Annotated in this window: 52 protein-coding genes (2 of these 52 running past the window's edge); 28 read left to right on the top strand and 24 right to left on the bottom strand. The window is 45.0% G+C overall.

Annotated features, from left to right (window positions below; genetic code table 11):
* The 3 genes in view from LDX50_RS12125 to LDX50_RS12115 are tightly spaced (each overlapping or abutting the next) and all read left to right on the top strand, a layout consistent with a single transcriptional unit that may run on beyond the window.
* Positions 1-218, top strand: the 3' end of a protein-coding gene (locus LDX50_RS12125; RefSeq protein ID WP_225698714.1) for a DUF1214 domain-containing protein. 1,030 nt of this gene lie to the left of the window's left edge; only the last 218 of its 1,248 coding nucleotides appear in the window; its start codon lies beyond the left edge, outside the window; it ends in the stop codon at positions 216-218.
* The gene (locus tag LDX50_RS12120; RefSeq protein WP_225698713.1) at positions 219-1,472 is read left to right on the top strand and encodes a sulfotransferase family protein; all 1,254 of its coding nucleotides are present in this window, start codon (positions 219-221) and stop codon (positions 1,470-1,472) included.
* On the top strand, positions 1,462-2,439 hold the full coding sequence (locus LDX50_RS12115; protein WP_225698712.1) for an SDR family NAD(P)-dependent oxidoreductase: 978 nt from the start codon (positions 1,462-1,464) through the stop codon (positions 2,437-2,439). The genes LDX50_RS12120 and LDX50_RS12115 overlap by 11 nt, the downstream gene beginning before the upstream one ends.
* 180 nt (positions 2,440-2,619) lie before the next feature.
* Here the strand turns inward: LDX50_RS12115 and LDX50_RS12110 are convergent, their stop codons facing one another.
* Positions 2,620-3,339: a DUF6090 family protein gene (locus tag LDX50_RS12110; RefSeq protein ID WP_225698711.1), complete on the bottom strand. Its 720-nt coding sequence runs from the start codon at positions 3,337-3,339 to the stop codon at positions 2,620-2,622.
* A 472-nt stretch (positions 3,340-3,811) separates the two neighbouring features.
* A complete protein-coding gene (locus LDX50_RS12105; RefSeq protein ID WP_225698710.1) occupies positions 3,812-4,630 on the bottom strand; it encodes a hypothetical protein in 819 nt (272 codons plus the stop codon).
* Between the two features lie 65 nt (positions 4,631-4,695).
* Here LDX50_RS12105 and LDX50_RS12100 point away from each other — a divergent pair, with 65 nt between their 5' ends.
* From LDX50_RS12100 to LDX50_RS12085, 4 genes are all read left to right on the top strand, one after another.
* Positions 4,696-5,511, top strand: coding sequence for a M23 family metallopeptidase (locus tag LDX50_RS12100; RefSeq protein ID WP_225698709.1), 816 nt, complete (start codon positions 4,696-4,698; stop codon positions 5,509-5,511).
* 37 nt (positions 5,512-5,548) lie between these two features.
* A complete protein-coding gene (locus LDX50_RS12095) occupies positions 5,549-6,460 on the top strand; it encodes an alpha/beta fold hydrolase (protein WP_225698708.1) in 912 nt (303 codons plus the stop codon).
* Positions 6,461-6,781: 321 nt separating this feature from the next.
* Positions 6,782-7,207: a hypothetical protein gene (locus LDX50_RS12090; protein WP_225698707.1), complete on the top strand. Its 426-nt coding sequence runs from the start codon at positions 6,782-6,784 to the stop codon at positions 7,205-7,207.
* Between the two features lie 331 nt (positions 7,208-7,538).
* Complete coding sequence (locus LDX50_RS12085; RefSeq protein WP_225698706.1) at positions 7,539-9,572, top strand: glutamine--tRNA ligase/YqeY domain fusion protein; 2,034 nt, start codon at positions 7,539-7,541, stop codon at positions 9,570-9,572.
* Positions 9,573-9,694: 122 nt separating this feature from the next.
* On the opposite strand, the gene LDX50_RS12080 is transcribed toward LDX50_RS12085, so the two are convergent.
* Positions 9,695-9,859: a hypothetical protein gene (locus LDX50_RS12080; protein ID WP_225698705.1), complete on the bottom strand. Its 165-nt coding sequence runs from the start codon at positions 9,857-9,859 to the stop codon at positions 9,695-9,697.
* Positions 9,860-10,262: 403 nt separating this feature from the next.
* On the opposite strand from LDX50_RS12080, the gene LDX50_RS12075 reads away from it, so the two are divergent.
* The 3 genes from LDX50_RS12075 (at position 10,263) to LDX50_RS12065 (ending at position 13,343) form a co-directional block, all read left to right on the top strand.
* A complete protein-coding gene (locus LDX50_RS12075) occupies positions 10,263-11,087 on the top strand; it encodes an AraC family transcriptional regulator (protein WP_225698704.1) in 825 nt (274 codons plus the stop codon).
* Positions 11,088-11,103: 16 nt separating this feature from the next.
* Positions 11,104-12,192 (top strand): serine hydrolase domain-containing protein, encoded by a 1,089-nt coding sequence (locus LDX50_RS12070; RefSeq protein WP_225698703.1) that lies wholly within the window; start codon positions 11,104-11,106, stop codon positions 12,190-12,192.
* A gap of 242 nt (positions 12,193-12,434) precedes the next feature.
* Entirely contained in the window at positions 12,435-13,343 is a 909-nt protein-coding gene (locus LDX50_RS12065) for an amidohydrolase family protein (RefSeq protein WP_225698702.1), read from the top strand.
* A 35-nt stretch (positions 13,344-13,378) separates the two neighbouring features.
* Here LDX50_RS12065 and LDX50_RS12060 read toward each other — a convergent pair whose 3' ends face one another.
* Positions 13,379-14,008, bottom strand: a complete 630-nt coding sequence (locus LDX50_RS12060) for a hypothetical protein (RefSeq protein WP_225698701.1) — start codon at positions 14,006-14,008, stop codon at positions 13,379-13,381.
* A gap of 49 nt (positions 14,009-14,057) precedes the next feature.
* On the opposite strand from LDX50_RS12060, the gene LDX50_RS12055 reads away from it, so the two are divergent.
* Both LDX50_RS12055 and LDX50_RS12050 read left to right on the top strand, forming a co-directional pair.
* Positions 14,058-14,447, top strand: a complete 390-nt coding sequence (locus LDX50_RS12055) for a hypothetical protein (protein ID WP_225698700.1) — start codon at positions 14,058-14,060, stop codon at positions 14,445-14,447.
* Entirely contained in the window at positions 14,429-14,878 is a 450-nt protein-coding gene (locus tag LDX50_RS12050) for a hypothetical protein (protein ID WP_225698699.1), read from the top strand. The genes LDX50_RS12055 and LDX50_RS12050 overlap by 19 nt, the downstream gene beginning before the upstream one ends.
* A gap of 36 nt (positions 14,879-14,914) precedes the next feature.
* Here the strand turns inward: LDX50_RS12050 and LDX50_RS12045 are convergent, their stop codons facing one another.
* Entirely contained in the window at positions 14,915-15,187 is a 273-nt protein-coding gene (locus tag LDX50_RS12045; protein WP_225698698.1) for a hypothetical protein, read from the bottom strand.
* 268 nt (positions 15,188-15,455) lie between these two features.
* Here LDX50_RS12045 and LDX50_RS12040 point away from each other — a divergent pair, with 268 nt between their 5' ends.
* The 4 genes from LDX50_RS12040 to LDX50_RS12025 are packed head-to-tail and all read left to right on the top strand — an operon-like array spanning position 15,456 to position 23,131.
* The gene (locus tag LDX50_RS12040; RefSeq protein WP_225698697.1) at positions 15,456-16,961 is read left to right on the top strand and encodes an ATP-binding protein; all 1,506 of its coding nucleotides are present in this window, start codon (positions 15,456-15,458) and stop codon (positions 16,959-16,961) included.
* Complete coding sequence (locus tag LDX50_RS12035; protein WP_225698696.1) at positions 16,954-19,851, top strand: Z1 domain-containing protein; 2,898 nt, start codon at positions 16,954-16,956, stop codon at positions 19,849-19,851. The genes LDX50_RS12040 and LDX50_RS12035 overlap by 8 nt, the downstream gene beginning before the upstream one ends.
* A 3-nt stretch (positions 19,852-19,854) precedes the next feature.
* Entirely contained in the window at positions 19,855-20,739 is an 885-nt protein-coding gene (locus tag LDX50_RS12030; RefSeq protein WP_225698695.1) for a PD-(D/E)XK motif protein, read from the top strand.
* Entirely contained in the window at positions 20,723-23,131 is a 2,409-nt protein-coding gene (locus LDX50_RS12025) for an AIPR family protein (protein WP_225698694.1), read from the top strand. Before LDX50_RS12030 ends, LDX50_RS12025 begins: the two co-directional genes overlap by 17 nt.
* Positions 23,132-23,274: 143 nt before the next feature.
* On the opposite strand, the gene LDX50_RS12020 is transcribed toward LDX50_RS12025, so the two are convergent.
* Together LDX50_RS12020 and LDX50_RS12015 are read right to left on the bottom strand one after the other, a co-directional pair.
* Positions 23,275-24,843, bottom strand: a complete 1,569-nt coding sequence (locus LDX50_RS12020; protein WP_225698693.1) for a DNA cytosine methyltransferase — start codon at positions 24,841-24,843, stop codon at positions 23,275-23,277.
* The gene (locus LDX50_RS12015; protein WP_225698692.1) at positions 24,844-25,260 is read right to left on the bottom strand and encodes a very short patch repair endonuclease; all 417 of its coding nucleotides are present in this window, start codon (positions 25,258-25,260) and stop codon (positions 24,844-24,846) included.
* 328 nt (positions 25,261-25,588) lie between these two features.
* On the opposite strand from LDX50_RS12015, the gene LDX50_RS12010 reads away from it, so the two are divergent.
* Positions 25,589-26,524 (top strand): HNH endonuclease, encoded by a 936-nt coding sequence (locus tag LDX50_RS12010; protein WP_225698691.1) that lies wholly within the window; start codon positions 25,589-25,591, stop codon positions 26,522-26,524.
* Between the two features lie 355 nt (positions 26,525-26,879).
* Positions 26,880-29,243, top strand: coding sequence for an ABC transporter permease (locus tag LDX50_RS12005; RefSeq protein ID WP_225698690.1), 2,364 nt, complete (start codon positions 26,880-26,882; stop codon positions 29,241-29,243).
* Between the two features lie 577 nt (positions 29,244-29,820).
* Here the strand turns inward: LDX50_RS12005 and LDX50_RS12000 are convergent.
* From LDX50_RS12000 to LDX50_RS11985, 4 genes are all read right to left on the bottom strand, one after another.
* Positions 29,821-30,519, bottom strand: coding sequence for a hypothetical protein (locus LDX50_RS12000; RefSeq protein WP_225698689.1), 699 nt, complete (start codon positions 30,517-30,519; stop codon positions 29,821-29,823).
* A 365-nt stretch (positions 30,520-30,884) separates the two neighbouring features.
* Positions 30,885-32,351 (bottom strand): sulfatase, encoded by a 1,467-nt coding sequence (locus LDX50_RS11995; protein WP_225698688.1) that lies wholly within the window; start codon positions 32,349-32,351, stop codon positions 30,885-30,887.
* A 338-nt stretch (positions 32,352-32,689) separates the two neighbouring features.
* Positions 32,690-33,169 (bottom strand): VOC family protein, encoded by a 480-nt coding sequence (locus tag LDX50_RS11990; protein ID WP_225698687.1) that lies wholly within the window; start codon positions 33,167-33,169, stop codon positions 32,690-32,692.
* 363 nt (positions 33,170-33,532) lie between these two features.
* Positions 33,533-34,195, bottom strand: coding sequence for a hypothetical protein (locus LDX50_RS11985; protein WP_225698686.1), 663 nt, complete (start codon positions 34,193-34,195; stop codon positions 33,533-33,535).
* Between the two features lie 225 nt (positions 34,196-34,420).
* Between LDX50_RS11985 and LDX50_RS11980 the strand changes: the two genes are divergently transcribed.
* Positions 34,421-34,822, top strand: coding sequence for a nuclear transport factor 2 family protein (locus tag LDX50_RS11980; RefSeq protein ID WP_225698685.1), 402 nt, complete (start codon positions 34,421-34,423; stop codon positions 34,820-34,822).
* Positions 34,823-35,356: 534 nt separating this feature from the next.
* Here LDX50_RS11980 and LDX50_RS11975 read toward each other — a convergent pair.
* The 4 genes from LDX50_RS11975 to LDX50_RS11960 form a co-directional block, all read right to left on the bottom strand.
* The gene (locus LDX50_RS11975) at positions 35,357-35,926 is read right to left on the bottom strand and encodes a hypothetical protein (protein WP_225698684.1); all 570 of its coding nucleotides are present in this window, start codon (positions 35,924-35,926) and stop codon (positions 35,357-35,359) included.
* A gap of 217 nt (positions 35,927-36,143) precedes the next feature.
* A complete protein-coding gene (locus LDX50_RS11970) occupies positions 36,144-36,752 on the bottom strand; it encodes a hypothetical protein (RefSeq protein WP_225698683.1) in 609 nt (202 codons plus the stop codon).
* Between the two features lie 247 nt (positions 36,753-36,999).
* Positions 37,000-37,803 carry a DUF3298 and DUF4163 domain-containing protein gene (locus tag LDX50_RS11965; RefSeq protein ID WP_225698682.1) on the bottom strand — a complete coding sequence of 268 codons (804 nt, stop codon included), beginning with the start codon at positions 37,801-37,803 and terminating at the stop codon, positions 37,000-37,002.
* On the bottom strand, positions 37,803-39,161 hold the full coding sequence (locus tag LDX50_RS11960; protein ID WP_225698681.1) for a PhoH family protein: 1,359 nt from the start codon (positions 39,159-39,161) through the stop codon (positions 37,803-37,805). The genes LDX50_RS11965 and LDX50_RS11960 overlap by 1 nt, the downstream gene beginning before the upstream one ends.
* 112 nt (positions 39,162-39,273) lie before the next feature.
* Between LDX50_RS11960 and LDX50_RS11955 the strand changes: the two genes are divergently transcribed.
* A complete protein-coding gene (locus LDX50_RS11955; RefSeq protein ID WP_225698680.1) occupies positions 39,274-39,444 on the top strand; it encodes a hypothetical protein in 171 nt (56 codons plus the stop codon).
* Between the two features lie 268 nt (positions 39,445-39,712).
* On the opposite strand, the gene LDX50_RS11950 is transcribed toward LDX50_RS11955, so the two are convergent.
* Genes LDX50_RS11950 through LDX50_RS11940 form a run of 3 tightly spaced genes read right to left on the bottom strand, consistent with a single transcriptional unit; the run spans position 39,713 to position 43,010 of the window.
* Positions 39,713-40,408 (bottom strand): AlbA family DNA-binding domain-containing protein, encoded by a 696-nt coding sequence (locus tag LDX50_RS11950; RefSeq protein WP_225698679.1) that lies wholly within the window; start codon positions 40,406-40,408, stop codon positions 39,713-39,715.
* Entirely contained in the window at positions 40,405-41,907 is a 1,503-nt protein-coding gene (locus LDX50_RS11945; protein ID WP_225698678.1) for a sigma 54-interacting transcriptional regulator, read from the bottom strand. Before LDX50_RS11945 ends, LDX50_RS11950 begins: the two co-directional genes overlap by 4 nt.
* Positions 41,908-41,912: 5 nt before the next feature.
* Entirely contained in the window at positions 41,913-43,010 is a 1,098-nt protein-coding gene (locus tag LDX50_RS11940) for a vWA domain-containing protein (protein ID WP_225698677.1), read from the bottom strand.
* 631 nt (positions 43,011-43,641) lie between these two features.
* On the opposite strand from LDX50_RS11940, the gene LDX50_RS11935 reads away from it, so the two are divergent.
* Genes LDX50_RS11935 through LDX50_RS11925 form a run of 3 tightly spaced genes read left to right on the top strand, consistent with a single transcriptional unit; the run spans position 43,642 to position 45,919 of the window.
* Positions 43,642-44,418 (top strand): bacteriorhodopsin, encoded by a 777-nt coding sequence (locus tag LDX50_RS11935; protein ID WP_225698676.1) that lies wholly within the window; start codon positions 43,642-43,644, stop codon positions 44,416-44,418.
* A 46-nt stretch (positions 44,419-44,464) separates the two neighbouring features.
* On the top strand, positions 44,465-45,370 hold the full coding sequence (locus LDX50_RS11930) for a Brp/Blh family beta-carotene 15,15'-dioxygenase (RefSeq protein WP_225698675.1): 906 nt from the start codon (positions 44,465-44,467) through the stop codon (positions 45,368-45,370).
* Between the two features lie 27 nt (positions 45,371-45,397).
* Complete coding sequence (locus LDX50_RS11925; protein WP_225698674.1) at positions 45,398-45,919, top strand: GbsR/MarR family transcriptional regulator; 522 nt, start codon at positions 45,398-45,400, stop codon at positions 45,917-45,919.
* A 13-nt stretch (positions 45,920-45,932) separates the two neighbouring features.
* Here LDX50_RS11925 and LDX50_RS11920 read toward each other — a convergent pair whose 3' ends face one another.
* The 4 genes from LDX50_RS11920 to LDX50_RS11905 form a co-directional block, all read right to left on the bottom strand.
* Positions 45,933-46,865, bottom strand: a complete 933-nt coding sequence (locus LDX50_RS11920; protein ID WP_225698673.1) for a hypothetical protein — start codon at positions 46,863-46,865, stop codon at positions 45,933-45,935.
* A gap of 274 nt (positions 46,866-47,139) precedes the next feature.
* A complete protein-coding gene (locus LDX50_RS11915; protein ID WP_225698672.1) occupies positions 47,140-47,745 on the bottom strand; it encodes a sterol desaturase family protein in 606 nt (201 codons plus the stop codon).
* A gap of 91 nt (positions 47,746-47,836) precedes the next feature.
* Positions 47,837-48,979: an N-acetyl-alpha-D-glucosaminyl L-malate synthase BshA gene (gene bshA, locus LDX50_RS11910; protein ID WP_225698760.1), complete on the bottom strand. Its 1,143-nt coding sequence runs from the start codon at positions 48,977-48,979 to the stop codon at positions 47,837-47,839.
* A gap of 14 nt (positions 48,980-48,993) precedes the next feature.
* Positions 48,994-51,897 carry a serine hydrolase domain-containing protein gene (locus LDX50_RS11905; protein WP_225698671.1) on the bottom strand — a complete coding sequence of 968 codons (2,904 nt, stop codon included), beginning with the start codon at positions 51,895-51,897 and terminating at the stop codon, positions 48,994-48,996.
* A 181-nt stretch (positions 51,898-52,078) separates the two neighbouring features.
* Here LDX50_RS11905 and LDX50_RS11900 point away from each other — a divergent pair, with 181 nt between their 5' ends.
* From LDX50_RS11900 to LDX50_RS11880, 5 genes are all read left to right on the top strand, one after another.
* A complete protein-coding gene (locus LDX50_RS11900; RefSeq protein WP_225698670.1) occupies positions 52,079-52,447 on the top strand; it encodes a four helix bundle protein in 369 nt (122 codons plus the stop codon).
* 150 nt (positions 52,448-52,597) lie between these two features.
* Entirely contained in the window at positions 52,598-52,957 is a 360-nt protein-coding gene (locus LDX50_RS11895; protein ID WP_225698669.1) for an RnfABCDGE type electron transport complex subunit D, read from the top strand.
* 12 nt (positions 52,958-52,969) lie between these two features.
* The gene (gene mutL, locus LDX50_RS11890) at positions 52,970-54,787 is read left to right on the top strand and encodes a DNA mismatch repair endonuclease MutL (protein ID WP_225698668.1); all 1,818 of its coding nucleotides are present in this window, start codon (positions 52,970-52,972) and stop codon (positions 54,785-54,787) included.
* A 6-nt stretch (positions 54,788-54,793) separates the two neighbouring features.
* Entirely contained in the window at positions 54,794-55,588 is a 795-nt protein-coding gene (locus LDX50_RS11885) for a rhomboid family intramembrane serine protease (RefSeq protein ID WP_225698667.1), read from the top strand.
* Positions 55,589-55,594: 6 nt separating this feature from the next.
* Positions 55,595-56,539: a rhomboid family protein gene (locus LDX50_RS11880; RefSeq protein WP_225698666.1), complete on the top strand. Its 945-nt coding sequence runs from the start codon at positions 55,595-55,597 to the stop codon at positions 56,537-56,539.
* Here LDX50_RS11880 and rlmN read toward each other — a convergent pair.
* Complete coding sequence (gene rlmN / locus LDX50_RS11875) at positions 56,536-57,579, bottom strand: dual-specificity RNA methyltransferase RlmN (protein ID WP_225698759.1); 1,044 nt, start codon at positions 57,577-57,579, stop codon at positions 56,536-56,538. The genes LDX50_RS11880 and rlmN overlap by 4 nt on opposite strands.
* A gap of 24 nt (positions 57,580-57,603) precedes the next feature.
* Positions 57,604-57,671, bottom strand: the 3' portion of a protein-coding gene (locus tag LDX50_RS11870) for an acyl-CoA thioesterase (protein WP_225698665.1). 376 nt of this gene lie beyond the right edge of the window; only the last 68 of its 444 coding nucleotides appear in the window; its start codon lies off the right edge, out of view — the gene reads right to left on this strand; its stop codon occupies positions 57,604-57,606.

Below are 57,671 nucleotides of genomic sequence, written 5' to 3'. Positions count from 1 at the left end.
ATTTCACGATTTGCGTGAGCAAGGGCAATGCGACCTATGAGCCGGACGGCAGCCTGAGGGTTATCGTCGCTCATCAGGATCCGGGCCTTCCCAACTGGATCAATACCTGTGAGCATTCTGAAGGGACAATGTGCTGGCGCTGGTACCGGCTAAAGGATCAGAATGATGCCGTGGAGCCCCATTGTGAGGTTGTGAAATTTGATACGCTTCTGGTCTGAATGAACCCGGACAACGCTATACGGTCGGAAGATTACAAAAAGCAACCGCTGTGGTTTAAGGGGATCAATGCACTGTGGGGAGCTACCTATCCGTTGGGTACAAAGTCGGTGTTGAAAAAAGACAGCCTTATTAAAGCAGCCCGTAAATCAACCGGACTGGAGGATCTTGGGAGTGATTTTTGGGATGAGCCGCTGGAGCGGATGATCGATTCCATTCAGCAGGAAGCGAGGCTTCATCCGATCGGACAGTTTATAACCCGTCAGCGAATTATTAATTTATTGTCGGTGCGGCTGCGTGCTGAGGAATATTTCAAAAAATACCCGGAGATCCTGGAGCAGGATGTTTATCCGGCCATGATCATCGTTGGTTTACAGCGCACAGGTACGACGAAGCTTCAGCGGCTGCTGGCTGCGGATCCGGAAAACAGGTCGGTACTCAGCTGGGAAGCCATCAATCCCGCACCCATAAAGAATGATGTGAAGTCGGGGGAGGAGCGCATAAAAATTGCCAAAACCAGTGTGAAAGCATTGCAGCTGATGTCCCCCGGATTTTTTGCGATCCACCCGGTGGAATACGAAGCGCCGGAAGAAGATGTGTTACTGCTGGATGTTTCTTTTCTGAGCACCACGGCGGAGGCAACGATGCATGTGCCATCCTATGCTTCCTGGCTGGAGAAGACAGACCAGTCACCTGCCTATGCCTACATGATGAAGCTACTGAAGCTGCTGCAATGGCAGCGGCCGGGTAAACGCTGGGTTCTCAAGACGCCGCATCACCTCGAATTTCTTCCGCAGATTAAAAAGCATTTCAATGATGTGCATTTGATATGGCCGCACCGGGATGTGCACCAGTCGATACCATCCTTTTTAAGTATGGTGGCCTATTCACGCAGTTTGTTCAGCAATATGGTGCGGCCGGAAGAGGTGGCGGAACATTGGGTGAGGAAGGTTGGTTACATGCTGGATCAGGCCCTGGCATTCCGAAAGGATGGAAATGAAGCCATGTTTACGGATATTCAATACGAGGATCTGGTAAAGGATTCAACGGGGGTTCTGAAGCAGATATATTATGACAGGGGACTGGCAGTTTCCGATGAACTGGCCCAAATTTTTGAGAATACGGCATTGAAGAACCCACCGGGAAAATATGGAAAACATGCGTATCGGCTTAGTGATTTTGGGATGGAGAATTCCGATCTGGACCGGTACACATCAGCATACCAGGAATTTCAAAAGACATTAAATGGGAGATAAACAGAAGCAATATAACAGTCCGTTGCAAGCGACGATCAAGGGGATTACCGATTTGTTCAGGAAGCAGGAGCGGGTGGGAACACTCAATCCGTCGGACCGTCTTGAAGGTAAGACCGTACTGATCATGGGGGCCAGTTCCGGGCTTGGACTGGCGACAGCAAAGCAGATTGCAGCCCTGGGAGCGAAGGTGGTGATGGGGGTACGGAGCGGGATTCCCAAGCGGGGAGAAGAGGTGAAGGCATTTTCGGGGAATGATGACGTACATATGCTGTATGTGGATCTTGCCAGCTTTGAATCGATCGATGCATTTGTGCGTGAGCTGAAGGAAAAGATCGGCAAAATCGATATTCTGATCAGCAATGCGGCGATTGTGGTGAAGGAGGCAAGAAAGACCGACAGGGGGCTTGATGAAATGTTCATGGTGAATTATTTGTCGAAATTCTACGTGGTGAATGAGCTTCTGAAGGTTGGTGCGTTTAACACGGACGGCGATTCCCTTCCGCGGATCATCTATGTCTCTTCGGAAAGTCACCGGAACCCATCAGAATTCGAATGGGAAACATTCGGAAAGTTTCAGGAGCATAAGATGGCGAAGACGGTGGAGCGGTACGGGTATTATAAATTATTGCTGACTACGTTCGCGCGTGAACTGGAGCGTAAGCTGAATGCTGAGAAAGTGAAGTATTCCGTTTTTGCTTTATGTCCGGGGCCCATAAACTCAAACATTGCGCGGGAGGCGCCGGCAGTTGTTCAGCCCCTGATGAAGCTGATCTTTAAGATGTTCTTCCGTTCCCCTGAAAAGGCCGCAGAGCCGGTAGTGTACATGGCGGCCTCAAAGGACCTGGAGGGCAAACCGCATGATTATTTATTCCTGATGAGCCGCGAGGAGGTAGATGAAAAGGCCGCGGACGAGGAGAACGGGAAGAGACTTTGGGAAGCGACACTTTTATTAGTCAGTAGTCAGTAGTCAGTAGTCAGTAGTGGTACTGGCTCATGGCAATAGAATAGAGCTTTTTATAGTAAAATATATTCGGGCAGCTCTTCTTATTTTTTTAATTCAAAGACTACAAAACCAACGGAAGATTCCAGCCTACTTTCTATCCCTACTAATTACTACCACTACTGACTACTGACTACTGACTACTGACTATTCTGCAAGTCTTTCCAACTCACTGTCAATAATATCATTTGATATTTTAAGTCGATTCCTGATACCTTGGATACGAAATCTGAAATGACTGTCATCTTCCTGATTAAGTGACAGGATACGTATTAATTCAGGGGATTGTAAAAAGCCTTCTTTGGGTCGTTTCTGAATGACATAATTGCCATTTTCATCTTCTGTTGAGACAAAATCAAGAATGAGTGGTTCAAGATTGGATATGATTGTTTTCCAACCTCTTTCACGGGCGTAATCATCAATGAACAGGCTTGCCCTGGGTTGGTAAAGTTCGTATAACCTGGTAATCATATACCGGATAGAGTCATTCCGGATTTTCTCCAGGCCCTTGACTTTCAGTGATTCATAGATGCTGCGGTCATAGGTATAGGTTGAGCCCATGGATGTCTTGTTGTAGGCATTCATGATGACAGAATCGGGAAAGGTTGTATTTTTTGTGTTAATGGCCTTTAGCAGGAAGTTGATTCCGTCCTGTCGGGTTCCTGAACGTTCGGTGAGGCCTTCGATCAAATAAAAGTCGCCCTCGATCGCACTTTGAATCTGGAGGAGTACGTCGATCTCATATTCCTTATCTTTTTTGGATTGCCACCAGGAATTGATCATCAGGGCGATAAGAATTCCGATAACGACCAGGATAATTTCGCCAAATGCGTAAGCCAGATAGCGTGAAACGTTATTCTTCATCATAAAGGAGTGCCGAATTTTTCTGAACAGATGTAGCATGCAGGTGGAAGATAGTAAGGAAAAAGGATAAGCCCTCGCCGGGCAGGCCCTACTTTTTCCATTGACCGTGCTTCGCCGAAGCGGCTACGCGAAGGCTGAGTGAAAAAGTAGGCAAACCTGCCTGCCGGTTTACCCACCGGAGGGACAGCGTAGGTGGGCAGGCAGGAAATCTAGGCCTGGCCCTCCCGAAGGGATCCCTACGGGAAAACTCGTCGGCGTTGCCTCCTCAGACACGGCCCAGGCCGGTCTTTCGTCCATCGTCATCCTGAAGAGCCTCCGGTGAAGGCCGGAGCCGTTTCAGGATCTCTTATTTGTCTGCTATCTATCAGGAGATCCCTGCCTCGCCGGCCTGTCCGCCGTAGCCAGAGCGTAGGCGGGGATGACGGTAAGGGGAATGGTTTTGCCTCCGTCCTCCCTTGAGGGAAAACACCCCCCTTTATCCCCCCTCGAGGGGGGACGCACTCGCTGCTGGGAACGTGAGTGCCTCCCTGGCTTCTCTCAGAATAATGTCCTCATCCTGGAAGATCTCAATGAACCGATAGGTGGAAACCTGGTCTGCATTGCAAACGAATAGTTTTTGGTAGGAAATTTTTTCCTGGCTGATGTATTCGCGGCGGGTGGAAGACAGCGTATGGATGCCCTGTTCATCGAGAAGTTCGAGGACCACGATCGCCAGAAACTTATGTGCCGGGTTGCCGGAAATCAGTTCAGATTCAATTTCATCGTAATCTTCCTGTTCGATCATTTCGCGGAATTCATATACTGCCGGGGTGGTGAAACCCTGACAGTCGAAACCCATCACCTCGTATTGCGGCGGAACAGCACGCGGCGGTGCACTTACCATCGAGCGATACGCCTTTTCATTCTTCAGAAGACCGGTTCCTGAAATTTCCGGAACATCTCCCGGGAGTCGATAATAGGAATAGGAAATGACAGTGCCGTCACCCATTGAATACTCCAGTACCAGGGAATCATTATTCAGTAAGCCTACAATATTATCGAATGTTTCCCTAGTCGGAATGAAACTTTCCCGGACGGAATAGGTGATCCGGTTTCCGGATAGGTCATAGTTGTAAACAATGAATTCTTCCATCCCTCCAAGGTAGCTCAGCGCAAGGCTGTCCCCGAACCAAAGTTCCATGTAATTACCGTTGGGGTCTGTGCCGGCCCACTTTCCTTCAAGCAATTCCGACTTAATTCCTTCGCAGGAACCGAGGGTGATCAGAATCAACAACAGACGAATAATTTTTATCATCGTGGAAAAATCCTTTATTTAAACGTTAATTTATTAGTGAAAAAATTTATTTCAGATCAGATCCTATGCTACGTATCCTTTTGTTCCTCATTATAATAAGCATTACAACTGAAATTTTTGCCAAAAACCAGGTAAAGGTTTATTACGAAAGAACCGATTTTGGGTATCAGATCTTTGCTGATAATGATGAAATGTGCCCTGTAAGTATAAAGTTTGAATTTGAACTCACCAATTTAGAGGCGGATTCGGAAGATGGTAAGGTTTATCTGCTTGAAGGTGATAAGAAAGGGCAATACCTTTTTGATGTCAGGGTGATTGACAAAGGAAAAACTTACCGCCTGGGTTATCGATTCTGGAATAATATCGGGGATGTGTTGCTGGATGAGTATGATGAGGATTTTGAATATTATCTGCCGTTTAAAAAGTCGGAATCCTATAAACTCTGGCAGGGATATGACGGATCATTTTCACATCAGGGCAAGAATTCGCTCGATTTTACCATGGACGTAGGAACCCCGGTTGCGGCGATGCGGGACGGACTCGTGGTGAAAGTGGAGGAATCAAATAGCAAAAATTGTAATACCCGGGATTGTATTCAGTACAATAACTTCATCGTCGTGTATCATTCTGATGGTACGTTTGCCGAGTATACCCACATTGAGAAAAACGGGTCAAAAGTGAAGGTAGGGGACCGTGTAAAACAGGGGCAAATCATTGCTTCCAGCGGAAATGTGGGGTTTAGTTCCGGTCCGCATTTGCATGTCGTGGTTTTCCTTCCCCGTTTTGATGACCGTTTAACTGTGAAAACGAAATTCCTCGTGGGAGATGGCAGTGAGAGTATCTACCTCGAGGAAAAGCAGATTTATTCAAGGAATTATTGACAGAGTTTCTGAAATTGCTTTCAACAGAACTCTTAAAATGAAGGCAATATTCCATTCAATTCTTTTTTTGTTCGTGGCGATGACTGCCTGCGGACAGGAAGAAGGGTATATCATTTCCGACGGCTTCAGGCTGAATTATAGGGTGATCGGGCAGGGGACGCCAGCACTGGTCGTGGGGAGTTCGGTATATTATGCGCGGATGTATTCAGAAAACCTGCAAAAGCATCTGAAGATGGTGATGACGGATCACCGGGGTTTTGTTCCGCCAAATGGTGAGCGTGATCATTCAGATTATCAACTTGAAAAGATCATTGATGACATGGAGGCGGTTCGGAAAAAACTGGACCTCGGGAAGGTAATTGTGATCGGGCATTCGGGTCATTCCTTCATGGCCCTTGAATATGCCAAGAAGTATCCACAAAACGTGTCGCATGTTGTGATGATCGGAACGGCACCTGATTTCGGTCCGGAAAACACTGCCCTCATTGACCGGACGTGGTCGGAATCTGTAGATCCCGAGCGGAAAACAGTATTGGAGGAAAACTTCAAACGCATCACCGATGAGGAGATCGCAGCGTTGCCATCCGGCGAGGCATTCATCCGGAATTACGTCCGCAGCGGACCGATGGCATGGTATGATCCCTATTTTGATTCAACACCCTTGTGGGAAGGCGTTTATGTGAATGAGGATATGCTGAACTATGTCTGGGGAACAGTTTTCGTAGAAATTGATATTACAAAAGGACTTTCGGAGCTGGAAGCGCCGGTGTTCCTTGCCCTGGGCCGGTATGATTATCTTGTCGGTCCGGCGTTCACCTGGAATGCCTATCGCGACAAATTTCCGGATCTCACCATCCGCATTTTCGAAAAGAGCGGGCATTCGCCTATGTATGAGGAGCCGGAGGTGTTTGATAGGGAGTTGCTGGCATGGCTGGAGAGCAGGGAGTAGGGAAATATAGTCAGTAGTCAGTGGTCAGTAGTCAGAAGTAGGGGATCCTGAGACAAGCTCAGGATGACGATGGAATAATGCCGGCCTGGGCCATGTCTGAGGAGGCAACGCCGACGAGTTTTCCCATAGGGATCCCTTTGGGAGTGCCAGGCCAAGCGTTCCTGCCTGCCCACCTACGCTGTCCCTCCGGTGGGTAAACCGGCAGGCAGGTTTGCTTACTTTTTTTGCGACTAAAAAAAGTAAGGCCTGCCCGGCGAGGGCAAAAGGCTGCGTGCAATCGCCCAACTTGTAAAAACCCGGATTTTTTTCTTCTTTAGAACTATGATTCGCATCCTTGGCTTTGTAGTGCTGATCCTTATTTCTGCCTGCACATCTGTCCGTCCCCCGCAATTCTGGATTGAGGGTTTTCAGCGAAACGGACAAATCGAAAATCGTAAAGATCTGAACGCGCCATTCAAGCTTTCGGTAAAATTCAAAGACTGGATTACCATGGTGGCAACACTGGAGGAGATCCAGTCGAAAACACCCGTGAGCAGAACCGAAGTGACGCTCGTTTCCAAAGGAAATAACCTGCAGGTCATCACCAACCCCAACGGACAGTTCACTTTTCCGATCAATGATGCCCCGGAAAGTATTTCGTTCCAGGTGGAGGGTTATGACAGGGTTGTCATGACCTTTCCGAAACATTACTGGGATCCGTATTTGCCCGAAGAGGTGAAGAGAACCACTACAAGAAAAATAGAGTAGATAGATTTTAGTCAGTAGTCAGTAGTCAGCCTGCCTGCCGGCAGGCAGGTAGTCAGTAGTGGGGGGATCCTGAACATCGTTCGCTTTGCTCACTCTTTCAGGATGACGAAAGAGAGAGGACCGGCGTGGGCCTCACACCCGTTCCTGTCTAAGTTAGACATCTACCTTAATCCCCCCTCGAGAGGAAACACCCCCCTAACCCCCCTCGAGGGGGGACGTACTATCCTGCACCGCATCAACGGGGTAAAGGAGGTTAATGAAAAAAGTGCGATCAATCAATTATTAATAAATCCACATTTACTGTAATTTTGGTGCCTTAATCAATTAGCCCATGTCTGACGAGTCTCTAAATTTTATCGAACAAATTATTGAAGATGACCTGGCCGCCGGTTTATCGCCTGATAAGCTGCGGTTTCGCTTCCCGCCGGAGCCCAATGGCTATCTCCATATCGGGCATGCGGCGTCGATCTGCCTTAACTTCGGACTGGGCCTGAAATACAATGCTCCCGTAAACCTGCGGTTCGATGATACCAACCCCACCAAGGAAGAACAGGAATATGTGGATGCCATCAAACGCGACATCGAATGGCTCGGCTTCAAGTGGGCCAGTGAATGCTACTCATCGGATTACTTCCAGCAGCTGTACGACTGGGCGGTGGAACTTATCAAGCAGGGCAAAGCCTATGTAGACGGACAATCGACAGACCTCATTGCCGAACAGAAAGGAACACCCACAACGCCAGGTACGGCCAGTCCGCACCGTGATCAAAGTGTGGAGGAGAACCTCGACCTGTTCGAGCGCATGAAGAATGGAGAATTTGCTGCGGGCACCTACGTGCTTCGGGCGAAGATTGATATGGCTTCACCCAATATGCATATGCGTGATCCCCTGCTGTACCGGATCATCAACAAGGCGCACCACCGCACCGGGAATGAATGGTGTATCTACCCGATGTATGACTGGGCGCACGGACAATCAGATTTCATCGAACAGGTTTCTCACTCGCTTTGTACGCTCGAATTCAAGTCACACCGCGAACTGTATGACTGGTTCCTGGATCAGATCACAGATAAAAATGACTTCAGACCCAAACAGCGGGAATTCGCCAGAAGAAACCTGAGCTATACGGTTATGAGCAAGCGCAAGCTGCTCCAGCTGGTGCAATCAGGAACCGTGGCAGGCTGGGATGATCCGCGCATGCCTACGATCTCAGGGTTGAGGCGAAGGGGATATACGCCTGAATCCATCCGGAAGTTCAGTGAACTGTCGGGCATCTCTAAACGGGACAGTGTGACGGAAGTATCGCTGCTGGAATTCTGTATCCGGGAGGATCTGAATAAAACAGCCACGCGCGTGATGGGTGTGCTGGATCCTGTGAAGGTGGTGATCACCAATTATCCGGCCGATAAGGTGGAAATGCTTCCCATGGAGAATAATCCGGAAGACCCGGATTCAGGGGAGCATGATGTTCCATTCTCACGTGAATTGTACATTGAGCGGGAAGATTTCCAGGAAGAGGCCGACAACAAGTTTTTCCGACTGACGCTCGGGAAAGAAGTGCGTCTGAAGAGCGCATACATCATCAAGGGCGAATCGGTGGTGAAGGACGATGCCGGAAATATTGTTGAGATTCACTGTACCTGTGACCTGGATTCACGTTCGGGCAGCGGTACGGAAGCCAGCACCCGGAAGGTGAAGGGAACGTTGCACTGGGTATCCATTCAGCATGCGGTGAAAGCCGAGGTGCGGGAGTATGACCGTCTGTTCCTTGACGAGGCGCCGGACGCACACAGTGATAAGAATTTTATGGATCTGATCAATCCGAATTCATTGAATATAATTAAAGAGGCCTATCTGGAGCCTTTCCTGAAGGATGCGAAGGCCGATGACAAATTCCAGTTTCAGCGGGTAGGGTACTTTACCCTCGATAAAGATTCAACTTCCGATCATTTGATTTTCAACAAGACGGTAGGTTTGCGGGATTCATGGGCGAAGCAGAATACACAGCAGCCTCAGCAGCAGGCTGCCAAACCACAGGCACAAGCCGGACAGGGTCAGCGCAAGCCGATCGACGAGATCAAGTCGATCAGCAAGAAGTACACGAATTTGTCGGGCGCAAAGCTGGACTCCGCCCGGGCGAATATCCTCAAGCTCGCGGAATCGATCTCCTACGAAGACCTGGAGCCGCTGTTCAACACTTCGGCCAAAAAGGTGGGCACACGCATTGGTGTGATGCTCAGTTTGGGGGTGCTGTTGAAGAAAGGTCAGCCGCGTAATGCTGAAATTGATGCCTTCATTCAGGAGGGGTTGAGTGATGGGAATGAGTTGCTTTCAGCAGAAGCGGAAATAGTCAGTAGTCAGTAGTCAGGGCCAAACGCCTCCCTTCGGGATAGTCAGTAGTGATTATGGAGCACTTTGTTCAGCCTGCCTGCCGGCAGGCAGATCACTTCGTTCGGTGGATCGTTTCACTCAGTGGATCACTTTGTTCAGCCTGCCTCCCGGCAGGCAGGCTTGCCTGCCGGAGCGATAGCACAGGCAGGTGTGTTGATGTAGTTTTCAGTTGATCTTCCTTCACCGTCATCCCGGCGGAACTCCGTGGAATCACGGAGTCGGGCCGGGATCTCTTTTTGATTTGCATGCATCTGAAACATGGAGCGTACCTTTCCCGAAGGCCTGCCTGCCGGTAGGCAGGGACCCCTTCGGGGCGGCACGCAATACTTAAATAATACGATTATTTACAAATGTAGCGGACCGTTGGCACGCGAATTTACATCCTGCCTGTGATCAGGCTGAACACCCCCCTCAAGGGGGGAAGTATTGGTCACGACTCCCGTATGGTCCTCAGACATTACAACCCACGCTAATGCTACGGCAGGCAAAGCGGGGAATCGGGCGGACCTGCCTTCGTAAATGCTAGTAGGATGGTATCTCCATCCCATGGGGAGGGGAAGGGTCCGACAAAGGCGGACGAATGGGTGAGGAGGCAAAGCTAATTCGCCGTCATTTTCCCGGGTAATCGACGGAAATAATTCATGAAAACCGTATATTCATGTTATGTCCGTACAAGTTAATTTGCCATCCCATCCCTTTCTCCGGACGATGCTCAATCATATCACATTCTGGGATACGGATGCCGGGGAAAATCCGGATGTATGGATGCGGCTTTTTCCCAATTGCACGACGAATCTGTCTATTAACCTTCACGAGGAAGTGCTTTCAATGGAGTACGGGACGATGGGCAATAATATGTCGACCTCCTGTATCCGGCCGGTATCCTTCAATACCGGCAGGCGGATACGGATGATGATTGTTCAGTTCAAACCCTTTGCCTTTTATCTTTTTACCGGTGTTCCGATGAAGAATCTTGTAAATGCCTTCCCTGATCACGGGACGTTTTTTTCCGCTAGCATGCTGGAGCAGGTTTATGATCAGCTTTATACAGCCAGGTCGAATCACGACCGCCAGATGATCATCGAAAAATTCCTGTTGGAAGAATGGCGGATCAGGTATGGCGATGACCGAATGATCCGATTGGTCCACATGATCACTGATCAGCCGGATCTTTCTATGGACGATCTTTCCGATTCCGCCAACCTTGGCCACCGGCGCCTGCGGGATCTGTTCATTCAGCATATCGGAATTGCCCCCAAGTATTTCAGTAAGTTGCGGCGTTTCAATTGTGCAATAAACGAGGTCATCAGCCGTAAAGATGATTCCCTTACCGCGATCGCGGTGGACCTTGGCTACTATGACCAGGCACATTTTATCAGGGATTTCCGTGAATTTGGTGGGATCTCACCTGGCAAATTCAGAAAACTGCAAGCAAAGACTGCCGATTTTTACAATTTCAACGCGGCGGATCCTGCTATATTGGTCTGAAAAGAATCAAAAAATCATGATAAAGTCGATACACATAATGATCATTCTGATTATGATCGGCGTTTCTTCCCTATTCACACAGGCACAATCCACCGATCCCGCGCTGCAGCAATTGATCAACCGGCTGTATGCAGAGGGAAAACTCCATGGAGGTATCCTGATGGCGGAAGGGGAGCAGATACTGCTATCCCAGGCATGGGGTGTTGCAGACCGGGAAAAGGGCCTCGTGCTTACCGAAGATCAGCAGTTTTATATCAACAGTCTTAATAAAATGTTTACCTCCGTGCTGATCATGCAAATGGTCGAAGAAGGTATTCTTGCGCTTGATGATCCGCTGTCGGAGCACTATCCTGAATTCAAACACCCACGTGCCGATGACATAACCATTCACCATATGCTATCGCACAGAACAGGTTTACCGGATTATGTCTGGTATCAGATCAGAGGCCAGCTTCCGTGGGATTTGCAGGAGGCCGCGCTGCTGGAGGCCGTTGCAGGTATGGATCTCGAGTTCGAACCGGGTACAATGTTTCATTATTCCAACTCGGGCTATCTCCTGCTGCGGCTGATCATTGAAAAGTACCGGACGACAACCTATGGAAATGCGCTGACTGAATGGATTCTGGAACCGTTAAGAATGACGCATACCAGCGGTAATGCAAAAGAACACTATGCCAATATGCCCGTGTATTACAGTCAGGACGGAAGTGCCGGTAAGGTATATGAATCAGACTTCCGGGGGGAAGAGGTAATCAGCACCCAACGGGATCTGTACCGATTTATGCTGGCGCTTGGTTCAGAAAAGCTTCTCCGTAAGGAAACCTGGGAGTTGATGTTCACACCCCATTCTTTCCCTTCAGAGGTGCCGGAAGGGGCTTGGCCGCCCCCTCATCAGAATCCTTACGGATATGGATTTTCAATCATGGAGCTGCCTTCAAATAATGGAAAAACGACCAGGGCAGTCGCCCATGGCGGCGCCGGTATGGGATCAAATTTCGCCGTCAGATACCTGGAGAGTAAGGATATACTAATCATATGGAATTCTATATACAAGGACCCTATTTTGCCGGAGATATTTGAGCATATAGCAGCGAATAGGGAATAAGGATAGGGAGTAGGGAATAGGGAATAGGGAGTAGAGAATGGATAGAATGGAATAGGGAATAGGGAATAGGGAATAAGGGCTCTATTCCAAGCGTCATGCCGAACTTGTCCCAATGGGATCCCTTCGGGGTTTCGGGATCCCCTGCGAGCTATGATGAGATCACAGACCGAGCTTCATTGCACACAGGGAATAGGTATTAATAGAGTATTATGAAATACAATTTTCAATTCAATCGAGCAAAAATGAAACAAATTAAAGCACTATTTGTGGGCATTCTGATGCTCTTTATGCATTCTGCGTTTTCACAGGGAAATGAAGAATACAACGGTCCGATCATCGATATGCATTTGCATGCCTTTGGGGAGAATAGCGGTTTTGAGACTATGCTTGGTCAGCCCATGCCAAACCCGCTAACAGGTAAAGTCTACAATGCCCCGGCGACGTTGGATGAGGTCAAAGCCCAAACTTTGAAGAAAATGAAGGAACATAATATTGTGCGGGCCATGTTATCCGGTGCCAGGAACTGGCCGGATGCTGACCCCGCGGTATTCTGGAAGGGGCAGGGGCACAGTTCACCGGTTGCAGAATTGAGGCAGATGCATTCGGCCGGAGAACTCGATGTGATCGGGGAAGTAGCACCGAATTACGCAGGGATGACTCCGACCGCTCCTGTACTCGCGCAATACTATGATGTGGCGGAAGAACTGAACGTGCCGATGGCGTATCACCTGTTTCCGGGCGGACCTCCCGGCGGTGCCTACATGATGTACCCAGAGACACGGGCTGCGCACGGAAAGCCTTTGGTCATGGAGGATATCCTGCTGAGCCATCGCAATATGCGGATATACATCATGCATGCCGGGTGGCCCTACCTCGAGGACATGAAAGCGCTGATGTATGCGCATCCACAGGTCTATGTGGATACAGGTGTTATCGCCTGGATTCTTCCGAGGGCTGAGTTCCATAAATTCATCAAAGGATTGGTCGATGCAGGTTTTGGCAAGCGTATCATGTTCGGTTCAGATCAGATGGTCTGGGCAGAAACTATCACTGATTCCATAGATGCGATCAATTCCATGGACTTCCTGACGGTCGAACAAAAAGCGGATATCTTCTACAATAACGCCCTCAGATTTATGAACGCTAAATAACCGGTTGTTTCTTCCACGACGGCAGATTGACAAGTTTACCTATTTATATTGCTTGAGGTTTGTAGAATTATCTCTCCTGCAATCTCATAATACTCGCCTGGGGGATCGAGTGAGGGAGGTAAAGTAGGACCAAGGCCTGTATTATTCATGACCCAAATACACGGAGAATCCGGAATTTCGAATTGTTTGCCGTGTTTTTCCCTGATGGCATTATAGCTGCGCGCATGTTGATAAATAACATTCTCAAGCGATCGGATGGGCTGGTCGGAACTGAGGTAGAACCAGGTGACGAATTCGTCCGCGGCATCCGGTAATTCAGGGTCCTTACCGAAGTTCAGTACATATTTCTCCAGCAAGGGATTCAGATCTGTCACTCCCCTTCCTTCATGAATAATGGACCCGTTATATCCGATATATAATTGCAGGATCTGTCGCTCGGGAAAACAGAATTCAGACAAATCAAGGAATGTAAAATATTCATCCGAATGATTCGAAAATACTCCATTATCGAAATCAAAACCTGTATTCAATCTGATATTCTCACGAAGGTTTAAATCTGAAAATACCTGTACCGTATCGAGGTCGACATAATCGGGTGGGTAGGTTCGGTTGCAGGAAACAATGACCATTAAGAACAGGGCGGGCAAGTTTGGAATTAAGCGCATATTCTTAGTTTTGATACATCAGCATAATTGAATTAAAAAAAAGAGACACATGCCAATTCAATTTCAATACGAGTCAACCGCCTATTTCGGGCATGATTTCAAGGTGGTCATTAAGGATAACACGCTTTCATACGGATTGCGGGAAAGGGCATCCGGATCACATGAAGGTCTACGGATGGTGACACTTGATGTAGATCAGAAGAAAATTGTGACCTTCCTCGATTCGCTGGTTAGGCTGAAGGAAAGCGATAAGGAAATCATGGGTCACGGCTATGACGGTATGAGTTATACCCTGAAATGCAACACCTATAAGATCAAAAAGAAAATCGAAGGGTACATGGAGATGGAGCCAGAAGTTAAAAAGTGTGTCAATCGAATGATGAGGCTTCATCCTGATCTGAAGAAACCAACGGAGAAACCATGGGAAGACAATGTTTGAGTTATTTCATGTTATTTTGTTTGGTGGCATGTACAGAAGGTATCAGCACCGACGGACAATTCTACCGGACAATCGTTGAAATTGAGGAACCTGTAAATATTTATCCGGCGCGTATGCGGCACCTGGAGCGAATTGATTCTTCAAGAATCTGTGTTTTTCTTGAAAAAGATTTTGACTGGGATGAGGTTGCACTCTATATCAACTCGTCTACAATTCCATTATTCAAGAAAGTGGAAACCGATGAATCACTGGATCTTGCATCTTATTTTGAACTGGGTAATATCAGTGAGATCGATCATCTCCGTTTACAGGTGAATGGCGGTCCGCTCCTGACGTTGCCTGTTGATGGTCAACATCCTTTATGGGCTGTCAGATTTTCGCCGGATACACTAAAAGAGATCAGGCTTGCAGCACCGCCGATTTATGAGTGAGCATATCTCTATCATGATTTGGAATTACCAGGGTTTTCACTCCTCATCAAGAAAGATCATATTCAACGACCGCGAATACCGGATTCTCCTGCCAATTCTCAGCTCTTTTTCATCGCCGATGACCGAATAATCAAAATCACGGCATTGAATTTCTTCCGCAATCATTGCGATATCATTAAATGAATACCGATCATTAGCATCATAGTTTGGCAATTGTTCATTGAAAAGGTCGATCAGTTCTTCATTCGACATCTCACGAATTTTGTTTCTTCGGACAGCATAATTCTGATTAAATCCGCATCTCGACATATTCCAATATAATTTGAATGGTATTAATTTTATACTGATTTCCTCCGATAGAGTTGCCCGAATTCATTGGTTTCTTTTGAAAAATTACAAAGGTTCTTTCCGGAAAATCTGGCCTTATTTTATAGATATTTACAGTAAGTACGACTTTGGATTAATTGATCTGTAGTCTTTCATCAGATTTAAATAGAATATAAATCATTAATATAGTTATATAAACTGCATATATTTATGTATACCACGTAGAATCTAATAATTACATGAAATCAGAATGTCTGTACTCAATGACATATCAAATAAATTGTTAGGAGAAGATATTACTCCTGATGCTTTGCCAATGTTGGAATCTAACCGAAGTCTGGGATATAGCGTCGAAGAGGCTATATCGGATCTTATTGATAATTCAATTTCTGCAAAAGCCTCGGAAATCAATATAACGTATAAGTGGAATGATGGAAATCCCATATTCTCAATTGCCGATAATGGTGATGGAATGGATTTAGCTGAACTTATTAATGGTTTCAAACTTGGATCTAAAAATCCATTGGAGGAACGGGATCCTCGGGACCTCGGTAGGTTTGGATTTGGAATGAAAACTGCTTCATTAAGTCAAGCAAGAAAACTCATCGTCGTAACTAAGAAGTTGGATCAAAATACAATTTGTAGGGCATTGGATCTCAATTTTATTGAAGAAGTTGGTGGTAAATGGATTTTGCAAAAGGGACTTGATGCCAATTATCTAGACATTTTTTCAGAGCTGAATTCGAAGGGTACAGGTACGGTTATAATATGGGAAAATTGGGACCGAGCTCCAAAGGAAAAGAATGATTTCATTGCCAATCCCAAGAAGATAATGAATTACCTTTCAGTGTGTTTTCACCGATTCCTTGAAAAAGGAAAGCTAATTATAACATTAAATGAAGAACAAGTAGTTCCTATTTCTCCAATTCCAATCAACGCCAATCTTTATTCTGAAATTCGATTATCCCACAATAAACAAACTATCCAGCGCGCTTTTATACTTCAACATCCTAGATATTGGGATGATAATTATCTTGAATCTCGAATTTTTAATTCATATACTTTATTTGATGGATTTGAATCGCAGCAAGGAATATATATTTATAGATGTGACCGCCTCCTTACGCCAAAAGGTGGGTGGTTAGGATTAATTAGGAATGCCAATGCTGCTAAACTTGCCAGGGTTGTAATCGATTATCCCAATAATGCAGATCATCTTTGGAGCCTTGATATAACGAAAACTAATGCGACGATTCCATATGAGTTTAAAAATGAAATAGAACTATTAATCTATAAAGCAAAAAGTGAATCAATAAAAAAATCAGGAAGGGCTCAGAACAATGATTCTAGAAAAGTGAGGGAATCCTTTGATCATTCATTGATATGGAATCAAGAAATTGATAAAAACCTGAATTCCTATAAGTATAAAGTAGATGTTGATCACCCAATATTCCGAAAGCTTATAGATGATAATAAACTAGACAGTACTACTTTAGAACTTGTTCTGAATTTGGTTTCTGATAATCTCCCCATAGCAAAGATTATTGAAAATAATGAAGTAAATCCTTCTTATCACGATCGGATGATACGTAATGAGAAAATGTCTTCAGAATTATTAATTGCAGCCAGACAACTTTTGGAGTATTTCGCCACGTCAATGTCTAAATCTGAGGCCTTCAGAAAACTTATTAAATGCGAGCCATTTTGTTATTATCAGGATATTATTAAAGAATGTTTAATTGATGAAAATGCTTGAAAACATTGAAATACGAATTGGATTTTTCTATTCGTTGTTATACAGCAATATTGATCATGGTTTTATTAAAGAGGATGAGATTGATGGTCAATGCGAAAAGCTATATTCTATATTATCGGAGGAAGAAAAATCTATTATTGACTCTGATAGTTTTAAATCAAGAATCAAGGATCATTTTAAAAAACAAGAAACCCCTCCCACTGTCAAAGACGATACTATCACATCATGGATTCAGACTGCTTGGAGGAAAAGTCCGCGAATACACTGGCTTAGCTACAAAGACTATCTGGTTTCCCAAGGTAAGTCTTACTTAATTCCAAAAATTGATGTTGAAACAGCGGAGATTCTTAATAGTTGTAAGAATCCTTCAGAAGATGAAGATAAGTATTGGGATCGTAGAGGGCTAGTTTATGGGCACGTACAATCTGGAAAGACTGCGAACTATTTAGGTTTGATCAACAAGGCATTTGACACGGGTTATAGACACATAATTGTATTTACCGGAATGACTGAAGATCTTCGAAGGCAAACCCAGGAACGGATTGATGAAGGTGTAACGGGCAGAAATATGAACAATTTGTCAATAGGTGTTGGTAAATTCAGAAAAAACGGATTTAACATTCGTTCCGCTACAAATATTGATTTAGACTTATCAAGGGGTGCGATCGATCACCTTCAAAACAACCTACTTCATAAGGATAGGTCTATCTGGGTGGTTAAGAAGAATAAAACAGTACTTGAGCATCTGATTAAGTGGTTGGATAGTCAGCGCAATCATCAAGGCACTGAAAAAATTAAAGGAGCACCTTTTCTTATAATCGATGACGAGGCCGATAATGCATCAATTCAATCGCTAAGCAAAAAAGATTTTGAGATCCTTATAGAAGGTCTTGATATTAGAGATCAAGATGAAAAAGAACTTTCTGATGAAGATGAGAGGAAGCTAAATGAGGCTAAGGAAAGGGAAATTAAAGCCATCAACCGATATATAAGGGTCATTCTTTCATTAATTGGACAAAAAACATTTGTTGCCTATACTGCCACCCCTTATTCGGTTATAAATCAAACAAGAGATGATGTTGAACATGAGGTTAACATAGGGAAGAAAAAATATATGATTGAAGAGGATTCAGACTTATTCCCCGAACATTTTATAATCCCTTTAGAACCGGGTAATGGGTATATGGGACTTTTAAGAATGTTTAATCAAGATGAACCAATACCAGTTCTTACCAACATAACGGATAGTGAAGAGTACGCTCGGGATGAAAAATTAGGCGGAATGGAATATTTTTTCCCAAGGAAAAGAGGGTATGACTATAAGTTCGATGAAATCCCAAGAAGTTTGCAAGAAGCAATTTTTCATTTCATTGTAACTATTTATGTTAGGAAATACCGTGGTCAAAATGGGTTCAATTCAATGTTAGTGCATACATCACATTTAACCACTAAAACAGACTATTTGGCTTGGAAAATCGATGAGTTCGTAACACAGATTAGAAACCTAATAATTCAACATGACCCAAAGATGCTAAGTGGCTTCAAGAACGCCTTAAATTCTATTGTTGAGAACTCGAAAAACCCCATTTTAGATAAATACTATGGTACGAGTAGCTATAAAACACCTGAAGATATCAATTACAGTGATGTTTTAAAAATTTTGGATTCTACGGAAAATCCATTTGAGATTGTAAGCTATCATTCGTCTACTCGTAATCCCGATTTAAAGCATCATTATCATGACCTTAGCTATAGATCAAACTCGGATCGGAAAGTTAAAGTCAAAAATTATATCGTTATAGGAGGTAATAGACTTTCGCGGGGGTTGACACTTGAAGGATTAAGTACATCATATTTTGCCCGAAATTCATCTAGACAAGACTCTCTTTATCAAATGGGAAGGTGGTTTGGATACCGAAATGGTTTTGAAGATTGTGTGAGAATATTCATGCCGGGTGATCAAATAGACTGGTATATGGACATCGCAAGACTTGAACAATCATTGAGGAAGGATCTTATGCAAATGAATGAACCTGGTATTGGGAACAGGATATTGCCAAGGGATTGGGTAATCAAGTTGGCGAACAGTAAGTCGATGGCATCTCTTCAAAATAGGATTCATCCCTGTGACCCGCTTAAACTACGACATACTCAAAAAACAAGAATGTCTTTTGGTGGGGCTGTGGAAAGAACATTGGTGTTTCAAAGGGACAACGAAATTCAGAAGGATAACTTTCTCCATGTCAAGAGTTTCATAGATTCACTATATATTAAATCGAAACTTAGCAAAGTTGATGAAGAGATTCAAGGTTATAATTACGGACCGAGTAAATCCAATTTGAATTTTGAAAAAGTTTCTCCTGAAGAAATCATAGAGTTTATAAGGGCTTTCCAATTTCACTCCAAATACGAGAGCACATTCAAGTCTGTTGCAAAATTCATTGAATCAAATGAGTCCAAGTTTAATTCATTTTCTGTTGTTCTGAAACAGTTGGAGAGCAATACTCATAAAATTGATATGTATGAGGATTGGTGTATTGGGGATCACTTAATTCATGCTGTAGGAAGGTCTGATATTAACAAAGGCAAAGAATCTGATGATTATGAAATCGGGGCTATTCTTGACAGTGATAAAGACAATACCTTCGATTTGATAAATTCTGAAAACATAGAATATTATAATCAACTATCTGGATCTGATAGGACCAACTACCGAAACTTAGAAAGGGATAAAAGCAAAAAGGGTCTGCTGATTATTTATTTGGTCAAAGGTAAGATCGTAAATACAGAAGCAATAATCCCTGCAATTCACCTTACAATTCCAAAAATTGATAATGAGGAAAAGGTGACTTACATCGTGAGAAAGAAACGCGAAAAGCAATTAAAATAAGGAATGAAGGATTATCAACTAAATATTATACAAGATAGGTTATCTCCTGATAGAAAGATTTTGGAAGTAAGATTTAACAATAAAGATAACTTACGACGATTGTTTAGTCCAAAATTAAAGTATATCCACTTTTCAAAAATAGATGGAGTTATGTTAGTTGACACTGTTTTGGACTCTTTGACAAAATCTTTCAACAATATTATATATAGTCTTAAGGAAAGAATCGATGAAACTACAAGTGTGGAAGAATTTATTGAACTATTCAACCGCACTTTTAAGGATCTAATTAAACTTGCATCGAAGGACAAGAAAATAAGTATAAATACGGCACGTGGACTTTATGGAGAGATGCTTTTTATTCTTGGGAAACTTGAGAATTGTGGCAAAGAGCAGTTCGAAGAAATACTGCAAGCATGGAGACGGCCAGCTCCATCAATGCATGATTTCGATTTTGGCGATTACTGTTGTGAAATCAAGACTATATCGCGCAAAAGCACATCATTGCGAATTAATTCCGAATATCAACTAGAAGCTCTACCTAATAAAAAATTATATTTGAAGTGTTACAGGTTTGATAATATACCTGAGGGTAAAAAGGATTCTTTAGGTATTATTTTTTTACAAATTCTTGAGCTACTAAAAAGTCCTGATTTAATAGAGATTTTCTACAGTAAATGCGCCAACGATAGAGTAAATTATTTAGGACCTAAATATACACCTCTGGATTATGAATTTACCCTTCTCAATGAATCAACTTACGAGGTTAATCAGGACGAATTCCCGAGAATAAAATTGAAAGACCTTTCACCTGGTTTAAATGATGTTAATTACAACATTGACTTGTCAGTAATGGAAAACTTCAAAATCAGCAATGGCCACACCACTTGAAGTAACTAAGCAGGAATTTTATACTTCTTCCTATAATTTATATAATACCACTGATGATCTGGTTCTTGAAGACTGTCAATTCATCCTATTCACGGAGCTTCTGGATGACTCAGGTATATTCAAAAATCCCAAAGTATGTAGAAAGAGAAACCTGTTGTCAAACTCGTACTGGAGCCTAATTGGGTATTCATATGATAGTTTTATTTTTTCTGATAACGAATCCGGGGAGGAAAATATTGAGGATGAAGATGAGATAACCGATCAAGATATATTATACCAATACACAATTTTTAATGGCTTTTTTTCAGATAAACCTGAAATCGAGAATGCACAAAAGGCAGAAATAGATAAGGCATTACGTGAAACTATACGATTTATTGAGAATACATTTTCCGGGGATTACATCAATGACTTTCATGATGCGCGGGATTTACAAGAACACTTATCGGCTTGTAGAAATAATGATAAATTGGATAGAATAGATATTTGTATTGTGACCGATAAGTTAATAAATCAAGAGAACCTTCCGACTTCACATAGAATTTTTGGTACGGATTTAAACTGTAGAATATACTATTGGGATATAAAGAAATGGAATGATTTAAAGAGAAGTAAGGAGCAGCGAATTTCAATAGATATTGACTTCAATGATGAAGAATATAGTCTTTATAAAGTTAAATATGTAAAACAAAATCGGAGTGAAATTTCAACTTTCCTAGCGTATTTTCCTGGCGATTTAATTGCGGATCTTTATGATTATCATAGCACTAGATTGTTGGAAAATAATGTTAGAGTATTTCTATCTGCCAATAGGAAAGCGAACAAATCAATCAGGGAAACCATTGCCAATCAACCTGAATTGTTTTTTTCTTTTAATAACGGATTGTCCGCAACCGCAACGGCTGTTAAATGCAATGATAATTACATTGAAAGTATAGAAGATTTTCAAATTGTTAATGGGGGCCAAACTACCGCAACAATTCATTATGCAAAGAAAAAAGATAAAAGTCCGTTGACATATGTATTTGTTCCTGTTAAAATAACGTCACTAAGAAAAGATGAAAATTACTCAAACATAGTTTCAGAAATAGCTCGTGCCGCGAACACTCAAACCGCAATTAAATCCAGTGATTTTTATGCTAATAATCCTTTACTTATAAGAATCGAACAACTTGCCTTACGAAATCCTATTGAGGATGAAAATCAAAGATTTGTTTATTGTTTCTTCGAAAGGATGTCTGGACAATACAATGTTTCAAAGAACAGCCAAGGTACTAGTCGAAATATAAGGGCGTGGATAAGGAGCCACCCAAAACAATTATTATTCAACAAAATAGATGTCGCTCGATCATTTAATTGTATGCAATTGAAGCCAAATGTTGCTGCGAGTAGCGCTGAAAAGCAATTTGTTGATTTTATGAAGAAAAATGAATATAAGAATTTAAATGTAAATCAGTTCAAAGACTTGTTCGGTTTTGGTCTGCTTTTTAAGAGAACGCGAAAGCTTATTGGAACAAAAAATGGGAATGAGTACCCTTCAATTATTGGAGATTCAAGTGTGGCCATGGCGACCACCATTTATTCAATGAGTTATCTTCAATTCATTTCAGAAGAACAATTTAATTATCATCTCGCTTATGAAAGTAAGGGCCTTATTAATTCTTTGATTCAGCGCGAAAGACTGGATACAGAGTTTGATACGCTTCTCATTTCGATTATAAAGTCTTGTTGGTCAAAATTGGCAGAGTATGGAGGAACTTCGGTACAAGAACAGTCCAAAAGAGCAGAGTGTTGGGAATATGTGAAGAACAATATCCAATTACCTCAAGGGACATTACAATTGATTCAGGATCTAAAATTGTCAGAAGGAGATATTAAGGCAAGAAGTAGAATAGATGAAGATGACGAGCATTTTTATTTTACTAATCTTAATGAGTTATTATTTGATAATGCTAAACTCCTAAAATCACTCTACCAAATATCATTGACACATGCTGAATTTTCTTTTGAAAAAAACATTTTGAAAAACTTCATAAGAAGAATTGAAAATGGAAGTAGTACTTTGACATTCGCCAAAGTAATGGAAATAATGGTTTTTTATGATCAGCTTAATAAAAATGCTGTAGATATAAGTGAATTTCAAAATTCTTCTGGAATGAAGATTCCGTCAATCAGACTAAATTTGATATATGAAAGGCTATTTGAAAATGTGAGCAGAGCGAAGGATAAAATAGATGAACGAACCCTTGCGCTGGTTGAGGATAAAGGCGATGAAGTTTTGAATAAAGAGGCCCGATTAAAAAGTATCATAGAAGAATATTACAGTTGGCCCGGGTTGTCGCTGGAAAAGTTAGCTGAACTAGATTCTCTTATCGATTATTTCCAAATTTAAAATTGATGACTGAATATACGAATGACGAAGTATTAGAGTTCCATTCAATTTAATATTGAACAGAGATAGAAACTGTTTAGGGTGAGACTAATTTACACTTTAATTTTATACTAAAATGTCAGATTTGGTCGTATCTTGATTTTCTATTGATCAAGCATACTAGCAACTATTTTTCCCATCTTATATGCCAAGTGCGGAGGTACTGCATTTCCAACCTGATGAAACTGCTGAGTCCTGCTGCCCCTGAATAAGTAGTTATCAGGAAAAGTCTGAATTCTTGCTGCTTCCCTGACCGTCAATGACCTGCACTGTTTAGGGTCATAATGGATGAAATAATGACCATCCTTTGAAATATGACTGGTTATTGTAGTGGCAGGTTTATTTTTCAACTGAACTCTAAATCGATCAGTGAATTTTCCTGAATTGACGTTTTCGTGATCCGGGACTAATTCTTTTGCATGTTTTGCATAATCTTTTAATCTGGGGAACGTGTCATTTTTTTCAACATAAAGACTTGCAAACAGGTATCGCATTAAATCTTGCGTCAAATGGGCTCTGGATTCATGATTGGCAATCCCTGCTAGTTTCCAAATTTCAAATCCCTGGTGGTTCAAGCTCTTATACCATTCATGTAATGGATGGTTGTCTTCAAGTGAGCTATCACATTTGATAAATTCTCCTCCAATACTCAGCTTACTTGCAGAAATACCTTTACTTAATCCATTTAGAGGCGTGATGTCCCATTTTTTTATTCTTGATAGAAATTGATTTACATAATCTTCCCAGAGTAAATCAGAGTCTTTCAATTGGGTATAAACCCTTTTAGGCTTACCATTATTATTAGAATGAAGATAATCATAGGACACAAATTCTCTATTGAGTCCACTTCTGATAATTGGTAATTTTCCAATTACTGAATCCAGATTAACCTGATCAGTTTTTTCCAGGTATTCACCTTTATGTTCAAGGTCTTTTCTTATTCCAAGAAGTATTACCCTATGCCTTTTTTGGGGAATCCCATATAGTTCTGACTTGATAAGATAATCCGAATCCTTTGTGGCAGGTTTTACAAAAGAATGCAGCTCATATTTACCTCCAACCTGAAGGTCCTTTTTGATCCAGTCAAATACTTTTTCCTCACCAACTTTGGCAGATAATAAACCCTTAACATTTTCCATTACGAACACAGACGGGCTGTGTTTCTTTATTATTCTCAGATATTCTTTATACAGGTAGACCCTGTGATCATCTTTGCGTATACCACCCACTCTTGACCTACCGGCGTTAGAATAGGCCTGACATGGCGGACCACCAATCAATACCCATTTATCAGGTTTTTGACCAATTTGGTTTATTATCAGATTGTCAACTTTACTTGAAGGCCATTTCTTACTTCCAAGTTCAACCAGACAAGCCTCTTCTCTGGCAATCTTGCCTTCAGGGTATTCAGATAAAGCCTGTTCAATTATTTCTTCTCTTTTTTTTAAGTCTTTTTCCTGGTAAGCCTGATAGTATTCGTCTGGTAACGTTTTCCCTTTATTAATGAATTGTCTGTAAAAACTTCTCCAGGTTAGAGTCTTATGCGCACTTTCGTCTTTTTCAATAGAAAGCTTAATTTCAAATACTGGCTTTCCGTGCCCATCTCTAACAGAGGTGAACCCTTCTCCCAGCCCGCCTGGTCCAGCAAATAAATCGATGATTGGTATTGCCATTTAATTCTCCAATGTTTTCGCTAAATCAAATAGAGTGGATGCTTTCCTTACCCCTTTCAACTGACATTCCCATATGGTTATTACTCTCCATCCCAGATCGGTTAGGATTTCCAGGTTTTCGGCATCTTTCATAATTGTTCGTTGAATTTTACTTTCCCACCAGTCTTTTCTTGTCGCAGGAATACTGAAATATTTACATCCCTCGTGACCATGCCAGAAGCATCCATTGACCTGAATGATCGTTCGTAATTTAGGAAAAACCAAATCTGGTTTGCCTGGTAAATCCTTAACATGGAGTCGGTACCGATATCCTTTTTTATGTAGAAATTGGCGTACAATTAACTCCGGCTTTGTATTTTTTGCCTGAATTCTACTCATGTTGAAACTTCTGGTTTCCTTGGTATGTACGTCACTCATTATTGAAGAAATAACCAATTATCAACTAATCAAATATATCAATTTGCTGATCCTTCTTTTAGAATTATCCTGACTTTTTGGGAAGATCTGGGTTAAAATATGAAGTCCATTTAATTAGTTTTATTGTGATTGTATTAAATGTGGAAATAATTACTCGAAGGAAGTAGATCAATTGAATAGTTCTTGAGTACTCTACATGGCGTTAAAATTTTAAAAATGATTTTATCGTCTAAGGATAATCCACATTTGAAATATAAATATTAACTAAAACTAATAAATCTGACTATTTTCGATGATTTGGAGAATTATTTTTCAATAGGATAAAATAATGCAAGAATACGACCTGGTCCGATACTGGAAAAATTGCCTGGACAAAAACAACAACTCCTACAAGTTTGTCTTTGCCCTGGTGCTTTTGGATCATATTCGGACGTCCAAACACCTGATCCTTTCTTATGAAACCATCGCAGATAGCTTCGTAAAATTCTATTGGGATCAAACGGTTGTATTCAAGCTGAATCATGCGGTAAATCCCAGGCAAATGCTGGTTTTCATTCAACTGATCAGAGATATCAATCCGCCTGAAATATTTTATAAAAATGCAAAATCAGTATACAAAAACGAGTTGAACGAAACTCGTGAATATCTTCTGTCCAGAAAGATGCGAACTTTACGCAATCCGATTTCACGGTTTCAATCCGAATACAAAGTCATCGATGATTCGAGCGGTGATAAAACCGGTTCCGGATTCTTGTATCATTGGGATGAGGATAAACGGGAAATTCGATTCAATGAAGAACCATTCCGACTAATTAAGAAAAACCTGTGGCTGTTCAAAGACATTACCGTTTACTACTTTGTCCAATTCCTGGAACGAAATAACAGCATACCTAAAATCCATAAAAAACTCGGATTGGATAATTCCCGGTCAGCCATTAAAACGGAATTACGCCGGATCATCCTTCAGAGCTCAGAAGCATGTTTCTATTGTGAAAATGAACTACGGCAGGAAACACACATTGATCACTTCATTCCCTGGAGCTTCATCCTTGAACATGATAAGTACAACCTTGTTCCAGCCTGTAGTACCTGCAATAATGGTGTCAACGGAAAAATGGCCCTGTTGCCAAAATTTGAATTCATCGAAAAGCTTACCGACCGGAACCTGGAAATATTTGGCGATGAACCATTAACACATAATAAGAATCAACATATAGAACTTCAGTGGCGCACCGACAGGGATGCCGGGTATAGGGTGTGGTGAATTATCTATGGGATCCTGAACATCGCTCACTACATTCGCTCTTTCAGGATGACGATTTAGAAAGACTGGCAGCACTACCAACTGATAACAAAGACGGCCTGGGCCATGTCTGAGGAGGCAACGCCGACGAGTTTTCCCGAAGGGATCCCCATGGGAGGGCCAGGCCTAGATTTTTTGCCTACTTTTTCACTCAGCCTTCGCGTAGCCGCTTCGGCGAAGCACGGTCAATGGAAAAAGTAGGGCCAGCCCGGCGAGGGCATTCGCCCGCCTGGCTGCGTGCGCCGAAATGCAATGAAGGTGTGCAAAGGCAACCTTTTTACCTTATTTCCGTCTATTTTTAAAACTCAAAAAACCTATGCTCCAAAACTACCTCAAGATTGCGGTGCGATCCCTGCTAAAAAATCGTTTTTTCACACTCATCAATCTTCTCGGACTATCACTAAGCATGGGCGCGGCCCTGCTGATTTTCCTCTACACCTCCCACGAACTTACCTACGATACGTTTCATTCCAAGAGCGACCGCGTCTTCCAGGTGAAGGGCAAAATGAACTACGGAGGCATGGAAATGCAGATGTCCGGCATGAGTAGTATGTTCGGACCGCGGGTGACGGAAGAAGATCCCCGTGTGCAGAATTCTGTACGCATGATCAACCCCGGAAAAACAATCATCAAAAATGAGCAGGATGAAGCGTGGTTTGTGGAAAATGCCCATTTCGTCGATCCGTCTTTCAGCGAGGTTTTCGACTTCGAATTTACCAGGGGAAATCCGAAAGAACTTGGTCAGCCTGGCAAGGTATTCCTTACCCCAACCATGGCCAGTCAGTATTTCGGAACGCATGATCCCCTCGGAAAAACACTTTACTACGACCGGAAATATCCGCTTACTGTCGCGGGAATCGTGGCGGAGGCTCTTTCCAATTCATCCATCCGGTATGATATGCTGATTTCTTTTCAGACCCTCGAGACTATTGATGAAATGAAAGGCACCCTCGATAATGAGAATGTGTCACTGGGATCGTTTCTAACCTATCTTGAGCTTGACGAGCCATCCAGTAAGGCACAGGTCGAAGAGTCGATAGAAAAAATTGCGATGGAATCAGCCGACGAAAGCTATGTCCTAGACTCCATGGAGGATGTTTACCTCGGTGGAAATGACGTATTCAGTCCGATGCGGATTTACCTGTTCGCACTGCTGGCCATAGGACTTCTCATCGTCGTTCTGGCCCTAATTAATTATATCAATCTCGCCATTGCACGTTCAACGGCACGTTCGAAGGAAGTCGGAATACGTAAGGTGAATGGGGCATCAAAGCGCTCCCTTGTGTTCCAGTTTTTCCTGGATTCATTCCTGATCATCAGTATTGCATTTACGCTTTCGCTGATACTGCTGATGTATGTTCGTCCGTACATGATTTCTTTCCTGGATAAACCGCTGGATATCGAATACCTGCAGACGCCAATATTCGTCGGCATCGTTGCCGCGATTTTCATCGGAAGTGTGATACTGGCCGGCAGCTACCCTGCATGGATCATGGCCCGTTTCAATCCTGTGTCGATCATCAAGAGTAACCGCACAGGAGGAGGGAAGAACAGTTTCCTTCAGAAGTCTTTCACGACGTTTCAGTTCATGGTATCGATCGGACTGTTACTGGCGACCCTGGTGATCATCGATCAGCTGAAATTCATGAAAAGTCAGGAGATCGGACTGGATAAAGACCAGGTTTTGGCTATCAACCTGTCGCCGAATAAGCAGCCGGTGGGTTTTGAATATATGAAGAATCAGATCAAGGATATGCCGGGGATTTCGGGCGTTGCCCTCAGCTCGCTCTCTCTTTTCAAAGGGGGATATTCCATTTATTTCACCACGGTACCGGATACGGATGAACAGATCTCCCTCAGCGTGATGAATGTGGATGAGCAGTTTGCCGAACTGATGGGTATTGAATTTGAACATCGGTTCGAGGAAGTTCCGTTGCGCGGAAATCTGCTGGCCAATGAGACGGCGGCGGGAAGGCTGCATATTTCGACGGATTCCCTGAGCAAGGAAATGGCGATCGGACCGTCGGTGGCCAGGATTGCCGGGATCACAAAGGATTTCAATTACAGTTCCCTGAAGAATGAGATCCAGCCGATGGTGATGGAGGTGCATTCAGATACCTCGCGGACGATGATCGAGTACGGCGGATCGCTGTACGTGAAGATTCAGGAGGGTACGGATGTGAAGGAAGCCCTTGCGGGGATCCAGGCAGAGGTTGATAAATTTCAGCCGGATGCGCCCTTCGATTATTACTTCCTGGATGAGGCGTTCAACAATTTATATAAATCCGAAGAGCGGATGGCGACCATGCTGTCGGGCTTTACTTTCCTCGCGATCCTGATCGCTGCTATGGGCTTGCTCGGAATGATCACGTTCACGCTGGAGCGGCGTGTACGGGAGATCGGCATCCGCAAGGTGCTGGGTGCTTCCGGCCGGCGTATCATGCTGATGGTCATGGGCGAGTATTTTGTGATTTTCGTCGTAAGCGCATTGCTGGCTGTACCGGCTGCCTGGTGGGTCATGGAAAACTGGCTTACCAGTTTCACCTACCGGATCGACATTGGCGCATCACAGGCGATTCTTGCGATCACACTGGCCCTGCTGGTAGGCTTTGGCACCATTGGCTTGCGCACGTGGCGTGCTTCCAGGGCGAATCCTGCGGATAGTTTGAGGACGGAGTGAACAATTCATCCTTAACGTCATCACTGTCCGGTCGTAGGTTCCTACCTACGACCAAATCATGGTTTCATTTGAACAAGGAGCGTACCTACGGCACGCGATCATAAAGCGACATGGCTATCTAAACAGAGAGCGTACCTTCGGCACGCCATATACCTGTAACGTCATCCCCGCCTTCGCTATGCTACGGCCGACAGGCCGGACTGTCTCCGGCGCTCTGATAACCAGTAGTTTCCACTCGATTCTGGTCGTAGATTCCTATCTACGACCAAATAAATAAAGCATAAGGTCGTAGGTAGGAACCTACGACCAGATTTAGCATAGACACCCCCCTAGCCCCCCTCAAGGGGGGACGTAGGCATGCCCATCTACTCACCGTCATCCCCGCCTTCGCTTATACCCTTCGCCAAGGCTTCGGCTATCGAAGAAAGCTTTGGCGGACGCGCCGGCGGAACTCACATCCTGGTAGTTGAGTCCTTGAAGGCAGAGATTAGGCGTGCCGTAGGTACGCAATATGGGTAGCAGTAATTTAGTTTTTCGTCCAGCGTGCCGTAGGTACGCTCCGTGTGTAAAGAAGACCCTACAAAAACAACGGCCGAATATAATCCACCACCCATTGCCCGAGGAGGCTTCCCGGGTAAAGGCTGAGTGCATATGCGATAAGTGAAACCACCGTGGCTTTAAACACCCGGCGATAGGCCAGCAGGTCATATGCCAGTATGGAGAGAATGGGGATGATAAATAGAAACAGCACAAAATAAATGACCTCGCTGGGAGCAATGCCAGTCAGTTCCCAGAAGCGTGCGATACCAGCCGGACTTAACATGATCATACTCATCAGAAAATAGCGCTTATGCGCATGTGCCTTTTTCCGGTTGACAAATCCCAGCGTTGCATAGATCAGCCCCATGATAAATAATACGATCTCGGAACTCATTATTTCAAAGGGTATCTCTTCTTCCGGTGTATTCACCCGGAAAACAGCATAGATGCCAGTCAGGAAGACGCCAATAACGATTGGTATTCCGGATGGTCCGAGGATCATGTGCCATTTTACCTTTTTGCCGGTGATCAGAAGGCATTGTACGCCAAACAATGCATACCACAAGCCCCCGAAGACACCATGTATGACGGCGATCAATGGTAATCCGCCTTCATTTTCTATACGCACAGAAGCAGTGTATGAGAACCCGATAAACTGCGTGATCAGGAAATAAAAGGCGTAGAAGAGGAAGAAGTAGTGGTCTGACTTTTTTGTGGGGATCGATTTGAGCTTCATTAGGGGTGAGATTGATTCCAGATTATAACATAATTAATTTATGGTTAAGATTTTTACTGAAGCCTTGAAAATGTGTGGAATACGATTGGTGTTGGCGGAAGGCTGTTCCGCCTGTCCTCCTACCTAACGGTAGGTAAACCGGCAGGCAGGGATCTCCTGTTGTATGCAATGAACTGGGGGATCCTGAGACAAGCTCAGGATGACGATGAAGAAGGACCGGCCCGGGCCATGTCCGAGGAGGCAAGGCCCACCCCCAACCGTCTCCCCGCCTTCGCTAAAGCTACGGCGGACATGCCCGCCTGCCCGGCTGTGTGCGCCGAAATGCAATGAAGGTGTGCGAGGGCAATAACCCGGCTGGTTAAGCCTTATTTCCTCCCCGCCAACCGCCTCATTCCATCAAACCTCTCCCGCATTTCTCTCAGAACCTCACCATAGGCGCGATCACCCGCAAGGTTCAACAGCTCCTCCGGATCATTCTCATGATCATACAATTCTTCATGGGTGCCTCCTGCTTCATTTTCCCATCGCGTATATTTCCACCGAACACCGGTCAGGGCGCCGTCTCGTCCTCCATAGCTCACAGTGTACGCATAACGTTCTTCTGCCTGACGACCCGCCAGCATCGGCACGAGGCTTTTCCCCTGGAGAATAGGAGGCAGGCTGTCCTGTAGTCCGCACAATTCCGCGAGGGTAGGATAGAGGTCGATCAGCTCTACCACCTGGTCTGCTAACGATCCGTTGCTTTGTTTATACGCCGGAGCCGAGATGATCATCGGAACGCGGATACTTTCTTCCCAAAGGCTTGTCTTTGACCAGCAGTCATGTTCACCGAGATTAAAGCCATGATCCGAAATGAATATTACAATAGTATTTTCCCGGGCGCCTGAGCGGTCCAGTGCATCCAGCAGCCTGCCCACCTGCTGGTCCATGAACCGTACGCTGGCCAGGTAGGCACTGATAGTTTTTCGTTGCTGTTCCTCGGACATACCCCAGACATGCTCATTTCGCAGCCGCAGTGCCTGATCCGGCACATTTTCCAGTCCGCTCACTTCAGGCAATTCCATCGATTCGGCAGGATATTGGGCGAAGCAATTCTCTGGTGCGATCAGGGGGACATGAGGCCTTACCAGTCCGACTGCCAGGAAAAAAGGTTTATCTGCCTTGAACTTTACCCGGTTGGTGGCACCATCCGGGATCTTACCGGTCCGGTTTTCCAGGATGGCGATAGCCTGGGTAGTGGCCACATAATCTGTTTGGCCAGTCTCAAGTTCGTCCGGAAGAATCATCCGCGCGAAATTGGAGCCGTAATGATTATTCTTGGGTGACAGCAATTCCAGTTTTCCCGGACTCATGGTTTCGGGACCCATCACATTGTGCGCATAATCCCAGGACTCCGGGATATCACCGCCTGTTTCCCCCCGTTCAATTCCGCCGGGGACGCCCATATGAAAGATCTTGGAAACACGGGCTGTGTAATAACCCATTTTTCGGAAGAATTCGGCCAGTGAAGGGTGGTCTTTTAGTTCCGGCGTAGCGGCTTTATAGCTGCCCAGCTGGAAGCCATTTCCCAGAACGCCATTGGTTTCGGGATATAATCCACTCATAAAGGACGACCTTGACGGTCCGCATACAGGGTATTGCGAATACGCCCGGGTAAACTTCACTCCCTGTTTGGCAAGCCTGTCAAGGTTCGGCGTATGATCGCTGACGTCCATGTAAGGGCCGATTTTGGTATTCAGGTCATCCGAAACGATCAACAGGATGTTGGGTTGCTGCGCTGAAGCATTCAAGCCGATCAGGATGAAAAACAGCGAGAAGAGGACTCTTGTCATTTTAGTTTCAGGTTGAAAATGGCGTTGACAATATAAGTGAAATATTCTTCGACACCTCCATACGTCCCCCCTCGAGGGGGGATTAAGGGGGGTGTCTTCCCTCAAGGGGGACGTAGGGGATGACGATAAAGAAAAAGGCCTGCCCGGCTCTGTACGCCGAAATATAATGAAGGCATGCTCCGTACGCCGTAATATTATGAAGGCGTGCTCTGTACGCCGAAATATAATGAAGGCATGCTCTGTACGCCGAAATATAATGAAGGCATGCTCCGTACGCCGAAATCTAATGAAGGCATGCTCCGTACGCCGAAATCTAATGAAGGCGTACGAGGGCCCAACTATTTTTGTTTGTAATCATTCACTTCGAGCCAATATCCATCCGGGTCCTGGAAGAAGGTCTGCCGCACCCCATCCGGACGTTGCTGAACCTTGTGTTTTTCGCCTCCGCCGAGAGTGCCATACCAGATATCATTCTTTTCTAAATGTTCGAGGAAGGAATCAAGGTCTGTAACACTCATGGCAAAATGATTAAATGTACTCGGGGCGATCGTCACACCCGGAACTTCACCCATATGCAGTTCGAGGTTACTTCCCAGTTGAAGGAACGCCTGGTTCTCCGGAAGCCATGGAGCATCGATTTGTTTCAGTCCGAGGATATCCATATAAAATTCTGAACTTTCAGTGAAATCACTGACGACTAATGTGACATGCTGTAAGGTGATGTTTTCCAACATCTTATTTTGCGCATTCAGACTTCCAAAAACCATGAGTAGAGAGCATAAAGGAATTATTATCCATTTTGAGAACTGATTTTTCATGATGATTAAGGGGTTGGTGAGTGTTCCTTATAATAACATAAAAAACTGAGATTTATAAATTCGTTGCCGGACATAGTAGAAGACTTAGAATGCCCGTAAAGTGTTTGGATGGAAAGGCATACGTTGACATGGACTGCACGATTATTTCCGCCCACTGAAAATGAGTACTTTATTACTCTTCACAATTAACCACTTTTCAACCCGACAATCATGAATCATGTAGAGCACCTTAAGGGCTTGGTTCAGGGTCGCCCGGGGGATCACATTTTTACATTTAAATAGATCACAGTCCGGCGCCCGGATGAATCCCTGGATCGGGATTTCCGCGAGTAATCCTGGCCCGACTCCGGCAGCTTTAGTCGCTCACTGCTCATAATATTTAATGGCATGGAAAATATGCATATTTATTACCAACATATTGGATTCATAGGATACGATATTCCCGTATTCGTCGACTTTGAAATTATTATACCTACTGTTTAAGGTAGTGGGCTCTTCAGCGTCCGCGGAGTACCATTTTCGCGTTACAATCCATAGTCCGTCATATATATACTCTTCTTTCCATCCCCATGGCTCGTCCCATTGTATGATTCTTCCGACCGAATCCAGTTTTACTACCGCCCTTATTTCGTTGGATTCATTGATGATTTGGTAGGTACTATCGTCAATCCAATTATACTTCTCGCGGGTGACGGAATCATTTCTTATTTCTGCACTTACCACTTTACCATCTTTATGAAAATAGGTGGTGGCCGTATTAAAAATTGAATCACTCACAGACAAGGTCTCTCCATTTTTATTAAAGTGAATGATTCGGGTATTCATATGATTTTTTTCATTGGTGAATGAGTTGACCCGAAAAGTGGTTTCAGTTATTTCTTTAACCGGCCCTTTCAGCCCAATCATTGATTTGCTGATATATTGTGAATGAACAGTGCCATTCAGCATAATGAAAAATGACATGATAGAAATACGTAGAATCAGTCCTGTATAGTCTATTTGGAATTTCTTGAGCTTCTTATTCATTATGATTTGAATTTAAAAGTCATAGTATTATAATAATAAAAATATAATTGAAATATAAGATCTCCATTGAATAGGATTCTTAATATAATTTTTATTTGATCTACTATATACTGCCTGTTCAGGAGTGGGTTGCAAGACTTTATTTAGGCTGAAGTAATAGGTAAATCCACTGAAAATGAGTACTTTATTACTCTTCACAATTAACCACTTTTAAACCCAACAATCATGAATCATGTAGAGCACCTAAAGGGCTTGTACGCGGCATTTGGCCGTGGCGAAGTGCCCACAGTACTGGGAGCAATGGACCCCCAGATCCAATGGAATGAGGCCGAAGGAAATCCGTATGCCGCCTCCGGTACCTTAAACGGACCCGATGACGTCCTGAATAAATTATTCATGCGTCTCGTCGAGGAATGGGATGATTTCACCGTGACGCCAAAGAAATTTTACGGCCTCGGGGATACTGTCGTTGTAGAAGGCCGCTATACCGGAACGTATAAGGAAACCGGTAAGAGCCAGGATTCACCCTTCTGCCATGTCTGGAATTATGAAAATGGTAAAATCAAAACCTTCCAGCAATACACCAACACTGCCGCGCTGCAGGAAGTGATGGGGGTAGCCGTGTAGAGCAGGTAATAGGGTGTAGGGAGACTGCCAGCTCATCTGTGCTCGATTAACCTTGAGTTTGTCCGTCCAGTGCCAAAATTCATCCCTTCCTTCAGGGTAGGGACGGGGTATGGATAACCAATGATAACGATTAATTATCCGGTGCCGTGCCAACAGCATCCCTTCGGAGTAGGTACGACGCATGCCTGCAAAACGCTGTGATGTTTTATCTAAATAGGCTCAGGCACTCTATAACAATGAAATCTCTGGCTACGTGAAGGCGCAGTAAAAAATGCGTGCTGAAGGTACGCTACATATGTAGCAGGAATTTGGCTCTTATTGATGCGTGCCGTAGGTACGCTCCGTGAAATAGGCCTCAATGGGAAGTCTTCGGATAGTGACCCACCTTTGCTCATACCCTTCGCGGGGCGGAAACCCGCCTTCGCCAAGGCTATTGCGAATGACCCACCTACGCCAAGGCTACGGCGGGTAGAAAAAAAGGCGCCTCCAGTAATGGAGGCGCCCTAACCTTGAACTTAATCCTAACTTTAACCTTTAAATCTGTCCGGCGGCGATGTTACCGTTCGGTGCGCGGTTGATCGCGTAGCCTTCAACGAAAGCTGTTTCGTTCTCCTGATCGATGGATACTTTCACCCATCCGTTGTACGACTTGCCGTCTTTTACCAGCTTAATGCCGATGTACTGTGCTCTGTCGCCCGACCAGGTACCGCTCCATGATTCCCTGGAATCAGAGTAAACCTGCTCGATGATTTCGCTGGCGCTGGCCGACCAGGCCACGTTGCCCAGTTCCGCTACCGGCATTCCATCCTCGTTGATCGCTGCGCTTCCTTCAACCGAAAGCACTTCGTTTTTATTTAACGCATTCACAAGATATTTAGTGTGAATGTCCGCCTCGTTCGATACCATTACAGTAGTGAACATAAAATCATTGGTTCCATCCTTGTCTGCGTCCAGGTAGAAGCTGTTTCCGAATCCGAATGCAGCAGGTGTATCGTAAGCAACGTGCGCAATGACGTTGCGGCTTTTTTCAATTTCCTTCTTTTTTTCTTCACCTGATCCCCAGGCAATTGAAAGAAGTAATGCTGTTGCTAATAAGAGTTTCATTGTGTTGTTGTTTTGTTGTTTGACCTGTGTATTTGTACGTTAGACTACCGCTGTAGTTCCATTGTTACAGGCAAACATGATGAGCGTACCAACAACATGGTAAATGGATTTTAGCCGTGTTAAAAAACTGGATTCGCTTTACTTTTTTTAAGATCTTGTAAAACTTCCTGAGGTGTGTTCTGGTCTCAATAAATCACTACTGACTACTGACTACTGACTACTGACTACCTACCTGCCGGTAGGCAGGCTGACTACTTGCTAACCCTTCACTGCACATCGCATTAACTCTTTCGAGCAACACATCCACATCATTCCTTCTGATCTTGCCGGTCTCCCGAAGATACATATCGAGCGTTGAACAGGAATTAGCGAGTGTCTTGATGTATTTTTTTGGATTGATGCGTACAAGTCCTTCAGGGGTGACTTCAAAATAAATTTCACGAATAGAAATTACCGGAGTATTCGGACCGGTTTGCTGAACCTCTTCCTCGTAAGATTTGAAAACATTCACTTTACCTGAGGCCAGCATTGTGCCGATGGTGTGGCGATTATTGCGTAAATCGATAAGTGACAGGTATTCCTCATCTTCTGCGATCCGGATGGAAACGATATCTGATTTAGGCAGTTTGACCCTTTCCCCATCTGCCCGGCCTATGATATACTTTCGGTTGTCCTCCGGAAGGACCAGTGAACCTTTGAATTTGCTGAGACGGTCGGTGATCTCATATTGATCCCCACACTTCATGGTTACAATGATTTCCTGCTTTCGCTGTCCGTATGCGAATGCGCTGCTTAAAAGGATCGCCAGAATCAGTAACCGTTTCATTGCTTTGTTGGGTTGAATAAAGTTAATGCGATTTTGGATGAGAACCACATTTCTGATTGTTATTTAACCAAAACCTATGCCCAATTAACAATAAAATCCAGTGAAGAGTTTACTGAATGGCATACAAAGTCGCAAGCCGCGTCCCCCCTTGAGGGGGGTTAAAGGGGGTGTTTCCTCAAGAGTGAAGCAAAGGCAAGCCCGGTAGGCTGACTACCTACCTACGCTCAAGCTCCGGCAGGCGAGCTGACTACTGACTACTGACTATATCCTTCAGTTCCACCCAGGGAATATCAATAGTAGTCGGACCCGCAGAATACGGGGCGATCTCGTAATGGTTGAAATAGAACAGGATCTCATCCTTCAGCAACGCGAAATTATCCGGGTTGAAATACCGGTCGCCCTCAAATGAAAAGCCGCTGGAGGCAGGGTCTTCGTCGGCACCGAGATTCCTGATGTCGCGGAAGGTATTCAGCGAGATCTTATTCAGTATTTCTTCATAACCGGGTTTGAAAAGATCATCGAGTGTGATCTTGTCACCGGTAATCGGATCAAAATTCAGGAATTGTAAATTATAGTTGCCGTGCGCGCCGCCGGTATATGCTTCCGTCTGTATCCGGATCACCAAAAAAGCGCTGTCATTCCGAAGAACCTCACCGCTCACATTCATCTGCCATCCGAAGGCATCCGGAAAGCTGGTGGCGAGATTACGGTAATCGTCGATGAATACATCTGCCACGCCATTCAGCGACTGATCCTCTATGGAATCATATCCGAGAATTTCCATTATCGATGCCTCTATTTCAGCATTGATCTTATCTGATGCCTGTGTCCGTGCGGTATCGGCTACCGTCTGGTACAGAAATGCCACCGTCGTACAGGTACGTGAGGTATCTGTTTCGCAATTGCCGTACTCCCGGTTGATACTTTGTGTCTCAACCGTAAAAGGCGGGAAATATTCGGATGAAGGCGTTTCTGTTGGTGGACGTTCGACGTCACAGCTGCTGATGATCATTGCAGAAGCAAACAGCAGGATAAGTATTCTGTACATCATTATAATAATTCGTTCGCCAGGTTTGCCAGCTCACTTCGTTCCCCTTTCTCAAGTGTAATATGTGCATAGAGCTCATGATCCTTCACCCGGTCGATCAGGTAGGACAGACCATTGCTCTGCGAATCGAGGTACGGCGTATCGATCTGATAAATATCCCCGGTAAAGATGATCTTCGTATTTTCTCCAGCCCGCGTGATGATCGTCTTCACCTCGTGCGGCGTGAGGTTTTGCGCTTCATCCACAATAAAGCAGATGTTCGACAGACTTCGGCCACGAATGTAGGCGAGCGGTGTGATCACCAGCTTCTCCTGGTTCACCATTTCGGTGATCTTCGAATATTCCTTGTCAGACTCATGGAATTGGTTCTGAATAAACTTCAGGTTATCCCAAAGCGGCTCCATGTAGGGGTTCAGTTTCGATTTGATGTCACCCGGCAGGTAGCCAATGTCTTTGTTGCTTAACGGTACGATCGGACGGGCCAGGTAGATTTGTTTGAATTCACGCTTTTGTTCGAGTGCGCCGGCAAGAGCCAGCAGTGTTTTTCCGGTACCGGCCACACCCTGGATCGTTACGAGCTTCACATCCGGGTTCAGGATCGCATGGATCGCGAAGGTCTGCTCGGCATTACGCGGCTTGATGCCATAGACAGAGCGTTTTTCAACGTGTTCCACCTGGTCCATGATCGGATTGTAAAATGCGAGAACCGATTTCTTGCCGTTTTTCAGGATGTAGTAGCCGTTTTTGTTGGGCTTGCTGGTGCCAAGGCATCCGCGTGGCGAAATCGCGCCTTTTTCGTAAAGTTGATTGATCTTGTCAGGGCTTACCTTTTCGTTGATATTGATCCCCCGGTAAAGCGAATTTACGTTTTGAACTTTTCCGGTGTTATAATCTTCGGCCGGAAGGCCCAGGGATTTCGCTTTTAGACGCAGGTTGATATCCTTTGAAACCAGGATGACCTTTTTTGACGGGATTTCCTGCTGCAACTGCAGTGCGGCATTCAGGATCCGGTGGTCGGCCTTGTCCTCGTCGAATACCTCACTGGCGTCGATCTTGCTTTTGGAATACATCAGCACCTTGAACTTACCCTTGTTGGCCGAGCCATTGAGAGGGTTCCAGTCCTGAAGCATCTTGCCATTGGCAAGCTTGTCGATGAGTCGGGTGAATTCACGCGCCTCAAAATTCTTGGTATCGTTACCTTTCTTAAAGTTATCGAGTTCTTCGAGGACGGTGATGGGAATTCCCACATCGTGCTCCTCAAAATTCATGATCGAGTTGTGTTCGTAGATGATTACGGATGTGTCGAGGACGAATATTTTCTTCTCTTTCTGCCCGCTTTCAGTCTTCTTCGCTCTGGCCATAGGGGAGGGAAAAAATTAAATGCTAATTGATTCAAATTTAGGAATCTGTCGCAAAAGACAAACAACGAATGCGGTTTTAATTCAATATTTTATTTTGGGGATGCTTTTATGCATGGAGCTGTTATGCCAGGGACATAACCACCCACTTCCGTCATCCCTGTGGAACTCCCTGGGATCGGCGGCGATAGCCGGGGATAATCAGGGAGTCGGGCAGGCCTGCCTGCCGGTAGGCAGGGACCTTTGTCCGTCGCTAATCCTTTATTTGTTTGTGCCGAAAGGCTAGATGATGGATGAGTTTCTATCCTTTGTGAGGGCCCACTATAGATCCCAGTCCGACTCCCGGGCTAAACCCGGGAGATTCCACTGGGATGACGATAGAAAATGAAGGCGATTACAGGAGGCTACTTTTAGGACTCTACATACTGACTACCTACCTACGCTAAAGCTCCGGCAGGCGAGCTGACTACCTGCCTACGCTAAAGCTCCGGCAGGCGAGCTGACTACTGACTACCTACCTACGCTAAAGCTCCGGCAGGCGAGCTGACTACTGACTACTGACTACTGACTACTGACTGATAAAGGTCTCCCTTCTCCGTCGGCACGATCTTCAACACATTCGCCAGTACCAGCAGTATTAATGTGCGTGAGGCACTGTATCTTGATACCTTGGCGAGTTCGGCAAAACCATCGAGCGTGATTGTTCCGTTCTTTTCCAGGTAATCGAACAGCATCTTTTCCTTGTCGCCGTAGTTGAATTTGATATTCTTACCCTGCTTTTTCCGTCGGATGATCTCCTTCATTTCCCGGCTTGCCTGAACACTTTTGTCATCGGCCCGTACATAGGCACGCTTTCCCGGAGGCGGAACTTTCGCCCTCCGCCCGTTCACGAAGCGCGGGTATTTGTCCTGTTTCTCTAGGACGAAGTGCGGACTTTTACTGCTGCTGGGTATAAAAAACGATACCACCGAAAGGTCGTCGGTAAGCGGAACGATTTCCCATTTGTATTCAACCTTCGGCTGTGTGAGTTGATCTATCGCGGCCTCCAAAACATATACATGATCCTCAGGGTGCTTCAGACCCGGGATCGACCCGTCATCATCCACGCCGATGAATACATAGCCGCCATCGGAGTTGGCAAATGCCACCATCTCCCGGACGATCTTTTCCGGATGGGTGGCCTTTCGCTTGAATTCAACAGTATGCGTTTCCCCACCCTTAACGAGGTTTCGAACTTCTTTGATCGTCATATATTGAATTCGTCTTCATCATCATCGTCCTCATCGTCATCGAGTGAGAACATGCTGCTCAGGAGATCTTTGAATTGCAGTCCGCGCGCTAACGGATGTTTGCTCAGCATGCTGTATTCTGCCAGTCCGTGCAAGGCAAACTCCATCAGGAACAGTTTCATTGCCTTATCCTCTTTTTTATGGAATTTATCAACGAGCGCTTCCAGTCCGGGAACGGATTTCAACGTCTGCTCATATTCCTTGTCAGTAAAATCATTCAGCAGATCTACGGTATGCTCATCACCGAACCAGTTCGTGATTTCCTTATACGGATTATCGATCTTTTGCTTTCGCACTTTCTCGGGATCCGGAAAGAAATGCGTGAACTGAGTCCGGATCGCTTTTCCCACCAGGTTATGGGCTACTATACCCGGACCTTCCTGCTCGCCTTCATACACCAGCTCAACCTTTCCGGTAATGGATGGAATCACACCATAGAGGTCGCCTACGCGGACATGCGTTTTATTACCCTGGTGCAAAGCACGACGTTCAGCGGCGCTGAACAGGTTTTCCATTCCGGATATGGTCAGTCGGGCGGAAACCCCGCTCTTGGCATCAACATATTCACTCTCGCGCGCCTCGAAGGCAATCTGCTCCACCAGGTTCCGGGCTAAATCGGTCATAACGACCATATCATTCTGCTCCGGTTTGATGTGGGCTTCCTGGTCGGTGATTTTACGGCCAATCTCAATGGATTTGGGGTAATGGGTGATAATCTGACTGTCGATACGGTCTTTCAGCGGCGTCACGATACTTCCGCGGTTCGTATAGTCTTCGGGGTTAGCGGTAAAGACAAACTGGATTTCCAGCGGAAGACGTACTTTAAATCCGCGGATCTGCACATCACCTTCCTGCAGGATATTAAAAAGGGCCACCTGGATCCTTGCCTGCAGATCCGGAAGTTCATTGATCACGAATATTCCGCGATGTGCACGTGGAATAAGTCCGAAATGGATCACCCGCTCATCCGAATAGGGGAGTTTGAGTGTTGCGGCCTTGATGGGATCCACATCACCGATCAGATCAGCAATGGAAACATCGGGGGTTGCCAGTTTTTCAGTATACCGGTCATCCCTGTGCATCCAGGTGATGGGTGTATCATCGCCATGTTCTTCCACCATATCCATTCCATAGCGCGAAATCGGATCGTAGGGATCATCATTGAGTTCAGATCCCTTGATCACCGGGATATATTCATCCAGCAGCTGGATCATCATGCGCGCCATGCGTGTTTTCGCCTGTCCGCGTAAACCCAGCAGGTTGATATCGTGCATCGAAAGAATGGCACGCTCCATGTCGGGGATTACAGAGTCCTCGTACCCATGGATGCCCTCGAAGACATTATGTCCCTTCAGAATATTTTCCCGAAGGTTGTCCCGTAATTCCTGTTTTACACTGCGTGATTCGTATCCGCTCTCGCGAAGTTCACCGAGCGTCGATATTTTAGTTTGTTTCGTCATGTAAATTAAAAGTGTTTTCTCCGGTTGCGCCGGTAGTCTTCAAAGATCAGGTGGCCGAGTCCCTTGAGGCTGCTGTAATAGGCATTGCCATTATTGACCTGTGTAAATTCCTTCACGAATTCCTTCAGGTATGGATCTGAAGCAATCATAAAGGTGGTAATGGGTATATGTATTTTTCGGCACTGACGCGCCAGTGTTAAAGTCTTGTTCAGGATCTTGCTGTCGAGGCCGAAACTGTTTTTATAATACTTGAGACCTACCTTCAGGCACGTTGGCTTTCCATCGGTGATCATGAATATCTGTTTGTTCGCATTTTTCCGCCGGCGCAGCAGGTCCATGGCCAGCTCAAGTCCGGCTACAGTATTGGTATGGTACGGACCCACCTGCAGGTAGGGGAGGTCTTTCACCTCGATCTGCCAGGCGTCGTTTCCGAAAACGATCACATCGAGGGTGTCCTTGGGATATTTCCGCTTGATGAGTTCGGCCAGCGCCATGGCTACTTTCTTGGCGGGGGTAATCCGGTCCTCTCCGTAAAGTATCATGGAGTGGGAGATATCGATCATCAGGACGGTGGAGGTCTGGGTTTTAAATTCCTGCTCCATGACTTCCAGGTCGCCTTCTGTCATTCTGAAATCATCCAGTCCGTGATTGATCTGCGCATTTCGCAGGGAATCGGTCATGGAAATTTGCTCCAGGGTATCTCCGAACTGGTAATCCCGCCGGTCTGTACTGGGTTCATCTCCCAATCCGCCGTAATTTGTCCGGTGCTCGCCGCGTCCCGACTTTTTTAACTTGCCGAATATCTCATCCAGGGCACTGGTTCGTATGCGTTGTTCGCTTTTTGCGGTAAGCTCAAACTTGCCTTCGGGGTTCTCATCTGTGATATATCCCTTGTCTTTCAGGTCTTCAATGAAGTCGCCGATGCCATAGTTTTCACCGGTCATATTGTACTTTCTGTCAAGATTATTGAGCCAATTCAGGGCTTCAGACACATCTCCGGAGGTAATTACCAGCAATTGCAGGAAAATATCGAGCAATTTTTCAAAATCTGATTTCGACTCGTCGGGATCTGGAATAAATGTGGTAAATCGGTGTCCTAGCATGGTTTGGCGCCCTTTTCTGACAGGTGTTAAGATATAAACCGTGATTGCCTGGCTTCTGTTCCGGTGTTTTCAATAAACATAAAAGGTTTTTTTCATTTGTGTGTAAGGTAAGGGGGGGTTTTTGTAAACCTTGCGTGGTTATATTCCTCATCTTTGAATCATTAACAACCGGAAACTTTAAATTTTTTGAACTATGAGAAAGTCTGTATTGGTTTTGTTTGCTCTGGCTTTAGTTGTTTCTTCGTGTGCTACGTATACGTGTCCGACGTACACTAAAGCTCCGGAGAAGGAGAAAACTGAAAAAGACGTGAATCACCTGTGAGTTAATTCTTAGAAGATAATTTTGCTTTTTTAAGATATTCAGACTAACCATCTGGCTCGGTGAGATTTTTTAATACCGGTTAAGGGTACTGAAAAAGAGTGCTTGAAAAAAAGGCCTTCGAAAGAGGGCCTTTTTTCGTTCACATGATATCTGGATTCTTTCCTTTCCATATATTTTTTCCAAACCTGCTGATTTCGTGGAATTGAAACGTTCCTGGAACTATTTAATTCGTATACCTAATTTAAGTTTTTGAATTTTCAAACATTTCTGAAACTACAGTGTTTTCAACATTAAACTAAACACTGTATTATGGAATCTTTATATCTCGTAGACATCGTTGCTATTCCAAAGGACGATCCGGTTGCATTTACCTTCTTTACAGGGTACATGGCCATGTTTGCTGCTTCAGTATTCTTTTTCTTCGAAAGAAATACTGTTAGTGGGAAGTGGAAAACTTCATTGCTTGTTTCAGGTCTCATCACGATGATCGCTGCAGTGCACTATTATTACATGCGCGATTATTATGCAGCAACAGGTACCAATCCCACAGCACTTCGGTACATTGACTGGACGCTTACCGTTCCGTTGATGTGTGTTGAATTTTACCTGCTTACCAAGCCAGCCGGCGCAAAATCAAGCCTGCTTTGGAAACTCATTATTGCCTCAGCCTTTATGCTGGTGATGGGTTACATTGGAGAAGCATTTGTTCCCTTAAATGCAGATGGAACACCTGCGGACGGAGCATCTACCCACAGCTTCCTGTACGGAGCGCTTTCTACCTTGGGATATTTGTACATTCTTTACACCGCCTGGTTTGGTGAGGTGAAAAACCTGGCAGATGCTTCCGGTAACCCGACAGTGATCAGGGGAATTCGTATGTTGGCCTGGTTTGTTCTTGTTGGATGGGCTATCTATCCGATCGGTTACATGTGTATGCCAGGTGGCTGGCTGAACACAGCTCTTGGCTGGACTTCATCAAATGTTGATCTTTTTTATAACATTGCTGATGCGGTGAACAAGATCGGTTTTGGTCTGGTGATTTATTCAATTGCCAAATCAGACACAACAAGCACTGCAAACGCATAAGCACTGAAAAGAGGCCTTGCCTTCGGGCAGGCCTCTTTTATTCTCTATGAAAATCGATCCGATCAATATATTTTTACTTTCAGTAACAGCAGCCCTGGGAATACTGGTATTCATCTATCCTCCGGTACTGGAGTTCAGCTGGATTCTCTTTCTTTTTACCATCATTTTGCTGGGTATTCCGCACGGAGCGCTCGATCATGTTCTGTATTTAAAGAAAAATGGAAGTAAAAAACCGTGGAGATTCTACCTGTTCTACATTGGATTGATTGCCGCCACAGGATTATTCTGGTGGAATTTCCCCACTATAGCATTTATTTTATTTCTGATCATCTCGGCGTATCACTTCGGACAGTCCCAACTGTACCAGATAAACGGTCCGAAATGGTTGAAGAATCTTTTATTCCTGAGCTGGGGTTCATTTCTGCTTTCAATAATTATCTATACCAATCTCGATGAATGCATCCGGATTTTTTCATCGCTAGAATGGCTGAACCTTTCATTACTTAACAGCGGGATGTACTGGTCAGCCGTTATGACCGCTAGTTTTTTCGTGTTATTCGCTGGGGCAGCATACGCCGCTTTCCAGCGTTTTATCTCATTCAATAATCTTCTGTTTGAAGCCGGAACACTCGTGCTGCTCTGTTTTTTGGCTGTTTATTCCAATGCGGTCTTCTCATTTACCATTTATTTTGGTATCTGGCATTCGTTCCGTTCCCTGGTGATCGAATATGAATACGTTGCTGACAGGCAGCGCAAATCACGATTTATCCCATTCCTCAAAAGAATTTTTCCTTTCACGATTCTTGCGACTGCATTTTTGGCTGCAGCCCTCTTCCTGATGCCTCAGCAAATGACCGGCATATCCCCCTATATGATCTTTATTATTGTGATATCGATGCTCACAGTCCCTCATTTGATTGTAATGCATGACCTTTATGAAAAATTTTCCTAATTATGCATTATCCACTTTCACTGATATATGGATTACTCTGCGGCAAAGGATGAATTTATACGTGCATGGGGTACATTGGGTACTTCCTGGGGAATTAATCGTACCATGGCACAAATTTTTGCGCTGCTCCTAATCTCACCGGAACCCATATCGGTTGACGAGATCATGGGGGAGTTGAAAGTATCAAGAGGTAATGCCAGCATGAATCTTCGTGCCTTAATGGATTGGGGCCTGGCCCAAAAGACCTCTAAAAAAGGCGACAGAAAGGAATTCTACTATACCGACCGGGACACATGGGCATTGGCCCGGAAAGTGGTAGCAGTACGTCGGAATCGTGAAATTGAACCTATTCTGAATGTTCTCAGGGATGTTCAGCAAGTTGAACCAGGAGATGATGCGAACATCTCCGAATTTAAACGTGTTACCAGTGAACTGACGGAGGTTGTCAGGACCACCGACCAGGCTCTAAACCTCTTTATGGAATCGGATAAATCCTGGATATTGAAGAACCTATTGCAGATATTAAAATCAAGAGGCCGCCAAAAGTAAATCTTTGGCAGAGTTAAAATTCCCAAACAAACGTTTTCTTCTCACTTACGGCACTTCCAAGTTTTCGCTTGAAATTAAACAGGCCTTCGTTTTTTACACCCTTCTCCGTGGAAATACCCAGGTCCAGCAGGCTGTACCGATGCTGTCTGGCATAATAATACAGGCCCTGAATCAATGGCAGCATGCTGTTATGCTTCCGTTTTTCAGGGTTATCGCCATGGGAAATGTCATAGAGAATATTATCATTCACCCGTATACAGACAGAAGTGGAACGAAGGTCCGGACCATCAAAAACACCGAATAAGTGAAATATGTCCGGGAAGTGATTGAAATTACGGGTAAGTTCTTCGAGAGACAGTGTTTCGGGATACCCTTTTGCCTCACGGCTTCGGGTGATGAGATCAAATGCTGCCGGCAGATAATCCTTATCCAGTTTCCGGAATTGCCAGTTGCTCTTTCTTGCAAAGTTAAGGTGAGTACGCTCATCCGGATCAATGACGGTATCGAAGGGTTGGCCAGCAGGTTGATAGTAATGAGTAATATCGGTCCAGGCCACTTCAAAACCCCGCTCAATCAGGGCGCTTTCCATCAGGTCATGGCTGTAGGAATCGTAGCACTGGGGAAATGCATGGATCCGGCATTTAGTGATCTTGTTTTCAACCAGGAAATTGAACAGGACTTCCACCATATCTGCGGCATCCGACTCATCGGCAAAGGGAGCAAAATCAATACCTCCAAAGGAGCTTTTAGACATGCTTACTGCTTCATTTCCTGAAATGGAAATAAACATTCGGGCCCGCAGATCGCCGCTTTTGCGGGTAGAAAGGGTGTAAATATGGGGGTCTTTTCCATAACGCATCACAAACCGGTCTTCATGAAAAAAGAAGGTATTCAGCGATGCTTTTTCGGGGGGATGAATACCGGTTGGATAGTAAGGAAGAATCATTTGTAGTCAGTAGTCAGTAGTCAGTAGTCAGTAGTGGGAGTTTATAGTGATTAGTGATTAGTGTACGGTTCGCTAATCGTTCATCCAATTAACTTTTGGATTAATATAAGGAATTGTTGCTTTTTAGGGAAAACGCTGTTATTTATTTGCCTTAAATTATAAGGCACTATCCACTATACCACTACCTACTACCTACTACCTACTACCTACTCAATACTTCAACTACTGACTACTGACTACTGACTACTGACTACTGACTACTGACTAAAGTAAGTTATGGCATTGTCCTGAAAATCACATCCCAAAGCGGTGATGATACGCCGAAGGCTCGATCAGGAGATTTATAGTGGTGGATACCATGGTGTACCCATAAAATTTTAAATACGTTTTTCGGGGGAGGGTAGGCATGCACGATATAATGTACGAACAGGTAAGTGGCATAGCCCATCAGGAATCCCGGTAGAAATGAATACACAAAATCACCCATGAACAGCCTGAACAGGAAAAGCAACGCAGTGGCAATGGTAACACTCATAATCGGAGGCATTGCCAGCCGGTCCTTGTCCTTGGGGAAGTCGTGATGAACCCCGTGAAATGCATATTGCAGTTTTTTACGAAGTTCGGTATACGTTCCCATGTGGAAAACATAGCGGTGTACCAGGTATTCCACAAATGTGAACACCAGGAAACCTACAAAAAACATTCCGACAGTTGTCGAAATCGTTAATGTGGTATTATTAACACTCCAAAAGATCAGTCCGCCAGAATAAAGGCTGAACAGCACGAGCGGCACAGCGATGTGTGTACGCGAGAGCCGCTCCAGCAGCTTGTTTTTAAAGAGCTGCTTGGTTCCTGAATTATTTGGTTTTGATTTCTCCATATGTTGACTTACTCACTGGTTTGCACGCAAAAATATATTACATATCAATCAAATGATACTATTATCGGTTAAATGTTTGTAAAAATGGTTGTTATGCCTTAGAAACGGCTTTTTTCTGCTCTAAAATCTGGTCGTAAAAGTCCTCGTATTTGGGCAGAATGTTCTTGATATCAAATTCCCGGGCACGGGCAAGCGCGTTCTTTTTAAAGGTTGCCAGATTGTCTTTATCAAGTATCGTGAGCGCATTTTTAGTCATATCCTCAATATCTCCCACGTTGCTCATGAACCCGGTTACACCCTGGATATTCAATTCCGGAATACCACCGGCATTGGAGGAGATGACGGGCACCTCACAAGCCATCGCTTCCAGTGCGGCCAGACCAAAACTTTCTTTTTCCGATGGCATGACAAACAAATCCGCCACACTCAGCACCTCTTCCACGGCTTCCAGTTTCCCGAGAAAACGAATGTCATCGCAGGTCTTAAGTTCACGGCAAAGACTTTCTATGCTCTTTCGTTCCGGGCCGTCACCTACAAGCAATAATTTGGCCGGAATTACCTGGCGGATTTTTTCAAAAATACGAACCACATCATCCACCCGTTTCACTTTTCGGAAGTTGGATGTATGCACGATGAGCTTTTCACCATTCGGACAAATAGCCGTTTTGAAATGCTCCTTCGGATGCTTTTTGAAGCGATCCAGATCAATGAAGTTCGGAATTACGACAATGTCTTTTGTAACGGCAAAATGCTCATAGGTGTCTTTCCGAAGATCATCTGAAACCGCGGTTACGCCGTCTGACTGGTTGATACTGAAGGTTACCACCGGTTCATAGCTGGCGTCTTTACCAACCAGCGTGATATCAGTACCGTGCAATGTGGTAACAACCGGTATTTGAATGCCCTGTGTCGCCAGGATCTGTTTGGCCATATAGGCTGCAGAGGCGTGGGGTATGGCATAATGAACGTGCAGCAGATCGAGCTTCTCATATTTCACTACATCCACCATTTTACTCGCAAGTGCCAGTTCATACGGGGGATAAGCAAACAGGGGATATGCCCTGATTTCCACTTCGTGGTAATACAGGTTTTCGTTGAAGAAACTCAGGCGCGTAGGCTGAGAATAGGTGATAAAGTGAACCTTGTGTCCCTCCTTGGCCAGTGCAATGCCCAGCTCTGTTGCGACAACCCCGCTACCACCGAATGTGGGGTAACAGACGATGCCAATGTTCATTAGATTTTTCATAGTCAGTATGCTTCCTGGGTACTGCGGAAATCCCAGATCGCCTGGTATATCACCTCCTGTATTCTAGTACGAATATTCTTCGACAGAAGTTTTGAATTTCCCGCATCCGGATAGATCCGATTAGCCAAAAATACATAAATCAGATCAAATTCCGGGTCAACCCAAATGGCCGTACCTGTAAAACCCGTATGACCGAAGGTTTGTTTAGAAGCATACTCGGTAGTCGGACCGTACCACTCACCTGGCAGCGGTTTATCCCATCCGAGTCCGCGCCGGTTATTTGCGTATTGCTGATCTGTAAAGTTCATCACCGTCTCCCGCTGGAGGTATCGAACACCGCCGTAATTTCCTCCGTTCAGGAGCATCTGGAGGTTCTTTGCCAGGTCATTGGCTGTTCCGAATAAACCCGCGTGTCCGGCGACGCCACCGAAAAGCGCTGCCCCCTGGTCGTGGACCATTCCGGTAATCAGTGATTTTCTGAAGAAATTATCCTGTTCGGTCGGTGCGATCCGATCCCGGGGAAAACGATCAAGCGGTTTATAGCCCGTTGAACTCATCCCCATCGGATCATAAAAATTTTGTTGCATGAAATCGGCGATCGACTGATTCAATATTCGCTCAATCATCCGCTGCATCATGTAATAGCCCATATCCGAATATTTGTAATCAAACGGCTCGTGATCCTTCCTGGGGCGAAGGCGGCTTTCCACTACCCAGTGCCATACGCTGTCCTTTACCAGCGGCTTGGCATACAGACCGTCCGCAATTTTCATACTATACACGGGGGTCGCGCTGGGGGCATAATAATCGGGCAAGAATTCCTTGTCCTTCATGGTCTGCGCATAGAAGGGAAGATAGGCCCACAATCCGGCCTGGTGAGTGAGGATATCCCGAAGGATCATATTTTCCTTATTGGTACCCTTCAGTTCAGGCAGGTAGACCGATATTTTTTTATCCAGATCGATCAGTCCGCGTTCTTCCAAAAACATGAGAGCCTGTGTACTGGCCAGTACTTTGGTTACCGATGCCAGATCATAGATGGTATTTTCATCTACTGGTTTGATGCTGTCGTAGGTGTAGTATCCGAAATTCTTGCTGTAAACAACCTTTCCTCCCTTTGCAACCAATACCTGGCAGCCGGGCGTGGCCCCGATGCTTACCGCTTCACGTGCAAGTTCATCTATCTTTTCCAGCGTGCGGCTGCTGATTCCCTGTGCATCCGCAATTCCGTAACCGAGCCGGTTTAAAGAAGAAGTGTTCAGCCCAGTGCCCGCCGGCAACTTCACTGAGACCGAAACCGGAAGTTTTGCATCCAGCGGAATGGCACCAAAGATACCCTGGGCCACTCCAAGCCGTGCATTGTCGGAATTGCTGTAGGCAACCAGGAGTCCCGGCAAATCTGCCAGCGGTTCCAGTTCATAGGGGTTGCCGAAATAGCAGGTGATCACCCTGCTCTTTTTACCGATGGTGTTCAGGATTTTATTAATCTCATTCAGCGCTTCCTCAGATTGCCCCGGAAATATGCCGGCTATCACCACATTATAAGTGGAAAGCTTGTTGAGCAGGTCATCAGTTGGCAAACTTCCGTCGATTGATGTGAAGGATGTGTATCGGTTCAGATAGGAAGTAAAATTTCCTGCGTCGCCAAAGTTGACGGAAGCAAAGGTTTGGTTATCGAGTTGTCTGACAGGTAAGAAATCATCCCTGTTCCGGAGCACGGTAATCGATTTTTCCTCGAGTTCCGTGGCGAGAGCGAAAGCATGTGGGGTATTAAGCCGCAGGTCGAGGTTATCAGGATTTATTCTCGGGGATTTATGTAATCCGAACTGATATTTAGTGCGAAGAATCCTTTTTACGGTACGTTCCAGTTGCAGGGCTAGTTTGTCGTCTTTTTCAACTGCTTCCAGGATCCGTTCAATACCTCGATCGATATTCTGTGAAAAAAGCAATACATCCGATCCGGCCCTAAATGCAAGCAATTCGGCTTCGCCATCGGCGTAACGGTCGGCAATAGCCTTCATATTCAATGCATCGGTGAATACCAGGCTGTCGAATCCCAGCTCGTCACGCAGGTATCCTGTAGTGATTTTTTCCGAGAGTGATGAAGGATAATTCCGGTCAAGATCATTTACCTGCAGGTGGGCAGTCATTATACCACCGATATCGGCCTGGATCAGTTTCCGGAAGGGGTAGGATTCGATATCATCGATCCGCTCCTTCTTATGGCTGATCACGGGCAGGGTTTCATGGCTGTCCTTGTCGGTATCGCCGTGACCCGGGAAATGTTTCGCCACCGCCATAACACCACGGCTTTGCATGCCCTTCATGTAAGCAAGGGTTCGTGAGGCGACGATAAATTTATTTTCCCCGAAGGAGCGCGTGCCGATGACCGGATTATTGGGATTGTTGTTCACATCAGCCACCGGAGCGAAATTAATATGTACGCCGATGAGTTTCATCTGCCGTGCAATCTCTTCCCCCATGGCAGTGATAAGACTGTCATCCTGAACCGCTCCGAGTGCCATTTGCCGTGGAAAACCCATGGTACTGTCTAACCGCATGGATAACCCCCATTCCAGGTCCATTCCGATCATGAGGGGAACCCTTGAAGCCTGCTGATAACGGTTTGTAAGATGTGCCTGCCGGCCCGGTCCGCCCTGCATAAAAATCAGTCCGCCTATCTTTTTCTCCCGAATTAATTTTTCGATGTCCGCCACATGCTGTTCATTCCCGTTGGAGTATGCTGCAATCATGAAAAGCTGGGCAATTCGTTCTTCAGGAGTGAGGGAATTATAGAGTTTCTCCACCCATTCCTCCTGGGTGGGTACAGCGGGAGTTTTCTTCTGCGAATTCGCTGAAAATAAGGGTATTGCAACTAAAATGGCGCAGAAAAAATATCGAAGCATGCCGCCGTCAGGTTAAAAAATAATTATGCAGGTTAAATGTACATACTTAGTTCTGACTTGTCAAACTTTTAGCAGGGAATAGGGAATAGGGAATAGGGAATAGGGAATAGGGAGTAGGGAGTAGGGAGTAGGGAGTAGGGAGTAGGGAATAGGGAATAGGTATTGTTAAAAATTCACGGGTATGAAAAGTGGTAAAAGTATAGTAGCAGAGAAGGCGTATAATTTTTCATTGAGCATAATCCAGCTGTACAAATATCTTGTGTCTGAGCAAAAGGAGTACGTACTCTCCAAGCAATTACTTCGGTGTTGTACTTCGATAGGCGCCAATATCCAGGAGGCTTACGGTGCCTATTCCAGGAAAGAATTTGCAGTTAAAATGTCATTTGCTTACAAAGAAGCACGTGAGTCCGAATACTGGCTGAATTTACTTTTAGACAGCAATTATATTGAACTTAGCGACTATCAGGAAAGGATGGATTTACTAAAAGAAATTATCAAGATGCTTTATACGATAGTTCAAACTGCAACAGGAAAAAACAAATCATCTTAAGTGTTACTATGCAATCTATCACCTATCACCTATCACCTATTCCCTATTCCCTACTCCCTACCACCTATTATCTACTCCCTGCTCATAATGTTTGCAATCCTTCTGTGTCCTTCCGAACTTTAAGGGTTATAGGGATAAATGATTACACAAATGAAATTTCCATCACTCTTCCGAACACCGCGGCATCAGCGGTTTACCATGTCACCGAGGTATTACGATCCGGTGAAAGAGGAAATGGATGCGCGGGTGTCTCAGATCAAGTCGGAACTCAAACAGGGAGGCGAGGCGGAGCAGGAACGTGAAATGGGGATACACTTTCAGTCGCGCATTACAGGATCTTTTACCCGCCGGTCTTCACGTAACAGTACGATCAACCTGATGCAGATGGCAATTCTTGCGTTACTGGTGGGCACGATCGCGGGATATTGGTATTTCGGAAATGTCGCGCTTTATGTCATGTTTGGTCTATCTTCCGTATTATTGTATCTCAAACTGAAACGCATTATTTAGACCCGCTTTTGCATGCCCGATATCATCCGCTTACTTCCAGATTCCCTCGCCAATCAGATCGCTGCGGGAGAAGTGGTGCAGCGGCCGGCATCGGTGGTGAAGGAACTCCTTGAAAATGCACTTGATGCCGGGGCTACACATATTGAGGTGATCATTCGTGAAGCCGGAAAAACCCTCATCCAGGTCGTGGATAATGGCTCCGGAATGAGCGAGACCGATGCCCGCATGGCCATGGAGCGGCATGCCACCTCAAAGATTCGTACATCCGAAGATTTATTTGCCATTAAGACTATGGGGTTCCGTGGAGAAGCCATGGCTTCTATTGGCGCTGTGGCCCAGGTTGAAATGCGTACCCGGCTCCAGGATGATGAAATTGGCACACTACTGGTGGTAGAAGGCTCTGAAGTAAAGCGCCAGGAGCCCGTGGCCCATCAGCCTGGAACCTCGATCCTGGTTAAGAATTTATTCTACAACGTTCCTGCACGGCGAAATTTCCTCAAATCCAATTCTGTGGAAATGAAACATATCGTCGATGAATTCCAGCGTGTGGCACTCGCAAGACCGGACGTGGCATTCGCGCTTCACCAGAATGACCTGGAAACCTATCAGCTCACAGAAGGAAAGCTTAGCCACAGGATTGTCGGACTGTTTGGATCTTCCTATCGGGAACAACTGGCTTCGTGTCAGGAGGAGGTGGGAGATTTTACCGTACACGGGTATGTAGGCAAACCGGAGGCCTCCCGCAAGACCCGGGGAGAACAGTTTTTCTTCGTGAATGGAAGATATATTCGCAGCAACTACCTCAACCATGCAGTGGTACAGGCCTATGAGGGCCTGATCGCCGACGGTAATTTTCCATTCTATGTACTGTTCATTGAGCTGCCGCCATCCCGGGTCGACGTCAACGTGCATCCGACCAAAACCGAGGTAAAATTTGATGATGAGCGCACGCTCTACGCGTTGGTTCATGCGGCTGTTAAACAAGCCCTGGCACGGCATAACCTTGCCCCTGCGCTGGATTTTACGCATGATGTTAATACAGGCATCAAGCTGGATTCGCAACGGCAGTTTGTACAGGACATGCATTACAGTCAGTTCAAGACCACACCGCGTGATTCTGGAAACCTGGAAACCTGGCAAAAATTATATACTGAAAACCCCGGAAAATCGGTGTTGCCGGAAACCTGGTTCGATCAAAAAGAGGCGGCACAGGAAACTACACTGCGTTTCGAAAGTAAGATGCATGAGGATGAGGCCAAAGAGACCCCCTCGCACCTGTTTCAGCTGCACGGAAGGTTTATCGTCGCACAGGTGAAATCAGGTATGATGCTTATTGATCAGCAGCCAGCACACGAGCGGATTTGCTACGAAAAATTTATCCGCAACATGAAATCCGGCAAGGGCGCCTCTCAGCAGTCATTATTTCCGCAGGCCATTTCTTTAAACCCCGGAGATGTTTCGCTCGTTAAGGAAATGCAGCAGGAGATTGCTGCATTGGGGTTTGATATCGAGGAATTCGGTCAGCATGATTTTCTGATCAAAGGAATTCCGGCCGACATTCAGAATGGTGATGAAAAAACTATCTTTGAAGGATTGATCGAACAGTTCAAGCATAATGCCCGGGTAGATGCGCTGCCTGTACGCGAAAACCTGGCACGTTCACTGGCCCGCAGGGCTGCGATCAGGCCGGGAGCGGTTTTGCAGCGCGAAGAGATGCATAACCTGGTGGATCAGCTTTTCGCATGTGAGAATCCCAACTATGCACCTGATGGAAGGAAAACATTTGTACTGCTTTCGATGTCTACTATTGCAAATTATTTCAATGCCTGATAACAAATGATGAGATTAACCCCTGTAGTAAAAAATTTACTGATCATCAATGTGGTCGTGTTCCTGCTGCAAATCATGGTGAAAAGTGTGGATGTAACAGGATTTCTGGCATTGCACCGTCTTACATCTCCGGATTTCAGACCCTACCAGTTCTTTACCTACATGTTTGCGCATGGAGATTTCGGCCATATTATATTCAATATGCTGGGCTTGGTGTTTCTTGGTCCGCTTCTGGAGCAGTTTTGGGGGCCAAAAAAGTTTATAACATTTTACCTGGTTACAGGTGTTGGAGCGGCATTGCTTTACACAGGTATGGAGGTCTTTGAACTCAGGAATCTGCGGAATGATGTTGAAACCTACCTTGAAGCACCCACACCCGATAATTTTGCCATTTTCGTGGATGAAAATGACAGATATTTCAATTCGGGCGTTTATGAATTTCAGGATCAGTTCAGCAAGAATGCCAATGATCAGCAGTATATTGAGCAAAGTAAAATGTACGTGCAGGGTTTGTATAACGAGGTGAGTCAGCGTGGCAGCATGCTTGGTGCCTCCGGCGCAATTTATGGAATACTTATGGCGTTTGGATTGTTATTCCCTAACACACAGCTGATGTTGCTGATACCACCCATACCGGTGAAGGCAAAGTACCTCGTCCTTTTTCTCGGTGCATACGCCGTCTGGGCAGGTTTTGCCAGAAACCCCGGTGACCCTGTGGCGCATTTTGCGCATTTAGGGGGTATGGTATTTGCTTTCATCATGATCAAGTACTGGCAAACAAAAAGGGATTCATTCTATTAATGAACCATGAACGGACAAGGATTTTTACAGGATTTTAAAAACGTATTCAGCAGACCCAATAATGAATACATCCGCCTCATTGTGATCAATGTGGTGGTCTTCGTGGTGCTCGGCCTCGCACAGGTTTTTACCGATATCTCCATAGGACGAGGTGCTGTGGATATATCAAGAGAGTATCTCGGGCTTCCCATGCACTGGAATGAATTGTTGTTTCGCCTGTGGACACCCATCACCTACATGTTCGTCCATGACGGGTTCTTTCATATCCTTTTTAATATGCTGTTCCTGTACTGGTTCGGAAGAATTCTTGCTGAATACCTGGGTGGTCCTAAAGTGGTAAATCTGTATGTACTTGGCGGACTGTTCGGAGCGGTTATCTATCTGACCATATATCCCGTCCTCCTGCAGCTGCTCAACCCTAATATGGATATTTCCATGGTTAGCCCTTCCCTGGTAGGTGCTTCTGCCGGAGTCTTCGCAGTCGTTTTCGGAACCGCAACGCTTATGCCGAATTACACGATATTTCTGCTATTTCTCGGACCGGTGAGGATCAAATACATCGCATTATTCTACGTACTTTCATTCTTCCTGTCGCTGTCAGGTCCAAATTCCGGCGGCGAACTGGCTCATATAGGTGGCGCACTGATGGGATTCCTTTACATTAAACAACTGCAGAACGGATCTGACATGGGCGCATGGATACAGACGGTTATCTCAGGAGTCGGTGGTTTGTTTAAGCCTAAGTCGAAAATAAAGGTCACTCATCGAAGTGCAAGTGCTGCATCTGGCCGGACCGCTTCGCGGGGAACAACCCGTACGGCTCAAAAGCCTTCCGGCAGCAGTGCCTCCCAGGAAGAGATAGATGCCATCCTGGATAAAATCTCCGAAAAAGGGTATGAAAGCCTCACAAAGGAAGAAAAGCAGAAATTATTTAACGCCAGTAAACACTAGAATTTGTTAGCCAGCTGTCCACAGGCAGCATCAATATCCTTTCCGCGGCTTCGGCGGATATTCACGACAATACCCGCTTTTTCCAGTGCATTTACATACATCTGAACAGCCGACTCATCAGCCTGCTGAAAAGCGCCATCATCGATCGGATTGTATTCGATCAGGTTAACTTTTGAAGGAATTAGCTGGCAGAATTTTACGAGCGCCTTCGCGTCTTCCGGGCGGTCATTGATATCCTTCCAGACAACATATTCATAGGTCACTTTCCGTCCGGTCTTCTTGTACCAGTACTTCAGCGCGTCAGCAAGGTCCTCCACCGGGTTTGATAAATTGATCGGCATGATCTCATTCCGAACATCGTTGATCGCACTGTGGAGTGAGACCGCCAGATTGAATTTAACTTCATCATCAGCCAGCTTCTGAATCATTTTTGCTACGCCTACCGTGGAGAGTGTGATCCGCTTGGGGGACATGCCTAGACCATCCGGAGAAGTGATCTTGTCGATCGCATCGATCACGTTCTGATAATTAAGCAAGGGCTCACCCATGCCCATGAAAACGATATTAGTGAGCGGCCTGTCAAAATATAACTCCGCCTGTTCCTTTATCGCAACCACCTGATCGTAAATCTCATCCGGATTCAGGTTGCGCATCCGTTTGAGCCGGGCTGTGGCACAAAAATGACAATCCAGACTGCAGCCAACCTGGCTCGAGATGCAGGCCGTGATTCGCTTGTTTGTCGGGATCAGAACCGATTCAACGATCTTTTCATCAAATAGTTTAACAGCATTCTTGATCGTGCCGTCACTGCTTCGCTGCATATTATCGACAGCAATATGGTTGATCGTGAAATTCTGTTTGAGCCGTTCACGGATTTCGAGTGACAGGTTGGTCATCTGGTCGAAATCCTTAGCACTTTTTCGCCACAGCCACTCATATACCTGTTTCGCACGGAATTTCTTTTCACCTGATTCGATGAAATAACTCTCGAGCTCTTCCAGGCTCATTTTTCGCACATCCTTTTTCGCACCCGATTCAATCATAATGCAAAGATAGGAAAAAGCTTATTCAGCGTGCATTGATTTTAAACGCTCCTCAAAATCTTCAGGAATGCGGCTAACCTTGCGCTTCA

This window comes from Fulvivirga sedimenti (assembly GCF_020328055.1).
The sequence above is the reverse complement of the archived record's forward strand: the minus strand, read 5'-3'. Positions and strand labels throughout refer to the sequence as shown.

Coding starts and splice junctions, on each gene's coding strand:
- LDX50_RS12095 (WP_225698708.1), top strand. CDS start 5,549: ATGAAGGCAATATTCCATTCAATTCTTTTTTTGTTCGTGGCGATGACT.
- LDX50_RS11980 (WP_225698685.1), top strand. CDS start 34,421: ATGAATCATGTAGAGCACCTAAAGGGCTTGTACGCGGCATTTGGCCGT.
- LDX50_RS12105 (WP_225698710.1), bottom strand. CDS start 4,630: ATGATAAAAATTATTCGTCTGTTGTTGATTCTGATCACCCTCGGTTCC.
- LDX50_RS11930 (WP_225698675.1), top strand. CDS start 44,465: ATGAAAATCGATCCGATCAATATATTTTTACTTTCAGTAACAGCAGCC.
- LDX50_RS12060 (WP_225698701.1), bottom strand. CDS start 14,008: ATGCGCTTAATTCCAAACTTGCCCGCCCTGTTCTTAATGGTCATTGTT.
- LDX50_RS11935 (WP_225698676.1), top strand. CDS start 43,642: ATGGAATCTTTATATCTCGTAGACATCGTTGCTATTCCAAAGGACGAT.
- LDX50_RS12055 (WP_225698700.1), top strand. CDS start 14,058: ATGCCAATTCAATTTCAATACGAGTCAACCGCCTATTTCGGGCATGAT.
- LDX50_RS11940 (WP_225698677.1), bottom strand. CDS start 43,010: ATGCTAGGACACCGATTTACCACATTTATTCCAGATCCCGACGAGTCG.
- LDX50_RS11975 (WP_225698684.1), bottom strand. CDS start 35,926: ATGAAACTCTTATTAGCAACAGCATTACTTCTTTCAATTGCCTGGGGA.
- LDX50_RS11950 (WP_225698679.1), bottom strand. CDS start 40,408: ATGACGATCAAAGAAGTTCGAAACCTCGTTAAGGGTGGGGAAACGCAT.
- LDX50_RS11885 (WP_225698667.1), top strand. CDS start 54,794: ATGATGAGATTAACCCCTGTAGTAAAAAATTTACTGATCATCAATGTG.
- LDX50_RS12005 (WP_225698690.1), top strand. CDS start 26,880: ATGCTCCAAAACTACCTCAAGATTGCGGTGCGATCCCTGCTAAAAAAT.
- LDX50_RS11925 (WP_225698674.1), top strand. CDS start 45,398: ATGGATTACTCTGCGGCAAAGGATGAATTTATACGTGCATGGGGTACA.
- LDX50_RS11915 (WP_225698672.1), bottom strand. CDS start 47,745: ATGGAGAAATCAAAACCAAATAATTCAGGAACCAAGCAGCTCTTTAAA.
- bshA (WP_225698760.1), bottom strand. CDS start 48,979: ATGAACATTGGCATCGTCTGTTACCCCACATTCGGTGGTAGCGGGGTT.
- LDX50_RS12070 (WP_225698703.1), top strand. CDS start 11,104: ATGATAAAGTCGATACACATAATGATCATTCTGATTATGATCGGCGTT.
- LDX50_RS12115 (WP_225698712.1), top strand. CDS start 1,462: ATGGGAGATAAACAGAAGCAATATAACAGTCCGTTGCAAGCGACGATC.
- LDX50_RS12085 (WP_225698706.1), top strand. CDS start 7,539: ATGTCTGACGAGTCTCTAAATTTTATCGAACAAATTATTGAAGATGAC.
- LDX50_RS11895 (WP_225698669.1), top strand. CDS start 52,598: ATGAAATTTCCATCACTCTTCCGAACACCGCGGCATCAGCGGTTTACC.
- LDX50_RS12020 (WP_225698693.1), bottom strand. CDS start 24,843: ATGGCAATACCAATCATCGATTTATTTGCTGGACCAGGCGGGCTGGGA.
- LDX50_RS12000 (WP_225698689.1), bottom strand. CDS start 30,519: ATGAAGCTCAAATCGATCCCCACAAAAAAGTCAGACCACTACTTCTTC.
- LDX50_RS12100 (WP_225698709.1), top strand. CDS start 4,696: ATGCTACGTATCCTTTTGTTCCTCATTATAATAAGCATTACAACTGAA.
- LDX50_RS12050 (WP_225698699.1), top strand. CDS start 14,429: ATGGGAAGACAATGTTTGAGTTATTTCATGTTATTTTGTTTGGTGGCA.
- LDX50_RS11955 (WP_225698680.1), top strand. CDS start 39,274: ATGGAGCTGTTATGCCAGGGACATAACCACCCACTTCCGTCATCCCTG.
- LDX50_RS12075 (WP_225698704.1), top strand. CDS start 10,263: ATGTCCGTACAAGTTAATTTGCCATCCCATCCCTTTCTCCGGACGATG.
- LDX50_RS11970 (WP_225698683.1), bottom strand. CDS start 36,752: ATGAAACGGTTACTGATTCTGGCGATCCTTTTAAGCAGCGCATTCGCA.
- LDX50_RS12090 (WP_225698707.1), top strand. CDS start 6,782: ATGATTCGCATCCTTGGCTTTGTAGTGCTGATCCTTATTTCTGCCTGC.
- LDX50_RS12080 (WP_225698705.1), bottom strand. CDS start 9,859: ATGTTTCAGATGCATGCAAATCAAAAAGAGATCCCGGCCCGACTCCGT.
- LDX50_RS11965 (WP_225698682.1), bottom strand. CDS start 37,803: ATGATGTACAGAATACTTATCCTGCTGTTTGCTTCTGCAATGATCATC.
- LDX50_RS11880 (WP_225698666.1), top strand. CDS start 55,595: ATGAACGGACAAGGATTTTTACAGGATTTTAAAAACGTATTCAGCAGA.
- LDX50_RS12010 (WP_225698691.1), top strand. CDS start 25,589: ATGCAAGAATACGACCTGGTCCGATACTGGAAAAATTGCCTGGACAAA.
- LDX50_RS11920 (WP_225698673.1), bottom strand. CDS start 46,865: ATGATTCTTCCTTACTATCCAACCGGTATTCATCCCCCCGAAAAAGCA.
- LDX50_RS11960 (WP_225698681.1), bottom strand. CDS start 39,161: ATGGCCAGAGCGAAGAAGACTGAAAGCGGGCAGAAAGAGAAGAAAATA.
- LDX50_RS12120 (WP_225698713.1), top strand. CDS start 219: ATGAACCCGGACAACGCTATACGGTCGGAAGATTACAAAAAGCAACCG.
- LDX50_RS12045 (WP_225698698.1), bottom strand. CDS start 15,187: ATGTCGAGATGCGGATTTAATCAGAATTATGCTGTCCGAAGAAACAAA.
- LDX50_RS12110 (WP_225698711.1), bottom strand. CDS start 3,339: ATGATGAAGAATAACGTTTCACGCTATCTGGCTTACGCATTTGGCGAA.
- LDX50_RS11995 (WP_225698688.1), bottom strand. CDS start 32,351: ATGACAAGAGTCCTCTTCTCGCTGTTTTTCATCCTGATCGGCTTGAAT.
- LDX50_RS12025 (WP_225698694.1), top strand. CDS start 20,723: ATGGCCACACCACTTGAAGTAACTAAGCAGGAATTTTATACTTCTTCC.
- LDX50_RS12030 (WP_225698695.1), top strand. CDS start 19,855: ATGAAGGATTATCAACTAAATATTATACAAGATAGGTTATCTCCTGAT.
- LDX50_RS11900 (WP_225698670.1), top strand. CDS start 52,079: ATGAAAAGTGGTAAAAGTATAGTAGCAGAGAAGGCGTATAATTTTTCA.
- mutL (WP_225698668.1), top strand. CDS start 52,970: ATGCCCGATATCATCCGCTTACTTCCAGATTCCCTCGCCAATCAGATC.
- LDX50_RS11985 (WP_225698686.1), bottom strand. CDS start 34,195: ATGAATAAGAAGCTCAAGAAATTCCAAATAGACTATACAGGACTGATT.
- LDX50_RS11905 (WP_225698671.1), bottom strand. CDS start 51,897: ATGCTTCGATATTTTTTCTGCGCCATTTTAGTTGCAATACCCTTATTT.
- LDX50_RS12015 (WP_225698692.1), bottom strand. CDS start 25,260: ATGAGTGACGTACATACCAAGGAAACCAGAAGTTTCAACATGAGTAGA.
- LDX50_RS12035 (WP_225698696.1), top strand. CDS start 16,954: ATGCTTGAAAACATTGAAATACGAATTGGATTTTTCTATTCGTTGTTA.
- LDX50_RS12040 (WP_225698697.1), top strand. CDS start 15,456: ATGTCTGTACTCAATGACATATCAAATAAATTGTTAGGAGAAGATATT.
- LDX50_RS11990 (WP_225698687.1), bottom strand. CDS start 33,169: ATGAAAAATCAGTTCTCAAAATGGATAATAATTCCTTTATGCTCTCTA.
- LDX50_RS11945 (WP_225698678.1), bottom strand. CDS start 41,907: ATGACGAAACAAACTAAAATATCGACGCTCGGTGAACTTCGCGAGAGC.
- LDX50_RS12065 (WP_225698702.1), top strand. CDS start 12,435: ATGAAACAAATTAAAGCACTATTTGTGGGCATTCTGATGCTCTTTATG.